General features: G+C 54.1%; 50 protein-coding genes, 1 pseudogene and 1 riboswitch. Of the genes and pseudogenes, 40 read left to right on the top strand and 11 right to left on the bottom strand.

Annotated features, from left to right (window positions below; translation table 11 throughout):
- Positions 1–46: 46 nt before the first annotated feature.
- From ACTNBK_RS08195 to ACTNBK_RS08170, 6 genes are all read right to left on the bottom strand, one after another.
- Complete coding sequence (locus ACTNBK_RS08195) at positions 47–1,441, bottom strand: DUF4340 domain-containing protein (protein WP_441145227.1); 1,395 nt, start codon at positions 1,439–1,441, stop codon at positions 47–49.
- Complete coding sequence (locus ACTNBK_RS08190) at positions 1,428–2,876, bottom strand: GldG family protein (protein ID WP_441145225.1); 1,449 nt, start codon at positions 2,874–2,876, stop codon at positions 1,428–1,430. Before ACTNBK_RS08190 ends, ACTNBK_RS08195 begins: the two co-directional genes overlap by 14 nt.
- Positions 2,876–3,739 carry an ABC transporter permease gene (locus ACTNBK_RS08185; protein ID WP_441145223.1) on the bottom strand — a complete coding sequence of 288 codons (864 nt, stop codon included), beginning with the start codon at positions 3,737–3,739 and terminating at the stop codon, positions 2,876–2,878. Before ACTNBK_RS08185 ends, ACTNBK_RS08190 begins: the two co-directional genes overlap by 1 nt.
- Positions 3,736–4,731, bottom strand: a complete 996-nt coding sequence (locus ACTNBK_RS08180) for an ABC transporter ATP-binding protein (RefSeq protein ID WP_441145221.1) — start codon at positions 4,729–4,731, stop codon at positions 3,736–3,738. Before ACTNBK_RS08180 ends, ACTNBK_RS08185 begins: the two co-directional genes overlap by 4 nt.
- 159 nt (positions 4,732–4,890) lie before the next feature.
- A complete protein-coding gene (locus tag ACTNBK_RS08175; RefSeq protein WP_441145219.1) occupies positions 4,891–6,120 on the bottom strand; it encodes a sensor histidine kinase in 1,230 nt (409 codons plus the stop codon).
- On the bottom strand, positions 6,117–6,821 hold the full coding sequence (locus ACTNBK_RS08170; RefSeq protein ID WP_441145218.1) for a response regulator transcription factor: 705 nt from the start codon (positions 6,819–6,821) through the stop codon (positions 6,117–6,119). Before ACTNBK_RS08170 ends, ACTNBK_RS08175 begins: the two co-directional genes overlap by 4 nt.
- A gap of 292 nt (positions 6,822–7,113) precedes the next feature.
- Between ACTNBK_RS08170 and ACTNBK_RS08165 the strand changes: the two genes are divergently transcribed.
- The 38 genes and pseudogenes from ACTNBK_RS08165 (at position 7,114) to ACTNBK_RS07980 (ending at position 48,688) form a co-directional block, all read left to right on the top strand.
- Positions 7,114–7,890, top strand: coding sequence for a sulfite exporter TauE/SafE family protein (locus tag ACTNBK_RS08165; protein WP_441145216.1), 777 nt, complete (start codon positions 7,114–7,116; stop codon positions 7,888–7,890).
- A gap of 32 nt (positions 7,891–7,922) precedes the next feature.
- The gene (locus tag ACTNBK_RS08160) at positions 7,923–8,336 is read left to right on the top strand and encodes a hypothetical protein (RefSeq protein ID WP_441145214.1); all 414 of its coding nucleotides are present in this window, start codon (positions 7,923–7,925) and stop codon (positions 8,334–8,336) included.
- 12 nt (positions 8,337–8,348) lie between these two features.
- A pseudogene (locus ACTNBK_RS08155) lies at positions 8,349–8,534 on the top strand (aryl-sulfate sulfotransferase N-terminal domain-containing protein); the annotation flags it as partial.
- 18 nt (positions 8,535–8,552) lie between these two features.
- Positions 8,553–9,683: an aryl-sulfate sulfotransferase gene (locus ACTNBK_RS08150; RefSeq protein WP_441145228.1), complete on the top strand. Its 1,131-nt coding sequence runs from the start codon at positions 8,553–8,555 to the stop codon at positions 9,681–9,683.
- Positions 9,684–9,875: 192 nt separating this feature from the next.
- Positions 9,876–10,580, top strand: coding sequence for a LytR/AlgR family response regulator transcription factor (locus ACTNBK_RS08145; RefSeq protein WP_441145212.1), 705 nt, complete (start codon positions 9,876–9,878; stop codon positions 10,578–10,580).
- Positions 10,580–11,863, top strand: coding sequence for a GHKL domain-containing protein (locus ACTNBK_RS08140; RefSeq protein WP_441145210.1), 1,284 nt, complete (start codon positions 10,580–10,582; stop codon positions 11,861–11,863). The genes ACTNBK_RS08145 and ACTNBK_RS08140 overlap by 1 nt, the downstream gene beginning before the upstream one ends.
- A gap of 253 nt (positions 11,864–12,116) precedes the next feature.
- Positions 12,117–13,040, top strand: a complete 924-nt coding sequence (locus tag ACTNBK_RS08135; RefSeq protein WP_441145208.1) for a glycosyl hydrolase 2 galactose-binding domain-containing protein — start codon at positions 12,117–12,119, stop codon at positions 13,038–13,040.
- A gap of 10 nt (positions 13,041–13,050) precedes the next feature.
- Positions 13,051–13,794: an ABC transporter ATP-binding protein gene (locus tag ACTNBK_RS08130; protein ID WP_441145206.1), complete on the top strand. Its 744-nt coding sequence runs from the start codon at positions 13,051–13,053 to the stop codon at positions 13,792–13,794.
- Complete coding sequence (locus tag ACTNBK_RS08125) at positions 13,791–14,981, top strand: ABC transporter permease (protein WP_441145204.1); 1,191 nt, start codon at positions 13,791–13,793, stop codon at positions 14,979–14,981. The genes ACTNBK_RS08130 and ACTNBK_RS08125 overlap by 4 nt, the downstream gene beginning before the upstream one ends.
- A 41-nt stretch (positions 14,982–15,022) precedes the next feature.
- Positions 15,023–16,891 (top strand): S-layer homology domain-containing protein, encoded by a 1,869-nt coding sequence (locus tag ACTNBK_RS08120; protein WP_441145202.1) that lies wholly within the window; start codon positions 15,023–15,025, stop codon positions 16,889–16,891.
- Between the two features lie 138 nt (positions 16,892–17,029).
- On the top strand, positions 17,030–17,728 hold the full coding sequence (gene trmB / locus ACTNBK_RS08115; RefSeq protein ID WP_441145200.1) for a tRNA (guanosine(46)-N7)-methyltransferase TrmB: 699 nt from the start codon (positions 17,030–17,032) through the stop codon (positions 17,726–17,728).
- A gap of 90 nt (positions 17,729–17,818) precedes the next feature.
- A riboswitch (NiCo riboswitch) is annotated at positions 17,819–17,909 on the top strand.
- 111 nt (positions 17,910–18,020) lie between these two features.
- Entirely contained in the window at positions 18,021–18,956 is a 936-nt protein-coding gene (locus tag ACTNBK_RS08110) for a cation diffusion facilitator family transporter (RefSeq protein WP_441145199.1), read from the top strand.
- Positions 18,957–18,971: 15 nt separating this feature from the next.
- Positions 18,972–19,205, top strand: coding sequence for an RDAC family protein (locus ACTNBK_RS08105; protein WP_441145197.1), 234 nt, complete (start codon positions 18,972–18,974; stop codon positions 19,203–19,205).
- A gap of 294 nt (positions 19,206–19,499) precedes the next feature.
- Positions 19,500–19,880, top strand: a complete 381-nt coding sequence (locus ACTNBK_RS08100) for a TnpV protein (protein ID WP_441145196.1) — start codon at positions 19,500–19,502, stop codon at positions 19,878–19,880.
- Entirely contained in the window at positions 19,877–20,143 is a 267-nt protein-coding gene (locus ACTNBK_RS08095) for a DUF6809 family protein (protein ID WP_441145194.1), read from the top strand. Before ACTNBK_RS08100 ends, ACTNBK_RS08095 begins: the two co-directional genes overlap by 4 nt.
- 223 nt (positions 20,144–20,366) lie before the next feature.
- Positions 20,367–20,990: a type IV toxin-antitoxin system AbiEi family antitoxin domain-containing protein gene (locus ACTNBK_RS08090; protein WP_441145192.1), complete on the top strand. Its 624-nt coding sequence runs from the start codon at positions 20,367–20,369 to the stop codon at positions 20,988–20,990.
- Positions 20,983–21,891 carry a nucleotidyl transferase AbiEii/AbiGii toxin family protein gene (locus ACTNBK_RS08085; RefSeq protein ID WP_441145190.1) on the top strand — a complete coding sequence of 303 codons (909 nt, stop codon included), beginning with the start codon at positions 20,983–20,985 and terminating at the stop codon, positions 21,889–21,891. Before ACTNBK_RS08090 ends, ACTNBK_RS08085 begins: the two co-directional genes overlap by 8 nt.
- Before the next feature lie 223 nt (positions 21,892–22,114).
- On the top strand, positions 22,115–23,590 hold the full coding sequence (locus tag ACTNBK_RS08080) for an ATP-binding protein (RefSeq protein WP_441145188.1): 1,476 nt from the start codon (positions 22,115–22,117) through the stop codon (positions 23,588–23,590).
- Positions 23,587–26,412, top strand: coding sequence for a Z1 domain-containing protein (locus ACTNBK_RS08075; RefSeq protein WP_441145186.1), 2,826 nt, complete (start codon positions 23,587–23,589; stop codon positions 26,410–26,412). The genes ACTNBK_RS08080 and ACTNBK_RS08075 overlap by 4 nt, the downstream gene beginning before the upstream one ends.
- Positions 26,396–27,403, top strand: a complete 1,008-nt coding sequence (locus tag ACTNBK_RS08070) for a PD-(D/E)XK motif protein (protein ID WP_441145184.1) — start codon at positions 26,396–26,398, stop codon at positions 27,401–27,403. The genes ACTNBK_RS08075 and ACTNBK_RS08070 overlap by 17 nt, the downstream gene beginning before the upstream one ends.
- Positions 27,404–27,405: 2 nt before the next feature.
- Positions 27,406–29,175: an AIPR family protein gene (locus ACTNBK_RS08065; RefSeq protein ID WP_441145182.1), complete on the top strand. Its 1,770-nt coding sequence runs from the start codon at positions 27,406–27,408 to the stop codon at positions 29,173–29,175.
- A 5-nt stretch (positions 29,176–29,180) separates the two neighbouring features.
- Positions 29,181–30,809, top strand: a complete 1,629-nt coding sequence (locus ACTNBK_RS08060; RefSeq protein ID WP_441145180.1) for a DNA cytosine methyltransferase — start codon at positions 29,181–29,183, stop codon at positions 30,807–30,809.
- The gene (locus ACTNBK_RS08055; protein WP_441145179.1) at positions 30,802–31,218 is read left to right on the top strand and encodes a very short patch repair endonuclease; all 417 of its coding nucleotides are present in this window, start codon (positions 30,802–30,804) and stop codon (positions 31,216–31,218) included. The genes ACTNBK_RS08060 and ACTNBK_RS08055 overlap by 8 nt, the downstream gene beginning before the upstream one ends.
- Positions 31,219–31,220: 2 nt before the next feature.
- Positions 31,221–33,308, top strand: coding sequence for a DNA/RNA helicase domain-containing protein (locus ACTNBK_RS08050; protein ID WP_441145177.1), 2,088 nt, complete (start codon positions 31,221–31,223; stop codon positions 33,306–33,308).
- A 701-nt stretch (positions 33,309–34,009) separates the two neighbouring features.
- On the top strand, positions 34,010–34,309 hold the full coding sequence (locus tag ACTNBK_RS08045; protein ID WP_441145175.1) for a DUF3847 domain-containing protein: 300 nt from the start codon (positions 34,010–34,012) through the stop codon (positions 34,307–34,309).
- Complete coding sequence (mobQ, locus tag ACTNBK_RS08040; protein WP_441145173.1) at positions 34,309–35,811, top strand: MobQ family relaxase; 1,503 nt, start codon at positions 34,309–34,311, stop codon at positions 35,809–35,811. The genes ACTNBK_RS08045 and mobQ overlap by 1 nt, the downstream gene beginning before the upstream one ends.
- 14 nt (positions 35,812–35,825) lie before the next feature.
- Complete coding sequence (locus tag ACTNBK_RS08035) at positions 35,826–37,688, top strand: AAA family ATPase (RefSeq protein WP_441145171.1); 1,863 nt, start codon at positions 35,826–35,828, stop codon at positions 37,686–37,688.
- A gap of 94 nt (positions 37,689–37,782) precedes the next feature.
- The gene (locus tag ACTNBK_RS08030; protein WP_178855309.1) at positions 37,783–37,977 is read left to right on the top strand and encodes an excisionase; all 195 of its coding nucleotides are present in this window, start codon (positions 37,783–37,785) and stop codon (positions 37,975–37,977) included.
- A gap of 91 nt (positions 37,978–38,068) precedes the next feature.
- A complete protein-coding gene (locus ACTNBK_RS08025; protein ID WP_441145169.1) occupies positions 38,069–39,274 on the top strand; it encodes a tyrosine-type recombinase/integrase in 1,206 nt (401 codons plus the stop codon).
- A gap of 169 nt (positions 39,275–39,443) precedes the next feature.
- The gene (locus tag ACTNBK_RS08020) at positions 39,444–39,896 is read left to right on the top strand and encodes a low molecular weight protein-tyrosine-phosphatase (RefSeq protein ID WP_441145167.1); all 453 of its coding nucleotides are present in this window, start codon (positions 39,444–39,446) and stop codon (positions 39,894–39,896) included.
- Between the two features lie 28 nt (positions 39,897–39,924).
- Positions 39,925–41,430 carry a sigma-54 interaction domain-containing protein gene (locus ACTNBK_RS08015; RefSeq protein WP_441145165.1) on the top strand — a complete coding sequence of 502 codons (1,506 nt, stop codon included), beginning with the start codon at positions 39,925–39,927 and terminating at the stop codon, positions 41,428–41,430.
- A 327-nt stretch (positions 41,431–41,757) separates the two neighbouring features.
- Positions 41,758–42,597 (top strand): 3-keto-5-aminohexanoate cleavage protein, encoded by an 840-nt coding sequence (locus ACTNBK_RS08010; RefSeq protein ID WP_441145163.1) that lies wholly within the window; start codon positions 41,758–41,760, stop codon positions 42,595–42,597.
- A complete protein-coding gene (locus ACTNBK_RS08005; protein ID WP_441145161.1) occupies positions 42,594–42,785 on the top strand; it encodes a hypothetical protein in 192 nt (63 codons plus the stop codon). Before ACTNBK_RS08010 ends, ACTNBK_RS08005 begins: the two co-directional genes overlap by 4 nt.
- Before the next feature lie 15 nt (positions 42,786–42,800).
- Positions 42,801–43,730 carry a 3-hydroxyacyl-CoA dehydrogenase family protein gene (locus ACTNBK_RS08000; RefSeq protein WP_441145159.1) on the top strand — a complete coding sequence of 310 codons (930 nt, stop codon included), beginning with the start codon at positions 42,801–42,803 and terminating at the stop codon, positions 43,728–43,730.
- Between the two features lie 94 nt (positions 43,731–43,824).
- On the top strand, positions 43,825–45,219 hold the full coding sequence (locus ACTNBK_RS07995) for a TIGR00366 family protein (protein WP_441145157.1): 1,395 nt from the start codon (positions 43,825–43,827) through the stop codon (positions 45,217–45,219).
- 323 nt (positions 45,220–45,542) lie between these two features.
- Positions 45,543–45,809: a carbon storage regulator gene (locus ACTNBK_RS07990; RefSeq protein WP_441145155.1), complete on the top strand. Its 267-nt coding sequence runs from the start codon at positions 45,543–45,545 to the stop codon at positions 45,807–45,809.
- A 106-nt stretch (positions 45,810–45,915) separates the two neighbouring features.
- Positions 45,916–47,505 (top strand): flagellin N-terminal helical domain-containing protein, encoded by a 1,590-nt coding sequence (locus ACTNBK_RS07985; RefSeq protein WP_441145153.1) that lies wholly within the window; start codon positions 45,916–45,918, stop codon positions 47,503–47,505.
- A 484-nt stretch (positions 47,506–47,989) separates the two neighbouring features.
- Complete coding sequence (locus ACTNBK_RS07980) at positions 47,990–48,688, top strand: recombinase family protein (protein WP_441145151.1); 699 nt, start codon at positions 47,990–47,992, stop codon at positions 48,686–48,688.
- Here ACTNBK_RS07980 and ACTNBK_RS07975 read toward each other — a convergent pair.
- The 4 genes from ACTNBK_RS07975 to ACTNBK_RS07960 all read right to left on the bottom strand — a co-directional run bounded on the left by ACTNBK_RS07975 (position 48,645) and on the right by ACTNBK_RS07960 (position 51,959).
- Positions 48,645–49,910 carry a polysaccharide deacetylase family protein gene (locus ACTNBK_RS07975; protein WP_441145150.1) on the bottom strand — a complete coding sequence of 422 codons (1,266 nt, stop codon included), beginning with the start codon at positions 49,908–49,910 and terminating at the stop codon, positions 48,645–48,647. The two genes, ACTNBK_RS07980 and ACTNBK_RS07975, sit on opposite strands and share 44 nt — an antisense overlap.
- A gap of 85 nt (positions 49,911–49,995) precedes the next feature.
- Positions 49,996–50,511: a Gx transporter family protein gene (locus tag ACTNBK_RS07970; RefSeq protein ID WP_294515811.1), complete on the bottom strand. Its 516-nt coding sequence runs from the start codon at positions 50,509–50,511 to the stop codon at positions 49,996–49,998.
- Between the two features lie 16 nt (positions 50,512–50,527).
- Complete coding sequence (locus ACTNBK_RS07965) at positions 50,528–50,926, bottom strand: NusG domain II-containing protein (protein ID WP_441145147.1); 399 nt, start codon at positions 50,924–50,926, stop codon at positions 50,528–50,530.
- On the bottom strand, positions 50,907–51,959 hold the full coding sequence (locus tag ACTNBK_RS07960; RefSeq protein ID WP_441145145.1) for an FAD:protein FMN transferase: 1,053 nt from the start codon (positions 51,957–51,959) through the stop codon (positions 50,907–50,909). Before ACTNBK_RS07960 ends, ACTNBK_RS07965 begins: the two co-directional genes overlap by 20 nt.
- Before the next feature lie 184 nt (positions 51,960–52,143).
- On the opposite strand from ACTNBK_RS07960, the gene ACTNBK_RS07955 reads away from it, so the two are divergent.
- Positions 52,144–52,944: a hypothetical protein gene (locus tag ACTNBK_RS07955; protein ID WP_441145143.1), complete on the top strand. Its 801-nt coding sequence runs from the start codon at positions 52,144–52,146 to the stop codon at positions 52,942–52,944.
- A gap of 75 nt (positions 52,945–53,019) precedes the next feature.
- On the opposite strand, the gene ACTNBK_RS07950 is transcribed toward ACTNBK_RS07955, so the two are convergent.
- Positions 53,020–54,816 (bottom strand): Na/Pi cotransporter family protein, encoded by a 1,797-nt coding sequence (locus tag ACTNBK_RS07950; RefSeq protein ID WP_441145142.1) that lies wholly within the window; start codon positions 54,814–54,816, stop codon positions 53,020–53,022.
- Between the two features lie 288 nt (positions 54,817–55,104).
- Between ACTNBK_RS07950 and ACTNBK_RS07945 the strand changes: the two genes are divergently transcribed.
- Positions 55,105–55,827 (top strand): NAD-dependent protein deacylase, encoded by a 723-nt coding sequence (locus ACTNBK_RS07945; protein ID WP_441145140.1) that lies wholly within the window; start codon positions 55,105–55,107, stop codon positions 55,825–55,827.
- Positions 55,828–56,456: the final 629 nt, after the last annotated feature.

Below are 56,456 nucleotides of genomic sequence, written 5' to 3'. Positions count from 1 at the left end.
CCCCCCCCCCCCCCCCCCCCCCCCCCCCCACTTTTCTTGTTTTCGGTTAAAGCACGATGGCGTTGACCGCCTCGATGAGGTCCACCACAGAGGACCGGGGCACCAGAGAGACCGGCTCCCCATCCACCACGGCCAGACACTGCTCGCCGTCGTAGCGGTAGAGCTGGATCCGGATCTCCTGGACGTTCTCGTTGTCCAGGGTGACGGTGAGGCTGATCTCCTCCTTCTGGTCGGGGGATTCCTCCGTGAAGCTGGCGGCGGTGAGGCTCTCCAGAGCGCTCTGCAGGTCGCCGATCTCCAGTTCCTCCTCCCCGTAGGAGAAGGTCTTGTCGTCTCCTGTCCCTTCCGAGGTGATCTGGTAGGTGCTCCCCTCCAGGGTGATCTCCAGGCCGGTGACGTCGCCGAAGTCGGCGGTGAACACCTCCCGGTGTCGCAGGTCGTCATAACCGGCGGCCATCAGCTTCTCATAGCTGGTACCGGCGATCTGGTAAATGATCTTGGAGTCGCCGATGCGGACATAGGCGGTGATGTCCTCCTCGGTCTCCTCCGTCTCTGCCGCCGTGGCCTCCCGCTCCGCCGGGTCCCGGCTGACGCTGATTGTGAAGGTCTCCGCGGTCTGGTTCCCCTCCTCGTCCTCGGCGGTATACTGCACGCTGACCGTCAGCTCGGGGTCATCCAGGCCGAAGGCGTCCAGGTCCTCCTCACCGGCGCTGTAAGTCACATAGTCGTCGGGGTCCAGGCTGCTGATAGTGTTCAGATAGCTCTCCACCCGGCTGGTATCCAGGGGCAGCCAGGCATCGCCCTCCTGGACGAAATAGTGGTCGTCGGCACAGGCGGTGTAGGTGTTCTCCTCCTGCCAGACCGCCTCATAGCTGTCCGCGCCGGAAAACCGGATGGAGGACACTTGGTCAAAGTCCGGGGTCTCGTCGTTTTGGATCAAATCCTGAATGGTGACCTCAAAGGAGTCCATGGGGTCGTTCTGGACCAGGTAGACGTTCCCGTCTCCGATGGAGACATAGCGCTGGGCATCCATGGTGCTGAAATCGCCCAGCTGGATCTCATAGCTGGTGTCGGCGGTGGCGATGTCGATGGTGCACGCCGGGTCGTCCAGACCGTACTGGCCGAAGTCGGTGACGTCCTCGATGATGAAGGAGGCGCCGAAGGACTGGAACTGCTCCAGCAGGGCGTTGATCTTCTCCTCATCCACGGGGAAGGCCTCGTCCTCGTCGTAGATCCAGTGCTCGTCCTTGTGGAAGGCCAGGGACTGGTCGTCGTAGCTCCAGGAGAGGGACTCCACGGCGTCGGGGTCCACCTCCAGGATGACCTCGTCGGTGTTGGCGATGCGCTCCTGCTCCTCCTGGTAGTGGACCACGGCGAAGGCCGCCACGCAGACCACCGCCAGCACCCCCAACAGGACATAGATCCGTTTAGCCCGCTTCATTCTGCTTCCTCCTTCTGTTCAGGATGACACCGATACCGATGCCCAGGTAGCCCAGGGGGAAGACGCCGATCATGAGCACCTTCAGCAGGGAGGCGGTGGAGTCACTGATGCTCAGGTAATTGTAGTTCAGGGACTTGCTGCGGATGGCCATGGCCTCGCGCTCGCCGATGAGGGAGGAGAGGGCGTTCATGGCCAGGTCGGAGTTTGAACCGGAGGACCAGGCGTTGTACATGTCCTCCAGGAAGGCGGAGGAGGAGAACCAGACGATCTGACCATCGTTGTCACAGGCGATGGAGACCGCCACGGCGAAGGGCCCGTCGATGTCCCCCTCCTCCTTCTCATAGGTGTCCAGATCGTAGCCGGCGATCTTGCTGAAGGCGGACTCTGAGGTGGTCATCAGCTCGGTGACGGCGTCGGTGGCGTTGTCCAGAATGAGGCCCTGGGAGATGGGCATGTTGACATAGTAGTTCTCCTCGATGAGGGGATCGGTGATGTCATTGCTCACCAGGTCGGGTAGGAGGATATAGGGCTGGAAGGTGTAGTGCTCCCGGTCGGCCTCCACCACGATGCCGTCGCAGGTCTCCACGCCGTAGTCAGCAAGCAGGCTGTACAGGTTCTCCAGGGTGCCGTTCTCCTCGGTGGGACCGGCCACCACCATCAGCTTGCCGCCATTTTTGGTGTACTCGGAGAGCATCTCCACCTCCTCCTGGGAGAGGTCGGAGGTGGGGGCGTAGATCAGGATGCAGTCAGCGTCCTCCGGGATCTCATCCACCGTCAGCAGGGAAAGGGATTGCGTCTCGATGTTCTCCTTTTCGATCTGCTCGCTGAAGGTGGCGGGGAGCTCCCCCTCGCCGTGGCCCTCCAGCAGGTAGAGCTGGGGCAGGTCCTCGGTGACCACGTAGTCGATGGCCGAGGTGATGGCTCCCTCACCGTCAAAGGAGGTGTTGTAGGAGTAGGAGTACATGTCGGCCTCCTGGAGATAGATGTCGTCGTAGCCGATGTAGCGGCTGCGGTCCCCACACTCCACCACCAGGCTGTTGTTCTGCACCGTCTCGTCGGTGTACTGCTCGGCGAAGGTGGGGTACACATCGGGGTTCTTCTTCACCACCTGGATGTGGTCGGAGAGGCTCTCATACTTGCCCAGCAGGTTTTCAATGACGCTGTCCTCCTGGCCGGACTGGACGATCCAGTAGATGGTGACGTCCTCCTCCAGGGCATTGACCACCACCTTGGTGTTGCTGGTGATGGAGTAGAGCTTGGAGGAACTGATGTCGTATTTGGTGAGGGTGGTGGGCAGGGCGGAGACCAGCACGTTCACCGCGATGAGGATGGCCAGCACCACCGCGGTGATGACCAGGGAGTAGGAGCCGCCCTGGAAGGCGATGCGGTTCCGGGCCGCCCGCTCCCGGTCGGGCAGGAATTTCCGGTTCTTCATCAGTTGTACCTCCGTTTCTCAAGGGACTGCACCGAAAGGAAGAGGAAAAAGGCGGCCACCGAGAGGTAATAGACGATGGCGTTCATGTCGAACACGCCGCTGACAAAGGCGCTGAACCGCTCAAAGAGGGACAGGGTCTTCATAATTCTGGGCAGCAGGCCCTCGAATTTGGAGGAGTCCGTCCAGCCCACCACGCAGACCACGGCGGCCAGGGCGAAACAGACCCCGTAGGCCAGGACCTCATTTTTGGTGAGGTACCGGATGACGAAGTACAGAATCAGGATGAGGACGATAATGGCCACCATGGAGCCGAAGGCGGTGGAGGAGACGTACTCAGAGAGACTGACGCTGTAATAGTTGAAGAGGATCACGGCGATGCCCACGCCGGCGGCCAGGCCCTGGTTGTCGGTGAGGCTGGAGATGAAGACGCCCAGGGCGATGAGGGCGGCCCCCATGAGGAAGATGGCGAAGAGGGAGCCGTAGGAGGTGGGCAGGTACACGTCGCCGAATTGGGCAAAGATAGCCGGGTAGACGGAGATGACGGCCAGAGGAATGAGGTAGACCACCAGCAGGGCGGCAAACTTACCCAGAATCACCTGGGTGGTGGTGATGGGCAGGGAGTAGAGGAGCTGGTCGGTCTTCTGCCGGCGCTCCTCGGCGATGACCCGCATGGTTAGAATGGGCACGATGACCACAAAGACGATGCTGCCGAAGCTGAGCACGTATTCAAAGTTGCTCACCGCCGCCTGGAGGTTGTAGAGCATGGAGCCCACCCCCACGATGGCCAGCAGGAAGGCGCCGAACACATAGGCGGTGAAGGAGTGGAAATAGCTCCGGAGTTCATGCTTGAGTACCGCGATCATACCGCTTCATCCTCCCTTTCTTCCGGGGTCGTCCCGTCCCCGGTCTGGTCCTCGCCGCCGCTCTCGGTGAGCTCGATGAAGATGTCCTCCAGGCTGGCCTTCTTCAGGTTCAGCTCCAGCAGGGGTTGGTCCTCCTCGGCAAAGGCGAAGAAGAGCTGCCGGGAGACGGCATAAATATCCTTGCTGTCGGTCTTAAGCCGGGCCGACAACAGCCCGTCCTCCCGCTCCTCCAGCTCCACGTCGGTGAGGTGGTCCACCTTGGCCAAAAGCCCCCGCACCACATCGGCCTTGGCGTCGGTGGTGAAGGTGATCTCATTGGCGGACAGGAGGCTGCGCTCCAGCTTATCCGGGGTGTCGAAGGCCACCAGCTTTCCGTGGGCGATGATGAGGATCTTTTCACAGATGGCCTGGACCTCAGAGAGGATGTGGGAGCTGAGGATGACGGTGTGCTCCCGCCCCAGCTCCCGGATGAGGTCCCGGATCTCGATGATCTGGATGGGGTCCAGACCCACCGTGGGCTCATCCAGGATGATGACCTTGGGGTTTCCCAGCAGGGCCTGGGCGATGCCCACCCGCTGCTTGTAGCCCTTGGAAAGGGCGGAGATGCGGCGGTCCCGGACGGCCTCGATGCGCACCTGTCCGATGACCCTGTCGATCTGCGCCCGGAGCTCGTCGCCCCTGAGGCCCTTGGCCTCCCCTACGAAGCGCAGGTACTCCGCCGGCGTCTCGTTCATATAGAGAGGCGGCTGCTCCGGCAGGTAGCCGATGAGCTTTTTCGCCTGCTCCGCCTCCTCAAAGATGTCATGGCCTCCCACCTCCACACGGCCCGAGGTGGCCGAGAGACAGCCGGTCATGATGTTCATGGTGGTGGTCTTGCCCGCTCCGTTGGGACCTAAAAAGCCGTAGACATGGCCTTCCTCGATCTCAAAGGAGAGGTCGCTGACCGCCAGAAAATCGCCGTAGTATTTGGTCAGATGTTCCACTTTTATCATAGCGGGACCTCCTTGTCGGTTGGTCTTGGTTCAGGCGTGCACTCCGCCATACGGTGCCGTATTATACCCCATCCCCCTAAAGCGGCCCTAAAGACGGCGGGATGCAGAAAAGGGGCCGGAGCGCAGCGCGCTCCGGCCCCTTTGGTCCCCTGTGCTCTTTTATCTCAGCTCCGCTCTGAAGCCGATGGAGTCCCCCTTCTGATAGGCGTGGATGCTGCCGTGGTGGCTATGCACGATGGACCGGGCGATGGACAGCCCCACGCCGAAGCTGCCGGAAAAGGTCCGGGCCTTGTCCGCCCGGTAGAACCGGTCGAAGAGCCGGTCCAGCTCCAGACCGCCCACCCCGGCGTAGGTGTTCTCCACGGTGAGCACCGGGTGGCGGCGCTGACTGACCTCCACCCGGATCTCGCCGCCCTGGTCGCAGTATTTCACTGCGTTGTCCATCAGGATGGACACCAGGCGGCGGATCAGGCCCTCGTCCCCCTCATAGCGGATGCCCGGCTCGATGGCGGTCCGGAGTCCCTTCCCCCGCTCGGCGGCCAGGGGCTGGAACTCCGACACCGTGTCCTCCACGGCGGCGCTCAGGTCAAACGCCGAACGCACGATATGGTCCTGGCTCTCGTCCATCCGGGAGAGGGCCACCAGCTGGTTGATCATGAGCCCCATCCGCTCCCCCTCGCTGCGGATGTCGTCCAGCCACTCGTTCTGCCCCAGCTCGGCCTCCACGATGTCCAGGTTGGAGAGAATGAGGGTAAGGGGGGTCTTGAGCTCGTGGTTGGCGTCGGTGATAAACTGCTTCTGCTTCTCATAGCTCTCCGCCACCGGCCGCACCACCCGCTTGGAGAGGAGGACGGTGAGGAGCAGGATCAGAAGGGCGCTCCCCAGCAGCACCAGGAAGGCGGTCACCAGCAGCCGGGTGGTCACGGCCCAGTTCATGCTGCCGTTGACAAAGACAGCGGTGGCCCCCTGGGCCGTGTCCAGGATACGGTAGCGGTAGTCGGAGACCCACCCCCGCTCCCGGCCCTCCTTCAGGGCCTTCTGGACGTATTCCTTTACATCATCCCGGGAGATGGATGAGATGGCGTCCATGTTGATCCGCTGGATCTGCCCGTCTCCGTCCAGCCACACGGTGAAGAACCGGGTGCTGAACTGGGTCTCCTCCGTGATGATCTCCCCGTAGGGCAGGCGCTGGGCGGGACCCCGGCGGTCGTCGGGGTCAAAGTCGGGAAAGACGCCGTCGTTGGAGACGATGGCGTCGGTGAGAGTGTCCATGGTCTTTTCCATCTGGTCCCAGCTGAAGAGGACCAGCAGCAGAAAGATGACGGAGAAGACCGCCAGCGTGGACACCGCGCTGATGAGGATGAACTTCTTCTGCAAACCGGCGATCATGACCTGACCTCCAGCGTATACCCCGCGTTGCGGATGAACCGGATGTCCAGCGGCGCCCCCAGGGCATTGATCTTCTTCCGCAGGTTGGAGACGTGGACCCACACCACACTGGTGTCCACCGTGGTGTCCCACCCCCAGAGGTGGGTGATGAACCGCTCCGTGGAGATGATGCTGCCCGGTGCCTGCATCAGCATCTCCAGGATCTGAAACTCCCTGCCGCTGAGGGCCTGGAGCCGGTCCCGGAAGGCCAGCTGATAGGTGGACCGGTTCAGGGTCACCTCCCCCAAAGTCAACAGGTCGGGGAGGAAGGTGTCCTTCCGGCGCAGCATGGCCCGCACCCGGGCCAGCAGCTCCGCCGTGGCGAAGGGCTTTGGCAGATAGTCGTCCGCCCCGGCATCCAGGCCCTCCACCCGCTGGGACACCTCCGTCCGGGCGGTGAGGAAGAGGGCCGGGGTGGTGATCCCGTTCTGCCGCAGGGTGTGGAGCACCTGGAGCCCGTCCATCCCCGGCATCATGATGTCCAGCACCAGGCCGTCGTACTCCATGGACTGGGCGTAGGTCAGGGCGTCCCCGCCGTTGGACACACCGTCCACACTGAATTTGTTTTGCTCGAAAATATGGATCAGGGTCTTGAGCAGCTTGGGGTCGTCCTCCGCCACCAGCAGTCTCATGTGCCTCACCTCCGGGTTCCGCTCCACCATACCACAGGCTCCTAAAGGCAGGCTAAAGCCCGCCGGTCCGCCCACGTTTCCCTCTATATATAACACGTCCCGCCGCCCCATTGCAAATTATCTTTCCCCGTCCGCCTTTAGGGCTGCTTTAGTCCCCCCTGCTATTCTCTTCCCAGCCGCGGTATGTTCCACACCCGGCATCATCCAAAATATCTCAAAATTCGTCAGGATATGGATTGACAACCAGCACCGCAGGTCCAATAATGTATCCAGCGTTCCGTCCGCCCCGCGGACCGGCCGCCCCTTAAGGAGGAACACCCCTTTGAATGAACTTTGGTGGGAGATCCTGATCTGTTTTCTGGCCGGCGCCGGTGCCGGTCTGGGCACCGGCTTTGCCGGCATGAGCGCCGCCACCGTCATCAGCCCCATGCTGGTCACCTTTCTGGACCTGCCGGCCTATGACGCCATCGGCATCGCCCTGGCCAGCGACGTACTCGCCAGCGCGGCCAGCGCCCGGACCTACGCCAAAAGCGGCGCCATCGACATCAGAAACGGCATCGTCATGATGTGCGGCGTGTTGAGCATGACCATGGTGGGCAGCTGGCTGTCCACCATGGTCCCCAACAGCACCCTGGGCGGCTTCTCGGTGGTCATGACCCTGGTGCTGGGCCTGCGATTCCTCTTCCTGCCCATCACCTCCCCCAGGCACGGCATGGGGGAGTGCAGTCGGGCCGTCCAGTTTGTCAAGGGCGCCGTGGGCGGGGCCTGCATCGGCCTCATCTGCGGCTTCTTCGGCGCCGGCGGCGGCATGATGATGCTCATGGTGCTCACCCTGTTCCTGGGCTATGAGCTCAAGACCGCCGTGGGCACCAGCGTGTTCGTCATGACCTTTTCCGCCCTCACCGGAGCGGTGAGCCACTTTGCCCTGAGCGCTCCTCCCCGGCCGGACCTGCTGGTCCTATGCGTGGTCTTCACCCTCATCTGGGCACAGATCGCCGCCAAAATCGCCACACGGTCCACACCCCTGCTCCTCAATCGCCTGACCGGCATGATCCTCACCGTTCTCGGCATCATTCTGATCGTCATTTCTCTCCACTAGCTCAAATTCAACGGAGAAAGGGAGCTGTGCCCATGACAACCAAACGAGCGAAAAAGATCGGTTTGATCTTGGTCCTCATTGTGGTGATCCTCGTCATCGCCGTGCCCCTCATCGTGATGGCGGTCTCCAAGGCCTTCACCGCCCAGGAGCACGTGGTGCGCACCGACTGGTCCTTCGAGACCGGTGACATCATCGCCGAGAGCGCCGAGTGGCAGGTGGACTTCACCGAGGCCCCCCTGGGGGATGGCCTCCGGGCGGTCCAGCTGGTCCCCCAGGACATCGGCGAGGAGGACTTCACCTTCTACGACCTCTCGGTACAGGAGCGGCTGGACGGTGCCCTTCAAAGCCTGAAGACCATGACCGGCAGTCCCTGGACGGCCAGCATGCCCCTGGCGGTGCTCAACCCCTTCGGCACCGGCAGCAACGGGCTCTACCTCTACTTTTAGACGGAGCAGGCCACCCAGGTCTCCTACACCATACACGTGGACGCCGGGGACATCCCCGACTTTACCGCCACCGCCACTGACAGCTCCGGCCAGGCGTATACAAAGGTCCATGAGTTCCAGCTCATCGGGCTGGTCCCCGGCGAGACCAATTACGTGACCATGACCATCACCGGCAGATTGGGCAACACCCGGCAGCTGGTTCGCTTCACTGTGGACATGCCCGACACCAGCTCCGGCTACGACACCCGGCTGGAGGTGACCGAGGGGACCTCCGACCAGGCCCAGGCCGAGGGCCTCTTTGCCATGATGCGGGTCAACGGCTACCTGGGCTACGGCTTCTTCTACGACGACGCCGGTATCCTCCGCTACGAGATGGTGCTGGAGGGCTTCGGCCTGGACCGCATCCTCTTCGACGGGAACGAGATCATTACCTGTGTCTCCTCCTCCAAGCTGGCCCGGATCGACGGGCTGGGCCGGGTCACCCAGGTCTATGACCTCTCAGGCTACGATCTCCACCACGATATCGGCTTCGGCGCCGATGGCGAAGTGCTGGCTTTGGCCGAGGCGACCGGAGCCCAGCGGGTGGAGGACCGCCTCCTCTCCATAGACCCGGACACCGGGACCGTCACCGAGCTGGTGGACTTCAGTGTCCTCATGGAACCCTATTTTGAGATGACCCGGCCGGTGGAGCCCGCGGACAACTTCTTCTGGCAGGCGGGCGAGTGGGACTGGATCCACCTCAACAGCCTCCAGTACATGGATGACGACAGTCTCATTCTCTCCTCCCGGGAGACCTCCACCATCATCAAGGTGGCAGACCTCCACGGTGATCCCACCGTGGATTGGCTGGCCGGAGACGCCCGCTTCTGGGCCGATACGCCCTATGCCGAGCTCTGTCTCACCCAGGAGGGGGACTTCGTACCTCAGTACGGTCAGCACTGCGTGGAATACCTGTCCGACGGCGATGCCGATGGCGTCTACTATCTAGCCCTTTACAACAACAACTACTGGTCTTTGAACACTCGGGACTTCACCATGGAGGTGGCCGACAGTGTGGGCACCGATCTCTACGGCACCGGGGACGAGACCAGTCAGTGCTACGTCTACCGCATCGACGAAAACACCCGTACCTTTTCTCTGGCAGGCAGTTTCGACGTGCCCTATTCCAGCATCGTCTCCAACGCCTCCCAATGTGGGGAGAGCGGCAACTGGGTGGTCAACAGCGGTGTCGCCATGGTCTTTGGCGAGTATGATGCTGACGGTGTCCTCATCCGAGAATATCAGTATGAATGCACCATGCAGAATTACCGGACCTTCAAATACAACATGAACATCTGGTTCCAATAGCCGAGTCTGATGTCATTTTCTGCGGAGCGGGCACACCATTGCCCGCTCCGTTTTGTGTCTCCATATGTGGTTTCTCCGGTGAAAATAGCCCCGATTAAATTGACTTTTTGATGTAGATACCATATACTAATGTCTTACTAAAACCCCGTGTCTGCGGACAGGACCGCACCTTTGGGGAAAGGAGGACAAGCTGTGCGCATCGCCATCGTGGAAGACGAGGCCGAACAGCGGGAGCAGCTGCGCTCCTATATCCAGCAGTACGCTGCGGAGATCGATCAGACCTTTGAGGTCATCACCTTCTCCAATGGCGTGGACCTTCTAAAGGACTACACACCTCAGTATGACATCATCCTGCTGGACATCGAAATGCCCGGTCTCAACGGCATGGAGGCCGCCGAGTGTCTGCGGAGCATGGACAGCGATGTGGTACTCATGTTCGTGACCAACATGGCCCAGTACGCCATCAACGGCTACGCCGTGGGCGCCCTGGACTTCGTCCTCAAGCCGGTAAACTACTACACCTTCACCGTCCGGTTCGCCCGGGCCATCCAGCGGGCCAGGCAGAGGAAAAACGGGCAGATCCTCCTCACCCTGCCCGACTGCGTCCGGCGGCTGGACACCCAGCAGATCTACTATGTGGAGGTCCAGAACCGGATGCTCCACTACCATACAGAGCTGGGCGAATTTGTCCTCCGCGGCACCATGCAGAGCGCCGAGAAGGAGCTTTCCCGCTACCATTTCGTCCGCTGCAACCACTGGTATCTGGTCAACCTGAGCCATGTAGCTGAGGTGCGGCGGGATATGGTGGTGGTGGCCGGCACCGAATTGGAGATCAGCCGGCGCAACCGCACCGCCTTCCTCACCGCCCTGACGGAGTATGTGGGGGGAAACGGCTGATGGATGAGCGCTTTCCTGTTTTGTTTCTTCTGACTCTGGCAAGTCTTTGGGTGTCCGCCCTTCTCTTTCTCCTGCCTCTGCGGAAAAAGGAGCCCTTCCGTCTCCGCCTGCTCTTCTGCCTGTGCATAGAAAGTCTGGTCTATCTGGTCTTGTCCCTGGTGTTCGCCCATCTGGACCTGATCATATGGGCGGGGCCTCTCCTGCGCTTCGCCGCTGTCACCCTGCTTTTCTGGCAGTGCGGCGACCTCACCGCAAAGGCCGTTCTTTACTGCGCCGTCTGGACGGTCATGATCCACGATCTGTCCATCGAGCTCAGCACCGCCCTCTACCAGCTTCTGCCCCAAAACATGCCTGTGAGCTGGCTGCCCCCCGTGCTCCTCTGGGCCGCCATTCTGGCCACCGTCGGTCTCACCATCGCCCGCTGGATGCCCGACAACAGGAGCTACCACACCGGCCCCCGTCAGCTCACCAGCGCCTTTCTGCTTCTGCTCCTCTTTCTGGGTATGGGATGGCTCTACGCCGGTTCCGGTCTGAGCCGGGACCCCCGGGTGGGTCTGGTGGTCATGCTCCTCATCAAATGCCACTGCGTCACAATCCTCTACCTCCAGCATTCCCTCTTCCAGAAGAGCGCCATCCGCCAGGAGCTGTCCATGCTCAATCACCTGTGGGTCCAGCAGAAGGACCAGTACGCCCTGTCCAAGGAGAACATCTCCCTCATCAATCAGAAGTGCCACGACCTCAAGCACCAGATTCAGGCCATGCGCGTCATGTTCTCCGACGAAAAGCGGGAGGACTATTTTCACGAGATGGAGCAGTCGGTGCGTATCTACGAGGTGCTGGCCAAGACCGGCAACGAGGTCCTTGATACGGTGCTCACCGAAAAAAGTCTCTACTGTGAGGCCAACGGTATCCAGGCCAACTGTGTGGCCGACGGGAGCCTGCTCTCCTTCATGGACCCGGTGGACCTCTACACCATCTTCGGCAACGCCCTGGACAACGCCATCGAGAGCGTCAAGGACAACGCCGACCGGGAAAAGCGGATCATCGATGTTCTGGTGTACGCCGAAAAGCAGATGCTGGTCATCCAGATCATCAATCCCGTGGCCCGTCCCCTCCAGTTTGACGAGGAGGGCCTCCCCATGAGCACCAAGGTCAACGACGGATACCACGGCTTCGGCCTGAAGAGCATCCGGCACACCGTCAAGCGCTATGGCGGTTTTCTCACCGTCAAGGTGGAAAACGGCTGCTTTTACCTCCAGATCCTGCTGCCCATACAGCGTTAACACCACATTTCGGCGGGTGCGCTTCGGCGCACCCGCTTTTTGTATCTCATGCTCGGCCCCCTCTGTTTTTGTGAAAAGTCCACAAAAACAGAGGGGGTATTTCTGGATGCCATGAGACCACTTACGACGCCTTTTGCGCCACTTATGAAAAGCATATTGAGATTCCAGAAAAGACTTTGTAAAATTCGTAAGCAATGAAAAATCAATCCCGTCCCCCCTTTTCCCAACGGGGACAAGAAAGAGGAGCGTGTCAATGCGAGAGAGCATCTGCTTGAATCGGGAATGGTCTTTTCTCGGCCCTACCGGCGCTGTGGAGACGGTGGACGTGCCTCACACCTGGAACAACGTGGACGGTCAGGACGGCGGCAACGATTACTGGCGCGGGACCTGTACCTACCAAAAGCGCTTTCCCCTGCCCCCCTTTGACCCCGACACACAGGCGGTCTATCTGGAGTTCCAGGGGGTAAACGCCACCGCCGATGTGACCCTCAACGGCCAGAGTGTCATCCATCACGACGGCGGCTACCTCACCATGACCCTCAGCGTGGATGAGCTGGATATCTCCGATATCGCCGTGGGACAGACCGCCTCCGTCACCGCCGATGCCGTAGAGGGCCAGACCTACACCGGTGTGGTCACCAAGGTCAGTGTGGCCGGCACCTCAACCGGCAGCGCCACCACTTACCCAGTTACCATCCGTATCGACGAGACCGACGGGCTCCTCCCCGGCATGAGCGTGGACGCCACCATCGAACTGGACAGCGCCGAAAACGTGCTGGCCATCCCCACCGCCGCCCTCAACCGGGGCAACACCGTCCTGGTCACCGCCGACTCCCCCAGCGCCGTCAACGCAGTGACCCAGGCCCCCGAGGACATGGACAGCTCCGCAGCTCCGGAGGGCGGCGGGGCGGCCCCGACTGAAGTGCCCGAGGAGAATGGCGCCGCTGGCCAGCAGCAGTATGTCTCCGTCCCCGTCACCGTGGGCATCAGTGACGACAACTACATCGAGATCACCTCCGGCCTTCAGGAGGGTGATGTGGTGGCCTACATCCCCACCACCTCCTCCAGCGGCGGCATGGGCATGATGATGGGCGGCATGCCCGGCGGTATGGGCGGCGGTATGCCCGGCGGCGGAGGCGGCATGCCCGGCGGCGGCGGTGCCCCCGGCGGCATGTAAGGAGGTCCCCATGAGAGCACTCATCGAATTTCAGCAGGTGTGCAAGTACTACTACATGGGCGACACCACGGTGGTGGCCGCCGACCATATCTCCTTCCAGGTCTACAAAGGGGAGTTTGTGGCCATCGTGGGCCAATCCGGCTCCGGCAAGTCCACCTGCATGAACATCATCGGTTGTCTGGACGTCCCCTCTGACGGCACCTACCTGCTGGACGGCCGGGACGTGGGCCAGATGAACAAAAACGAGCTGGCCGAGATCCGCAACGAGCTGCTGGGCTTCATTTTTCAACAGTACAACCTGCTGCCCAAGCTCAACCTCCTGGAGAACGTGGAGGTCCCCTTGATGTACGCCGGCGTCCCCAAAAAGGAGCGCCGGGAGCGGGCCATGGTGGCCCTGGAGATGGTGGGCCTGGCCGACAAGATGAAGCACAGGCCCAACGAGCTCTCCGGCGGCCAGCAACAGCGGGTGTCCATCGCCCGGGCCCTGGTGGGGGAGCCGTCGGTGATCCTGGCCGACGAGCCCACCGGCGCCCTGGACTCCCGCACCGGCCGGGAGGTGCTGGGCATCCTCCAAGAGCTCCACGCCGCCGGACACACCGTGGTCCTCATCACCCATGACAACTCTATCGCCGTCCAGGCCCAGCGCATCATCCGCCTGGAGGACGGTCACGTCATCTACGACGGTCCATCTGACGCGCCGGAGGCCGTGGTCACCCCCAACGCCGTGGGGCGGTTCGGAGGTGTCCCCTCATGAGCATCCTGGAATCCCTGGAGCTGGCCCTCAAGAACATCGTCTCCAGCAAGACCCGCACCCTTCTCACCATGCTGGGCATCATCATCGGCGTGGCCGCCGTCATCGTCATCGTGGGCCTGGGCAACGGCCTGGAGCAGTACGTCACCGACAGCTTTTCCGACATGGGCACCAACACCCTCACCGTCTCCGTCATGTCCCGTGGCTCCACCCGGACTCTCAGTGTAGACGAGATGTATGAGATTGTGGACGAGAACAGTCAGTACCTGGACCTGTGCTCCCCCACCGTCACCATGCCCGGCTATGTGAAGATCGGCTCCGACACCGTCTCCTCCACCTCCGTCCAGGGGGTCAGCGAGGACTACTTCTCCATCTCCGGCGACACGGTGGCCTCCGGCCGGGGCCTCCAGTACAGCGACATGGCCACCCGAAACAAGGTCTGCGTCATCGGCGCCTATCTGAACCTGGCCTACTACGGCGGCAACGCCGTGGGCCAGACCCTGCGGGTGGGCGGACAGAGTCTCACCATTGTGGGGGTTCTGGCCCAGTCCGGCGAGGCCCTGGAGGAGGGGGGCAGCGACGACTGCCTCTACCTCCCCTACACCACCGCCTCCCGCCTTGCCGGGGACGTGAGCAGCTATGTCCTCACCATGCGGGACGAGGACCACATCGACGAGAGCGTGGCCGTGCTGGAGTCCGCCCTCTATCAGGTCTTTGCCAGCGACGACTATTACACTGTCACCAGCATGGCCGAGATGCTGGAGACCATGACCAGCATGATCAACATCCTGGTGGGCGTCCTGGCCGGCATCGCCGCCATCTCCCTGGTGGTGGGCGGCATCGGCATCATGAACATCATGCTGGTCTCCGTCACCGAGCGCACCCGGGAGATCGGCATCCGCAAGTCCCTGGGCGCCAAGGAGCGTTACATTATGCAGCAGTTCGTCATCGAGGCCGCCTGCACCAGCGCCCTGGGCGGCATCGTCGGCATCCTCCTGGGGGACGGTCTCTCCATGGCGGCCTCCACGGTGGTCACCCGGCTCATGGAGGAGACCCTCACCGTGGCTCCCACCCTCTCCGCCGTGGCCCTGGCCTTCGGCATCTCGGTGGGCATCGGCATTCTCTTCGGCTACCTGCCCGCCAAAAAGGCCGCCCGCCTCAACCCCATCGACGCCCTGCACTACGACTGAGCTCTCACACACGCAAAGTATTGATATAAGGAGTATTTGGGATGAAAAAAAGACTTCTCTCCCTTCTGGCCGCCCTGGCGCTGGTTCTTTCCCTGGCCGCGCCGGTTGCCCTGGCGGCGGACGAGGACACTATGCTGGAGACCGTCCAGGTGCTGGGCATCCTCTCCGGCGACGAGAACGGAAACCTGAACCTCTCCGCCCCCGTGACCCGGGCGGAGTTCGTCAAGATGATGACTGCCGCCTCCACCTATAAGGACTCTGTGGGCAGCAGCACCGCCTCCCTCTTCACCGATGTGAAGAGCGGCCACTGGGCCAGCGGCTACATCAAGCTGGCCGTGGAGCAGGGCTGGGTCACCGGCTACGTGGACGGCTCCTTCCGCCCCGACAACACCATCACCCTGGAGGAGGCCTGCACCGCCCTACTGCGGCTGCTGGGCTATGACTCCGGCTCTCTGGCCGGCTCCTTCCCCGACGCCCAGCTCTCCAAATCCAAGTCCATCGGCCTGCTGGACGACCTGAGCGCCGCCCAGGGCCAGACCCTCACCCGGCAGGACTGCGTCACTCTCTTCTATAACCTCCTCACCTGCCAGAACAGCGCCGGCACCGTCTACGGCACCACCCTGGGCTACACCGTCACCAACGGCGAGGTGGACTACGCCACCCTGGTCACCAACGACACCAAGGGGCCCTATATCAGCTCCGGCGGCACGGTGGACCTGCCCTTTGGCACGGACAACGTCACCGTGTTCCGCAACGGCAGCCGGTCCGACCTCTCCGCCGTCAGCCAGTACGACGTCTACTACTACAATGAAAACCTGCGCACCGTGTGGGTGTACAGCGACCGGGTCACCGGCACCCTCACCGCCGTGTCGCCCAGCAGCGCCGCCCCCACCTCGGTCACCGTGGCCGGCGGCACCTACACCCTGGGCACTTCCACATCCATCTACCAGTTCTCTAACCAGGGCAGCTTCACCACCGGCGACACCGTCACCCTCCTGCTTGGCATGAACGGCGAGGTGGTCTCCGCCGTTACCGCCGCGGAGAGCGACAGCGTATACTACGGGGTGGTGCTCTCCAGCACCAAGGCGGCGTCCACCTCCACCACCTCCGACAGCGGCGCCAGCGTCCAGGCCACCACGGAGGTGGCCTGCTCCGACGGCGTGGCCCGGACCTTCTACCACAGCGGCGCGGCCTATGCCGCCGGGCGGCTGGTGTCGGTGACAGTGAACGGCGATGGCACCACCATCAAGAGCCTCTCTACCTCCAGCACCCTTACCGGCACCTTCAGTGGCGACGGCACCAGCGTAGCCGGATATGACCTGGCTGACAGCGTGGAGATTCTGGACACCGACAGCAACGGCGGCTATGTCCGGATCTATCCTGACCGTCTCGCCGGCGTCCAGCTCAAGTCCGGGGATGTGCGCTACTACTCCCTGGATGCAAACGGTGACATTGACCGGATGATCCTGGACGAGGTCACCGGAGATACCCTGACCTACGTCTACATCACCAGTGCCGGCAGCACGGTGGATGAGATGAATGTCAGCGGCACCTACACCTACTTGCAGGACGGGGTCTCCACCACCATCAGCGGTTCCACCGCCTACAACATCTCCATGGGCGGCGCTCTCATCCAGTATGACGGCAGCCAGATCAAGAGCTTTCGGCAGCTCTCCTCGGTGCGCCTCACCGAGCTCCATGACCTCTACGCCATGGCCGACAACCAGAAGTATCTGCTGGACGGGAACGTCCAGGTCCTGCTGAAGGACAACGGCTCCACCGGCACCGAGTACTACCTCACCACCCTTTCCGAGATCAACGGCAAGGACTACACACTGACCGGCTGGTACGACGATCTGGGCTGCTCCGCCGGGGGCCGCATCCGCATTATCGTGGCCAACGCCAATTGACCCTCTTCCGCGCCGAAGGACCGGGGGGCGCCGCCCCGGGGGGCGGGCGCTCCCTTTCGCAGAAAAGGTTCGACTTTCCGCCAAAAATGTGGTAGACTGTCACCCGGATCATGAGAATTTTTAGGAGGAGTGCTCCCCATGCGTATGCGGAAGAAACCCAACCTCATCCCCCGGATGGAGCGTTGTGCGGACTATCAGATCAAAGACCCCCAGAACTGGCAGGGACACTGGCGGGAGCTGCTGGCCCCGGATTGCCAGCTGCGGCTGGAGCTGGGCTGCGGCAAGGGCCGCTTCACCTGTGAGACCGCCGCCGCCGAGCCGGAGGTCCTTTTTATTGCCATCGAGCGGGTCCCCGACGCCATGGTCATCGCCATGGAGCGGGCCAAGGCCATGGGGCTCAAAAACGTCCGCTTCATCGACGCCGACGTGGCCGATCTCCGGTCCTACTTCGCCCCCGACGAGGTGGAACGCATCTACATCAACTTCTGCGACCCCTGGCCCACCAACCGCCACGCTAAGCGCCGTCTCACCCATCCGGATTTTCTGGAGCGCTACCGCGGCGTCCTGCGGGACGGCGGGGAGATCCACTTCAAGACCGACAACCGTGGTCTCTTTGAATGGTCCCTCTTCCAGTTCCCCAAGGCGGGCTATGAGCTGCGGGAGGTCACCCGTGACCTCCACGCCAACGGCATCTGCGGCATTATGACCGACTACGAGGAGAAGTTCCACAACCTGGGCACCCCCATCAACCGCTGCGTGGGGGTCAAGCTCCACCGTGAGGAACCCCCCGCTGTGGAGAGCGCACCGGAGGAGGAGGCTGCTCCTCAGGAAAATTGATACAGAACCTCTCTTGACGCCGGGCATAAAATATGGTAGAGTTAAACAACTCTTTGCACTGCATTACATCCCGTGAGGGATGCGAGATCAACAGTACAAACTGAGCAGGCGATGCCCGAATGGGCATGGGGCCGGGCCGCCATTGCGGCAGCAGATGGTTTGACGCATCTGTGGGACAGTTGTATGTTCCACAGGTGTGTTTTTTTATACCCATCCCGGAACGAGCCATCTCGGTGGAGTGCTTACAAGAGGTCAACACATCCATTCCATGGTGTCAACAGGGGGTATTCTTATGACCGCAAAAAAACAGCCGCAGCGTTCATCCGCTGCCCAGCAGACGGGACTCAACGAAGAAGCCGTCATTCGTAAGCTTTCCTTTGTCAGCATTGCCGGAAATACTATTTTGTCCGGCTTCAAGTTCTTCGCAGGCATCACAGGCAATTCCAGCGCTATGATTTCAGACGCCATTCATTCCTTCTCCGACGTACTCACCACCCTCATCGCCTGGATCGGAGTCAAGATCTCCAAAAAGGCGTCGGACTCCGCCCACCCCTACGGCCACGAGCGCCTGGAGTGCATCGCCTCCCTGCTGCTGGGCGCCGTTCTGATGATCACCGGTCTGGGCATCGGCAAAGTGGGCCTGGAGACCATTCTCTCCGGCCGCTATGAGACCATCGCCATCCCCAGTGCTATCGCCCTGGTGGCTGCGGTGATCTCCATCGTGGGCAAGGAGGCCATGTACTGGTATACCCGCTACTACGCCAAGCTTATCAACTCCAGCGCCTTCCTGGCCGACGCCTGGCACCACCGCTCCGACGCCCTGTCCTCCATCGGCTCCCTCATCGGCATCGCCGGCGCTATGCTGGGCTTCCCGGTGCTGGACTCGGTGGCCAGCGTGGTCATCTGCCTCTTTATCCTCAAGGTCTCCTACGACATTCTGAAGGACGCTGTCGCCAAGCTGCTGGACACCTCCTGCGGTGCCGACTACGAGCAGACCCTGCGGGATTACGTGGCCGACGAAAAGGGCGTGGTCTGCGTGGACCTGCTCCGCTCCAGAATGTTCGGCAACAAGGTCTATGTCGACCTGGAGATCCAGGTGGATGGGGACAAATCCCTGCGTGAGGCCCATGAAATCGCGGAACAGGTCCATACCGACGTGGAGCACAACTTCCCGGATGTCAAGCACATCATGATCCATGTCAACCCGGCGTGTGTCCCCGTGGAATGAGAGGATGTGACTGCAGTGGACATTGATTATCAGGACCTTATCCTCCTCAACAACCAACTGCGGGAGGAAGGTATCCGCTACCATGTGACCTACAAAGACCACACCACCGCCTGCCTGGAACCCCCGGGAGCGTGCTGCTGCACCCCGGAGCAAAAAGAGGGTGCCCTCCGCGTCATCTGTGACTACTATCGGCGCAAGGGGATTCGAGTCACCTTCTCTGGAGATGACCTTTACTTTATACTGTCTTAGACACTTTGAGGATGGCGGCATAACATGCCGCCATCCTCTCTTTTTCACCTATCTAGAGTGGATTTCACCCCTGTGGTATGGTAAAATATCATAGAAATCACTGAAAAGCCCGCCCAGGCTTGGGAAGGAATCTCCATGATCAAAATACTGTTTGTATGTCACGGCAATATCTGTATAAATCTCTAAAAACTCCAGTAATATCAAGGTTTTTCCGACTTGAAGGTGGTGCTGCTACACCACTACTACACCAGTGAGTCTCGATGTGACAAAAATCATGAAATCGAGGTCAAGTTTATGGAAAACAAAACGAATATCAATGGTATGAATTATGTGCTGGCAGGAGATTACTATATTCCGAATCTGAAACTCTCCAACGAAGAACGAACCATTGGAAAATACGGTCGGATGCACCGTGATTATCTCAAAGAGAATCACCCTATGCGGTTTAACCATCTCATTCTGGAAGGTCAGCTTTGGACTTATCTCGCCGATCTGAATGAGCAGGCGCAGAACAGATTGCAGCTGATTATCAGGCAGATGCAGGAAGCCGAGTCTGTAACTGAGGAATTAAAAGCATCCGATCAGTTGGCATGGGTACGAGCTATGAACAGCATCCATAACCGGGCAGAGGAAATCATCCTCCGGGAATTGATTTACGGGGAGGTTGTGGTATGAGCTTGCTGGAAGAATTTTGGTATGGCAATATTGAGCCGATGGAATACGATACTTCTTCCAGTAAGGAGTACAAGAAGCTACTGGAGCCGATCTGTAGGAACGAAGAAAAGCTCAAAGCCACCATGACTGACGAGCAGAAAGAGTTATTCTCCAAATACACAGACTGTGTGCGAGAATATCAGACCATAACAGATTGCCTGCTGTTTCAAAACAGCTTTAAGCTGGGTGCAAGGATGATGGTGGAAGTCATGAGAGATAATTAGAATATAGCAGAAAGCTGGGTGCTGCTTCGTAAAGAGACAGTACCCAGTTTTTTATTAACCAGATGTAATCACATCATTATGTGTTATCAAGCGAAAGCTAATTATAAGAAAAATTCGCACACAGAAAATATAAAAATGTGCGTAAAAATATTGATTATTTGAAGTTAAATGCTATAATAAAATACATACACAGAAGCGGATTGAGTGTGCGTGGTTTTTAAGAATGAGAGTTGGTGAATACGTGGATATTAAAACAGTTACAAAACAAGTCCTTATTGAAAAGGGCGGTGTTGCAAAATCAGCGGATTTCGTTGCGGCAGGAATGCGTGCTGTCGATGTTGTCAATCTGTGCAATGCGGGATACCTTGACCGCATCCGGCATGGTTATTATCAGCTTGCAGAGGCAGATACATCTTCTGAAGAACAGCTCCTTGCAACGCTGATTCCGAAGGGAATTGTCTGCGTAGAATCTGCGCTATTTCATTACGGATATAGTGACTTTGCTCCTCGTAAATGGTCTATTGCTGTACCGAGATCCATGTCCCGAACAAAGCTGGATGTAGATGCACTGGCTCTGCAACCTTATTTTGTTCAACCCGAGATATATGAGCTTGGAAAAGTAACTGATGACTTTGAGGGGGTCATTCTTCCTGTATATGATCGAGAGCGGACAATTTGCGATTGTTTCAAATACCGTGCAAGACTGGACAACGAAATCTTTAACAAGGCACTGAATGCCTATGCGAATGACACACAGAAGAATCTACAAAACCTTTCCATATATGCAAAGAAACTGCGAGTGTATAAAAAAGTTACCGAATTAATGGAGGTGCTGCTGAATGGCTGATATTGCTGCGTCCGTGCTTGCACGGTTAAAAAACAAAAGTAAGGAAAGCGGAAGAAGCTATCAGCTTTGCCTTCAACTATTTTGCCAGGAAGAATTTCTGCGTCGGTTGGAAAAATCTAAGTATGCCGAAAACCTCGTTCTGAAAGGCGGGCTGTTCATTTACTCTGTTACCGACTTTGATAGCCGAGTAACTGTGGATGTGGACTTCTTGCTCAGAAAGATTCCCAATACCCCGGAGCAACTGAAGAAAGTGCTGGAAGAAATCATTGCAACACCTACCGGTAATGATTTTGTGACGTTTGAAATTACGAACATTGCACCTATCGCAGTTGCAAGGAAATACGCAGGTATTGGCGCTTCTCTGGTAGTGAGAATCAAGAACACAAAAACGCCGTTCAGTATTGATTTTGGCGTAGGAGATGTCATTGTACCGAATCAGGAAAAGCGCAGAATCCCTACCCAGTTGGATGATTTTGCAGCACCTACGGTTAATACATACTCTCTGGAAACGACTATCGCTGAAAAAATCGATGCAATTCTTAGCCTGATGGAATTCTCCAGCCGCATGAAGGACTATTACGACATCTACTATCTTGCAAATAAATTTGACTTTGAGGGTTCTGTCTTGACCGAGGCCTTGAGAAAAACTTTTGAAAATCGTGGTCACACTTTTACTGTCGAGCAATTTGAGCAGGTTATGACTTTCGATGACGATGATGCCATGCAGAAAAAATGGAAAGCATTTTGCCGCAAGATTGATACAAAAACGGATGATTACAGTACCGTACTGCGGACAATCAAAGGTTTCTTGACCAAACCAATCGCAGCGGCAATTGACAAGAATACTTTTAATGAACATTGGACTGTAGCACGAAATACTTGGAGCCAGATTGATGGTTGAAATGACGGAAAATTAAAAATAGAGTTAAATTACTTTATTTTAGACGTCTCATTAACAGAGCATACCTGAGTGTATCAGATTGAAAAGTGGTTGCATGGAGAGGATAACTGCCAATAGGATGCGCAGCAAAAGTACGGCGATGTTATGGAAAGCACATGCCAGAGTAAAATCCAAAAAGTATATAAAAAGTGATAAATGGTCCAATAGACCGAGGAGGAAGAATATGGGAACAATAATTCAATCTATTCCAGAAGCAAGGTTGTTGTTGTCTTCTCTGCGTTCTGTTGGATATAACGAGGAAACTGCAATTGCGGATATTATAGATAACTGCATTTCAGCCCAGGCCCATGAAATTAAAATTCGATTTGACTGGGAAAAGAAACGAATCGTGATTTCTGATGATGGCTTCGGTATGAGTGAAAAGGAACTGGTTGAGAATATGCGTATCGGTTCTTCTGATCCCAGCAGAATCCGAGATGAAGATGATTTGGGACGGTTTGGCATGGGCCTGAAAACAGCAGCATTTTCTCTGGGGAAAAAGCTAACAGTTGTAACAAAGTCGGATCTTGCCGTAAGCAATGCATCTTGGGATCTGGATCAGATTCCGGAGATTGGCTGGAACTTGATTATTCGAGACGAGAGCGAGATTTCTGAATTTTCATCTCAGATGGGTGATCAGGGTACGATTGTTATTATTGAAAACCTTGATCGAGTGATTGATATCGACGACGAAAAAAAAGCCCAGAATAAATTTTATAGGGTTGCAAGCAAAACGGAAAAACATTTGGCACTTACATTCCATCGATTTATTGAAGAAGATAATCTCATTCTGGAACTAAATGGCACTCCAATTAAAGCGTGGAATCCATTTATTTTAGAAAATAGTGCAACTCAGGAACTGCCGGAAGAATCAATTTTCTCAGATGATGGCTGTGCAGAGGTGACTATTCAGCCTTACGTTCTGCCACATAAAACGAAATTTGCAACCGATGATGATTATCAGGCTGCAGGCGGTCCCAAAGGATGGAATTATCACCAGGGTATTTATGTTTACAGAAACAGACGCCTGATTATCTTTGGAACATGGTTTGACTACATAAAGAAAGAACCCGCATACAATTTGGCCCGCATTAAGATTGATATTACATCAGCCAGTGATGAGGACTGGAAAATTGATATTAAGAAGTCAACAGCTTCTCTGCCCAGTTATGTCAGGGAATCAGTTGAAAGAGAGATTGATCTTTGTACTGAAACTTCAGCTCGTGTATACAATTCACGTGGCAGTTACTCGAAATCTAATGTCAGTACTCCCAACCTGGATTATGTATGGGAGCAGCGAAAAAAGAATGGTCGATATTCGTTTCATATTAACAGAAAACATTCTCTGCTGAATAATATCAAGAAGCAGTTGAACGACCAGGGTAAATCAACTTTATCAGCATATCTTGCTCTGGTTGAGAATTTCGCACCGTTTATGCAGTCCGGGGTAACAGATTCTCTGCAGAAAGGAAAAGTTGGTGGAGAGCCGGATAAGACTTCTTTGGAATATCAGGTACAAATCAAAGAATTGAAAGATATGATTATGGTCTTCTTGTCGCAGGGATTTACCAAAGAAGAAACGCAGTCTACGCTGTTGGACATGGCTAATTATAGACATCTCCGAGAGGAGATTATCAGACTGGTGGAGGAAGCACGATGATTAATACGCCGAAAGAATTGAGTGATATTGAAGTCGGTTTGTATAAGAGCGGATATGGGTTTTGCGAGAAGCTTGTAAAAGAAGAACATATAACTATTGCGGCAGCAGTCGAGAAAACAGCAGCAAAATTTGGTGGTTTAAATATGATTTCTGATATGGAATGTTTTAAAAAATTCCTGTTCAGTGAAGTGACCGCTTACACAGAGCCTTCTATTGGCGTGTGTGACCCAAATCTGGAAGATAAGACTTGGTGGGATGAGCTTAAACAAGATCCGAAATTCAAACCGGAATATTGGAGCCGTTACTATGACTATCTGCTGAGGAAGCCCTCTTGGAGCATTACAGCAATAGAAGATATTAATTCATCTACGGATGAGATTATGAATGCTTTGACCAATCCTCGTAAGGGTGTAGCTGGTGAACGAATGGGCATGGTGTTCGGATATGTTCAATCTGGTAAAACAGCACATTACATCGGGATGATCAATAAGGCCTACGATGCAGGATATCGTATTGTGATTGTGCTGTCTGGCATCCATAACAGCCTTCGCAGCCAGACTCAGTCCCGTATCGATGAAGAAGTTCTGGGATACGAAACAAGTCTGGAAAGTATCGGAGATATGACCCGAGAGCGCAATGTGATCGGTGTTGGAGTAGGTCCTCACAACCAGGTCGAAACTGTTGTCCAGTCGATTACGACACGAGACGAAAAAGGTGATGTCAATAAAAAGACGGAAGGCGTATCTATGATGCCGCCGTTTATGATTGTTACAAAAAAGAATGCCTCGGTTCTGCGCAAAATCCTGCGATTCTTTCGTAAAAATCATTGTGCAGAAATTATAGGCGGAAAGAAGAAAATCCCAGCAAAATATCCTGCACTCATTATTGATGATGAGGCGGATCAGGCTTCTATCAACACGAAAGAAAGCTATGACGATCAAGGAAATGTTTTGGATGATTATAATCCTACAACTATCAATGGATTGATTCGAGAGCTGCTTGGTGTATTTGAATGCCGTTCCTATATCGGCTATACTGCTACACCTTTTGCGAATATTTTTATTCCTCCCCACATCGACGATGAAAAATACGGAACAGATCTTTTCCCCAGAGATTTTATATACAGGTCTCCAAGAGCAGATCAGTATATTGGCGCAAGGGAATTCTTTGGATTAGGGAGTAACGAAGATATTCCTGCGATGCCGCTTTACCGGAAAATTGTGGACGGGGCAACGTATCTTGGCAGAGGTACAAAATCTACCGATCCAGTCGGAGAACTTCCCAAGGAGCTTAAACTGGCTGTGAAATACTTCCTTTTGTCTACCGCGCTTAGGAACTGCAGAGGACAAAGGAACAAACCAAATACGATGCTAATCCATATTGTCCGCTTCGTTGGCCAGCAAAATAAGGTTAAACAAAAGGTTCTGAAATATTTTAAAGAAGAGATTGAGAACCATATTCGCTATGGTGATCCCATCATTGAAAGTGAGCTTAAGTCGATTTGGGAAGAAGACTATGTTCCTACAACCAGCAAAATGAGGGCGCAGTTCAGCAAATATATGTCTGGGTGTGATAATGTTAGCTGGGACTGCATCTGGTCTGAAGCTAAACGCCTGATCGCTGACAAGGAAATCAGTGTATATAGTGTCAATGGTAAGAGCGATGATGTTCTTCTTTACAAAAACCATGAAGGAAAACCATTCAATGTCATTGTCATTGGCGGCGACAAACTCTCCAGAGGATTGACACTGGAAGGACTGACAGTGAGCTATTTTACCCGTAGCTCTAATACATATGATACCCTTATGCAGATGGGACGATGGTTCGGCTTCCGTCCGGGATACCTGGATGCCTGCAGGTTGTTTACTACGCCCGCTCTCCATGCAAGCTTTTCCCACATTTCTATGGCTACCGAAGATCTTGCTGCGCAATTTGACTTTATGAACAGCGTAGTTCAGACTCCAAAGGACTTTGGCCTGCGGGTAGCATCTCATCCGACGTTGGAAATTACCAGTCGGAATAAGATGAGAACGGGTCAGGAGTTTAAGCGGGATTTCAGCGGCAAGCTGAGTCAAACTCGTGTTTTTGACATTGATAGTGAGCAGTATGACAGAAACTTTGAAGCTGTCGAAGACCTTCTGTATGCGATTAAGGGCTGCCGTATAACAGCGGAGCAATATCAGCAGATACTTGGGAGAAAAGCTCCCGGTGAGCATTTCTTCTATCAAAATGTATCTGCCCATGATATTGCCAACTTTTTTGCAAGTTATGAAACATCTAAAACTGCGACCAGAGCAAACAGCAAATATATGGCAGATTATATCCGTACCATGAATGCGGATGGAATTGGTGGAGTTAAATCGTGGACCGTTTGTCTGATAAATATGGATAATGGAGAAAAATTCGATATTGCTGATTTGCAGGGAGTAGGAGGAGGTATTCTCAGAAGAGAGGGTACAGGTGTAGATTTCTCCGCAACAACCGCCTCTATCCATACTATGACATCTGCAGATCATGAGTATATGGATTATGATAACGATACATATAAGCGGGTTCTGGAGCTGAAAGAAAAATATAAAAATGATTCTTCTAAGACAAAAATTAATGAAATTATTCGCAGAGAAACAAGACCATTCACAAATGGATTTTTGATTCTGTACCCTATTGGGCAAGCAGGAAGGCTGACTGATGAACGTGGGGACCACAAGCCTCCCTTTGGATTTGCTGCGGTATTCCCTGATCGAAAGGGAAAGGGTGACCTCAAATCCTATCGGATGAATGATATTGCATTGGAGAAAGACAGCAATGAGTTTTACGGCTGATATTTACAACGAAATATTGTCCGACATATTTTCAGGGACAGGTCAGACTTCCCCCTTTGCGATGCGGCTGGTGAAGTTTGACAATGGCATTATGATTGCCTTTGCAGTCAACATTGCCACAAGAATGCGCTCAGCGTTTTTATCTGTGACTTCAGAAGCTCCTAAGAGCAGATTTCCGCACTGGAAAGGCGTTGAAATTGAAACAGCTACACTGCCAGCATATGGAATTGATACGCCTTTTGTTGGTCTTTCTCAGCTGCCAAATAGCGCCAGTGACATTTTTGAAATTGTTGTTGAAGACCTGAGAGGCCAGTTGGAAGCAGCAGAAAACACCGAGGAGTCCTTATCTGTCATCATCACAGTTCTAACAAAGTGGAAGGAGTTTTTTGCTGCTGATAAAGAGCTGCTGATGTCTGAAGAGCGTCAGCAGGGACTTTATGGAGAGTTGCTGTTTTTGGGTGAGTGCTTGGATTCACAAGGGGTGGGAGCAGTTTCACATTGGGCTGGCAGTGAAGATGAAACCCATGATTTCTACTTTGGCCCTCATGCAGTTGAAGTGAAGACCACCTCTGCGCAGGCTCCCTATTTTGCCAGTATCAGCAGTGAATACCAGCTGGATAATAGTGATATTCCGGGAAAATTATTCCTGCGTTTCTATGCGCTTCGCATAAGTCACAGCGGGGGTGAAAAACTGCCGGAACGAATTGCAGCCATTCGCAGCAGGTTGAGTAAAGATGTATCGAGCCTGCAAAAGTTTGATGAAAAACTAAAGAAGTACGGCTATTTTGATGAAGCTGCAGATAGTTATACCATTGGATACTATCAGCGGGATCTTTATTGCTTTGCAGTAAATGGCGATTTTCCGAAAATCACGAAAGAAGCAGTACCGCTGGGCGTTTCGGATCTTACATACCGAGTCAGCATCATGCTTTGTATGCCGTATGCCCAAGATATAAAATCTGTATTTGAAGTTTTAAAAGGAGGGGCCTAATTGTGGTAAACGAGAAAATTCTCGAATTTTACGTAGAATTTCGAGATGAAGTTCTTGGGTATGTGAAAGAGAACGGCCCTATTTCTACAAATACGGCTTTCAAAGCCTTGTTTCTGTCCTACCTAACGGAAGCGGGAGAAACTCTTGTTTCGGACTGTACGCTGGTGGACTTCAAAAAGGATGGGGAGAATATGAAACTGGACGGCTATGCGTTCAGTGAGTATTTCCATTCGCTTACCCTGCTTGTGAGCAAGTATCAGGCTAAGCCGCAGCCGGAAAAGGTGAAAAAAACTGAAATTGACAGGCTTTTGAAAAAAGCCCTGAAATTCTATAAAACTTGCGGCACTGACTCGTTTGAGGCCTTAGAAGAATCCAGTGATGGCTATCAAGCGTATGAGTTTATCAAAGGTCATAAAGAGGATATTGAAACAGTTAATATCATTTTGCTGACCAATGATGAAACGATTCAATATATTCCGGAAGACACTCGTCATGGAAAGGTAACTATTCGCTTCGATGTTTGGGATATTGAACGACTGTATCAAAGTGTTCTTGGCGGTGCGGCAGTGGAGCGCCAGCTTGTTGTAAAACTGAAGAAAAAGTATGGTGTATCTTTGCCTCTAATTAAAGTCAGAGGCGATAATGAAATCTATGACTGCTATATTGGTGTCATTTCCGGCGAGCTGTTAGCACGGATTTATGAAGCCGAGGGTCAAGATCTAATACAAAAGAATGTCCGTTCTTTTCTGCAGGCAACAGGTAAGGTCAACAAAGGAATTAAGGCATCGTTAGCCAGCGAACCTCAGATGTTTATGGCCTACAACAACGGTATTTCAACTGTTGCGGATGGTATTGACATTGATGAAAGTAATAGTAGCGGAGATGTTGTAACTATTACAGAAATCACCGGCTGGCAGATTGTTAATGGCGGTCAAACTACAGCATCGATTTACAATGCCTATAAGTCAAAACTTCCTCTGGATCAGGTAAATGTGCAGATTAAGCTGTCTGTTATCAAGAAAAAAGACCAGGCCGAAGATATTATTCATAACATTTCTAAGTACGCAAATAGCCAAAATAAAATCAATATGTCTGACTTCAATGCCAATGATGCATACCATGTAAAGATGGAACGTCTATCCAGGGCAACACCGATCCCTGTGGCAAGGGGAAAATCGACAGACTATTGGTTCTATGAGAGAGCCAGAGGACAGTATTTAGTTGAATTGAGTCGGCAGCCAACCGCAGCGGCTAAAAAGGAATTCAAGAGCCGTTGTCCGAAGAATCGTTGCATTTCTAAAACTGTAGCAGCCAAATGTGTGATGGCTTATCAGGGCTATCCATATATTGTCAGCAAAGGTCTGGAAACCAGCTTTGTCTATTTCTCGGATATGGTCTCCAAGGGTGAATTCCCTGAACCATCTGAACAGAGCTACATTGACATGATTTCTAAGGTGATATTGTTCAATAGCTGTGATGAAATCATCAAGAATTTAAAATTTGGCGGTTTTAAAGCTCAGCAAGACTATTATACCGTGGCACTAATTGGAAAATATCATTCAGGTTTAATCAACCCGCAGGAAATCTGGAATAACCAGACAATCAATGCGGAGACGGCAAGGGTCATAGAAGAATTGGCCTATTTTGTATGGGAGCATTTTCAGAATCCTACAGTTCCTGGCGTAAATATTGGACAGTGGTGCAAAAAGGAAGATTGCTGGGAACTGCTTCAGAGCCGTTATGAAGCAAAAATGAAAAAGCGGGAGAATTGAGAAAAATGCCATATTCAGTAGTGGATCTGTTTGCAGGGGCCGGCGGATTGAGCTTGGGTTTCGTGCAGACAGGAAAATATGAGATAAAGGTTGCTTTCGAGCGGGAGCCGCACATGCAGGCAACTTATCATCGCAACCATCCGAATGTCGAGCTGCAAGGAGATGTATGCGGCGCAGATTATGCGGATATACAGAGGAGACACGGGGCCATTGACGTTGTCATTGGAGGTCCTCCCTGCCAAGGGTTTTCAAATGCAAATCGGCAGAAAAACCATGCAATCAGCCAGAATAATATGCTGGTAAAGCAGTATATTCGAGCTATTAGAGAGCTGCGGCCAAAGGCGTTTGTCATGGAAAATGTTAGTATGCTTCGATCTGACGTTCATCGGTTTTATATGGAGGAAACAGATCTGGATATTGTGGAAGAGTATCAGATCCCGAATAAAAACACGCCGCTACATTTGCTGAGCTCAGAATTTGTGTTTGATGGCGCATTGGAGATAGTTCAAAACTTGGAATTGCTCCAGCAGAGACTTTGGCCTGAAAATCACTATCGGGAACTGAATATCATCTACAAAGGTGAAAAAAACGCTGATAAGATGAAAAAATCTTTGGAAAAACACCGGCGCAAGCTTACCGAAATCGCTCAAGCCTATATTCAAGACGATGCAGACAATTACATTGTGCAGAAATCCAGAGAAGCATTTCAGGCGATTATGGATTATTTTGATGGCATTCTTGAAGCGGATAGAATTCATACCTTAATTGAGCCTGCGATTATGATTCAACGCATGCTAAGTAAAGCAAGGGAAATCTTTGATAACCATATCCATGTGGATTCATATGAATGTACAGAAAAAGACGGTCTCCTGGCAAATATTCGATCATTTGCGGTTTTTGATTATCTAAAAGGTATTCTTACATCTGGAGAAGATGGATATGCGATCAATAGCGGTGTTTTGTGTGCCGCAGATTTTGGAGCGCCCCAGAAAAGAGAGCGCTTTGTTGTTATGGGGATTAAGAAAAGTATTTCCGCTGTGGTATTTCTGCCTTCCAGAAAGATTAAAGATGGTCATTATAAAACTGTTCACGATGCAATTTATGATTTGGAAGATGTTCCGCCGGTATATGATTTGGCAGACGATGAGGAAGGAATTCCGCTGGAACATAAGGAGCAGTTGAGTTCAGTAGCACAGCAACTGAGAGATTCGGATATTCTGAAGAACCACATCATTACTAAAACGACTGATGTAGCAATGGCAAGATTCAAAGCGCTGCATCAAGGAGAAAATTTCCATAGTTTAGAAGAATCACTCAAAACCAATACCTATACCGATGTGAAAAGGACTCAAAATACGATTTATTTGCGGTTGAACTATAATGAACCAAGCGGAACAGTACTTAATGTTCGAAAGTCTATGTGGATTCATCCTACCCAGGATCGGGCAATCAGTATCCGAGAAGCAGCCCGGTTGCAGACATTCCCTGACAGCTTTGTATTTTGCGGATCTAAAGATAAACAATACCAGCAGGTAGGAAATGCCGTACCTCCAATTATGGCAAAAGCGATTGCTAAGCAGCTTGCGGCAACTTTAGGTAAAAAACTTCGTGAGGCAGAACAAGAAAATGGCTGATAATCACTCAAAAGAAGTTCGCAGCAAAAATATGTCACATATTCGAAGCGCGAATTCAAAGCCAGAAGAGATTGTTAGGAAGTATCTGTTTTCTAAAGGCTTTCGATATAGAAAAAATGTTCGAATCTTGCCGGGATGCCCTGATATTGTTTTGCCTAAATATCATACCGTGATTTTTGTAAATGGCTGTTTTTGGCATAAACATGACTGTGGGAGGTTTGTTTGGCCCTCTTCTAATACTGAATATTGGATGCCCAAAATAAATCGGAACGTTGAACGGGATAAGCAGAACCACAAGAAGCTTATAGACATGGGCTGGAAGGTACTGATTATTTGGGAATGCGAATTAAAAAAGAATGTGTGTGAAGACCGACTGGAGAGGCTAATTAAAGAAATCAAAGGAGAGTAGCGATGTGGAACTCGGATAGAAAAAATAGCGACACAATCCCAAGAGCGTACTATCATGGAAGCTGTGAAAAATTTCTATTAGCGAGTGAAGCTGAAATCTACCATGAACTGGTACATAACTCTCTCCAGTTTGATCTAACAGTACAGCAAGAGCAGGCATGGAACGAAGAAGTTCGAATTTTAAAAGATGTCATGCTCCAGCTTAAAGAAGGACATATTGCGCTTGAATATTCTATTCCTCGAATGGGAAAACGTATTGATGCAGTTTTAATCATTCGAAGCTGTGTTATTTTGTTGGAATTTAAAGTGTTTGAGACTGCATACCCTAAAAGTGCCGTTGATCAAGTTGTAGATTACGCTTTGGATTTGCATAACTTTCATGAAGCCAGTCACACAGCACATTTATTTCCGTTTTTAGTATGTACAGAGGCATCTGCGAATACCAATGCAATCAGTATAGATAATAGAATTTCATCACCTATTCTTTGCTGTGAAAGTACACTTGTAGGAGAAATTCTCAATATAGTTCATAGCTATGATAATGGAACTGCTGTCGATCCGGTGCAATGGTTCAATTCCGTGTATAAACCAACCCCAACTATTATTGAGGCAGCACAAGCCTTATACTCTGGGCATGATGTACGAGAAATTTCCTATAAAGAAAGCGATGAGAATGATATTGCAGTTACAACTGCGCGGATTGATAAAATCGTTGAAGACAGCAAGAAAAATCATTGGAAATCGATTTGTTTCGTTACAGGAGTACCGGGTGCCGGAAAAACTTTGGTAGGACTGAACATAGCGAATAGGCGACATCATTTTCAAGAAGGAGACGAAGAACATGCCGTGTTTCTTTCGGGAAATGAACCTTTGGTTACTGTCTTGAGAGAGGCATTGACTCGAGATCAAGTAGAAAAGAAAAAAATGTATTGTACAGACTGTAAGGCCAGAGATTTGAACAGAAACTGTACCAACTGTGAGTATAATATTACAAAAAGCGGCATCTTTTCTGAAACAAAGAGTTTTATTCAGATGATACATTGGTTTAGGGATGATTCACTGTTGGAGGGACATCCAGCACCTATTGACAAGATTGCGATTTTTGATGAAGCTCAGCGGGCTTGGAAAAAGGAGCAGTTAAGTAAGTTCATGCGGACAAAAAAGGGACAGTCCCACTTTAATATGTCCGAGCCCGAATGCCTTATTGAGTATATGAACAGGCACAAAGATTGGGCGGTTATTGTATGTTTAGTTGGCGGAGGGCAGGAAATACATGATGGGGAAGCAGGAATTGCAGAATGGTTTAATGCAATAAATGAGCATTTTCCTTCCTGGAAGGTGTTTTGCTCAGACCGTATGGCAGGCTATGAATATGTTAGAAATAGTTCGATTGATGAACTCCTTTCCAATGCAGAAGTTCATAAGTGCCGTGAACTTCATCTGTCGGTTTCTATGAGAAGCTTTAGAAGTGAGCTTGTTTCTGCTTTTGCAAAGGCGATAATCGATGGAGATGAAGCAACTGCAAAGGAACTTTATCCGAAAATCATCCAAGCTGACTCAGCTACCAACAAAATGCGGTATCCAATTCTTTTAACAAGAAATCTTCAGACGGCTAAAGAATGGGTGCGAAATATAAGTCATGGCACAGAGCGATATGGAATTATTGCGAGTTCAGGTGCTAAGCGGCTACGTGCAGATGGTGTCACAGTTCCCAAAGATATTGAGATTGAAAAATGGTTTTTGAATGGAAAAGATGATGTGAACTCTTCATACTTTATGGAAGTTGCGGCATCGGAATTTAAGATTCAGGGGTTGGAAATTGACTACGCAGTTGTTGTATGGGAGGCGGACTACAGGTACTTGGATGGTAAATTCACATACAATAACTTTGCTGGATCTTCTTGGTCAAAGGTTAATAATCCAATTGCTCAGAATTATCAGAAAAATTCTTATCGAGTTTTGCTTACTCGTGCACGGCAAGGTTATATAATTTATGTGCCAAAGGGAAATCCTGAAGATGTTACCAGAAATCCTGAATACTATGATCAAACTTACAACTATTTAAAGAAGATTGGCATTATTGAAATTTGACATCCATAATGTGAAAAAGACAAAGCAGAATTGTTGTTTGCGCATAGAAACGGATTTTTGGAAATATCTCTGTAAAAGAGGACCTGGATTTTACTATGAAAGTAGAATCCAGGCCTTTTAGAGTCACTATGACATTGCTGTATAAGGAATAAGAGGATCAGCAATCATACCTCCTAAGTGGGCATTATCTGTTCAACTTCTGTTGTGCGTCTACAAAAACTTTGCGTTTTCAGAAAAACAATAAAATTCAATATGATTGATAGGAAGCATCCGACTTCAACGGTTGGGTGCTTTTCTTTTTGTCCTGAAAGAAGATTGTCAGCTATCATAGATTGGACTTTTTGTCAAGAGCGTATTACGGTGGGTAATCCGCCGTACAAGGTCATAACAAATATGCGAAGAGGATGATAAGATGAACTTAATCTACCAGGGAGGCAATAAAAGTCAACAGCAAAATGAATTACAATTTCTTCATGGGGTGAAACAAATCCGATTCCCTTAGGAACTAAGGGCGCACTTCTATACCGGTTATTCCATTACGGTATGTGCGTTCTCCGAAGGTAAATGCTCCTGTGTCTGAACACATTCACATATTGCGGAATTACATTCCGGTCAAGAGGTAACTCTTGCGGCTACCGCCTATTTCTTTTTACATACCTTGCTATGGCAAGGATGAATAAAAGACAAGGAGCAAAAGAGAAATGGAAAACAAAGAAAAAACTCTGGCGCAGTTAGACGTTGCACGATTGAAGGTGCAGCAATATGAAAACAAGATTCAGCTTTTACAGAATCGCAAGAAGCATCTGGAGAAGAAAGCTGACCGCCAGCGCACCCACCATCTTTGCAACATGGGCGGTGCCATCCAAAGCATTTCCAAAGAAGCAGATTCATTAACAAGAGTAGAGTTCTACTCTCTGATGGAACGGATTTTTGCGTTGCCTGCAGTGCAGAAATTGGTGGATGCAGCTATGCAGAGCCATGAAGCGGGAGGTGATAGTTGATGGCGTTATATCACTTCCACGTCACTCAAATTAAACGCAGTGAAGGACGAACTGCTGTTGCCAGTGCCGCCTATCGTGCCGGTGAGAAACTGCATAATCTCTGGGATGGTGAAACTCACGATTACACCAAAAAGGGCGGTGTCATTCTGGCAGAAATCATTTTACCGGAACACGCTCCCCAACGATTTTCGGACAGGTACACACTCTGGAATGAGGTGGAGCAAGTAGAAAAGCGTTTTGATGCTCAGCTTGCTTACAGTTTCGACATGGCTCTGCAAAATGAATTTTCCTTAGAGGAGAATATGGAACTGGCGAGAGAGTTTGTCCGGAAATACTTTGTTTCTGATGGCATGATTTGCGATCTTGCGGTACATCAGCCCGACCGGGAAGAAGGTGGTATTCAAAATCCTCACTTTCACGTTTTGGTACCTATTCGTCCGCTGAACGCAGATGGAACATGGGGAGCCAAGCAGCATCGAGTTTATCATTTGGATGAAGATAGCAATCGCATCAAAGATGAAAATGGGAAATGGGTGTATGATGCCGTTCCTACTACAAATTGGGGCAGACCAGAAACGCTGAATCTATGGCGTGAAGCTTGGGCAGATATGGTCAATGCCAAATTTGTGGAAAAAGGTCTGGACTGCCGCATTGATCATCGCTCTTATGTAGATCAGGGACTGGATTTGATTCCGACTGTCCATGAAGGCCCCCACATCCGCAAAATGGAGAAGAAAGGTATCCGTACTGAAAAGGGTGAATTGAACCGTTGGATCAAAGCTACCAATCGTATGATTCGCAGTATGCGATCCACTATTGCGGCGCTAAAAGAGTGGATTCAGGAGGCGAAAGAAATTCTGAAAGAACCGCAGGAGGTATATCTGGCACAGTTGCTCAGTGATGCCCATACTCTGCGCAATCAAGCGGCAATGACCTATGCCAGAGGGAAAACCAAAGCCAAGAAAAATAACCTGAAGCGTTTCATGGATGAGTGCAATTACCTGAAACAGCGAGGAGTACTGACACTCAGCGATTTTGAAAAGTATCTTTCTTCTGTTGGTGAAAAAGTGGAAGCCAGCAAATCTTCCATGAATCAGAAGCAGACACGATTGAAGGAGCTTCAGCAGCTGATGGAAGATGCAAAGACCTACGCCGAATTGAAGCCGGTCTTTGATGAAATGAAGAAAGAAAAATATCGTTTTGCCAAAGCCAAGGAAAAATACAAGGCAGAACACGAAGGAGAACTACGGCGGTTCTATATGGTAAAACGAAAATTGAAAGAGAAAGGTTTTGAAAAAGAACCTTTTCCTCTGAAAGCATGGCAGAGAGAGTTTTCTGAACTGTCGGCACAGCGAGAGGTCGAATATCAGGAATATAAACTGCTTCAAAAAGATATGACGCTGCTGTATCAGATCAAGGGTGATGTAGATAAAGCGATGCGTAAAACCCATCCAGAAATGCTGCATCCCGATAAAACCAAAGAAACAAAAACTACTTTGTAAGCAGGAGGTGGAACATGGGTTATACGAAAGAACAGATTGACCGTGCCAATCAGGTCAACTTAGAACAATTTTTACGTTCACAAGGTGAGCAGGTAATAAAAAGCGGAAACGAGTACCGATGGAAAAGGCATGACAGCCTGACCGTTAAGGAAAATAAATGGTTCCGCCATAGTCAGAGCAAAGGTGGTTATCCGGTTGAATTTGTGATGGAGTTCTTCAGCAGGACTTTTCCGGAAGCAGTACAGATGCTGATCGGAGAAGCACCGGCGGGCGATGGCACACCTACCGCACCATCATCGGAGTTCAGACTCCCGCCGAGAAACCGATATATTGAAAAAATGATGGCGTATCTTTATCAGAGAAAAATTCCGGACGAACTGATTCAGGAGTTCTATAAAGAAGGTCTGATTTACGAGGATGCACAGCGACACAACATTGTATTTGTGGGAAAGGATGAAACGGGGATTCCCCGTTATGCCCACTGCAAAGGAACAAATGATTCGTTTCGTATGGATGTGCTTGGTTCGGACAAGTTCCACAATTTTGCTTACCGCAGCGATGGGAAAAGTCTGTTTGTGTTTGAAGCACCGGTTGATTTGATGTCCTTTATCGCTCTGTACCCGAAGGACTGGAAAACCCGAAATTATCTATCCTTGGGCGGTGTGGGAGCGAAAGCGATGGATGGTTTTCTTTCTGAACGCAAGGATATAGAAACCATTTATATCTGCACCGATTCCGATAAAGCTGGTAATGATGCGGTAAGCCGCTTATTAGAGAGTATTCCCGAACATATGACGGTTATTCGCCTGATACCTTGCGATAAAGACTGGAACGAAGTTTTGATGCACAAGGATGAGCTTACTCACGGCAAATATATTTATAAAACAGTCACGCTGCGTGAGAAAGCAGAAAAGAAAGCCGTCCCTATGATTCGCATGAGCGAGGTTCAGCAAACAGAGGTAGACTGGCTCTGGTATCCGTATATTCCATTCGGCAAACTGACGATTATTCAGGGCAACCCCGGTGAGGGCAAAACATTCTTTGCCATGCAGCTTGCAGCGGCGTGTACCAATCGAAAGTTTCTGCCGCAGATGGAGCCCTTTGAACCGTTCAATATGATTTTTCAGACTGCGGAGGACGGTTTGGGAGATACCGTAAAGCCAAGGCTACTTTCTGCCGAAGCGAATTTGGAACGAGTGCTTGTGATTGATGATGCAGATAATCCGCTGACTTTGGCTGATGAACGTATCGAAAATGCGATCAGAGAAAACAATGCAAGGTTGGTTATTATCGACCCGCTGCAGGCGTTCCTTGGAGCCAATGTAGATATGAACCGTGCCAATGAGGTTCGCCCTATCTTCCGCAGGCTTGCAGAGGTGGCACAGTCTACCAGCTGCGCCATTGTAATGATTGGGCATCTGAACAAGGCATCCGGCAGCCAAAGCACCTATCGTGGTCTCGGCTCTATCGACATCACAGCCGTTGTAAGAAGTCTGCTGTTTATTGGCAAGGTGAGGTCAGACCCGACCACACGAGTGATTGTCCACGAGAAAAGCTCCCTGGCACCGCCAGGACAGTCTCTGGCCTTCTCTTTGGGTAACGAAAAGGGGTTCCGTTGGATTGGTGCCTATGACATCAGCGCAGAAGATTTGCTTGCCGGTGGCGAGGGTAGTAAAACAGAGCTGAAGCAGGAACAGGCAGTGAAGCTGATAGAGGAGTTTTTGTCTGAGGGCAGAAAGGTCTCGATCGCAGAGATAAACAAAGAAGCAACAGAACGAGGAATTTCTGAGCGTACAGTACGTCTGGCGAGAAATTCTATGGGAGATAAAATTGCAAGTGAGCGACAGGGAAAAGACTGGTGGATCTGGTTCAAGTAATGAACCGTGAGTTGGCAAATCCCGTGAAGTGGCAAAGGTTTTATAGATACCGCAGATTGCCACTTTGCCACTTGGGGTAGAAATGGAGGTATGTATGAAAGAAGTTCCGATTTGGGAAAAAGCAAATTTAACTTTAGAAGAAGCGGCAGCGTACTCCGGCATTGGAACCGGTAAACTGCGTGAGATTACCAATGACAAGAACTGCAATTTCGTTCTCTGGGTTGGAAATAAGCGTCTGATTAAAAAACGCTTATTTGATAAATTCATCGAGCAGGTTTTTTCCATCTAATATCTGCAGATTCATCATAGAAAAAGATGCCTCGATGTGATACAATGTGGATGTCACATCGAGACTCCTTTTGAATGAAAGGAGATCGAAATTGAGCGAAAAAAGAAAAGATCACAAAGGCCGTATCCTGAAAACAGGAGAAAGTCAGAGAAAGGATGGGATCTATCAGTACAGGTACACGGATTTTCGTGGCAAGAGACAGACGGTTTACGCATCCACGTTGCAGGAACTTCGCCAGAAGGAAAAGGAAATTCAGAAACAGATTGATGATGGCATTGACTATGAAGCAGGACAGATTACGGTAATTGAACTGTTGGAGAAGTACATTAGCCTGAAGAAAGGCGTGCGCTACAACACGCAGGTCGGTTATAATTTTGTTTTGAATCTGGTCAAGAAAGAGGATTTTGGCTATCGCAAAATCAGCACCGTCAAGGTATCCGATGCAAAACAGTGGTTTGCAAAGCTGCAAAAGGACGGCAGAGGTTACAGTACCATTACCAGTATACGAGGTGTGGTGAAGCCCGCATTCCAGATGGCTTGCGATGAGGATGCGGTCAGGAAGAATCCATTCATCTTCAAGCTGACAGATGTTGTGGTGAACGACACGGTGCCGAGAGTTGCACTTACCGAAGAACAGTTGGCGATCTGGATGAATTTCATCGAGGGAGACAATACTTACCACAAATACTATGATGAGTTTGTAGTGCTTCTGGAAACCGGCATGAGAGTCAGCGAGTTTTGCGGTCTGACCCGAAAGGATCTGGACTTCAAGAATCGCAGAATCCGTGTGGATCACCAGTTGGTTCGTGAGCGTGGTGGTAAATACTACGTTGAGGAAACCAAGACAAGCAGTGGCTGCCGTTTTCTGCCGATGACCGATGTGGTATACGACTCTCTGAAAAAGATGCTGGAGCGTCGTCCAAAGGTCAAGGCAGAGCCTATGGTGGATGGTTACAGCGGATTTATCATGCTGGACAAGAACGGTAATCCCAAGGTCGCACTTCACATCGAAAACGAGATGCGCTGGGCTATGAAGAAGTACAAGAAACTTCATCCCGATAGTCCTCTGCCGCACATTACCCCTCATGTGTTCCGACACACCTTCTGCACGAACTATGCAAACGAAGGCATGGACATTAAGAATCTCCAGTACCTGATGGGTCACTCCGATGCGGGCGTGACACTCAATGTTTACACCCATGCAAGCTACGCACACGCTGCGGAGCAGATGGCGAAAATTTCACAGTTTCGCCAGTCCCCTGAGATGAAAAAAGCCAGGGATTTTGCTGTTGGATAAGCAGCAAATATGGTGATAGTATCTTAAGTTTACTACACCATTTACTACACCACCAAGTGGTGTAGTTACATAGATTTATGGAGACTTGCAAAAAACTGAAGAAAAACCAAAACCTAGAAAAGCATCGTAATATCAATGGTTTTCAGACTTATGGAGGAATATAGAGACTATGATAAAAGTGCTGATGGTTTGCCACGGCAACATCTGCAGAAGTCCAATGGCTGAATTTGTCATGAAGGATCTGGTGCAGAAGGCCGGATTGGGGGCTCAGTTCCGCATCGCCTCCGCTGCCACCAGCGCCGAGGAGCTCGGCAATCCTGTCTATCCCCCCGCCCAGCGGAAGCTCGCCGAGCACGGCATCTCCTGCGCCGGTAAGACCGCCCGGCAGCTCCGCTGGGAGGACTATGAGGACTGGGACCTCTTTATCGGCATGGACGAGGCCAATCTGCGGAATATGCGCCGGCTATTTAGTGGCGACCCCGCGGGCAAATGTTCCTTGCTGCTCAGTCACACCGACCGTCCCGGCGAGGTGGCCGATCCCTGGTACACCGGAGATTTTGATGCCACCTGGCGGGATGTGGAGGAGGGCTGCAAGGCCCTACTGCACGAGCTTATGCCATGATCTTTCGCCCACGGAAAGGAGATCCCTCATGATCGACCGCCAAGCTGCTCTGGATACGCTCAAAGAAGGGATAGATGCTCTCCTGGCTGCCGGTGTCACCGCCGATGAGACCGATCAGCTGTTCCGCCAAGTCGTGGCCCGCTGTCCCCGGCTTGTGGATTATCGGGAGGTGTGCGACAACCTCTACGATGGAATCCACATCACCGACGGCGAGGGCACCGTTCTCTTCATCAATCAGGCCTACACCCGCACCACCGGCATCCTCCCCGCCGAGATCCTGGGCCGCAAGGTCTCCGACATCGAGGCCGAGGGCAAGCTCTACAAGGGCTCCGTTACCGCTAAGGTGCTAGAGAAGCGGATGCGTGTGAACTCGGTGGCCACCATCTTCAAACTCAACAAGGAGGTGCTGGTCACCGGCACCCCCGTCTTTGACGAGGACGGAAACATCAAGCTGGTGGTGACCAACACCCGCGATTTCCCGGAGCTCAAACGTCTGGAACAGCAACTGCTCACCCTCACCGAGGAGAGCAAAAAGGCCAACGAAGAGCTGGCCTACCTCCGCCGCCAGCAGGCCGGCGACAAAACCATCTTCTACCGCAGCCAGGCAATGGCCTCCGTCATGGAGCTCATTCGCACCATCGCTCCCACCGACGTCACCGTCCTCATCACCGGAGAGTCAGGCACCGGAAAGGAGCTGGCGGCCAACGAGATCTACCAGTGCAGCGACCGGATGGGCAAACCCTTCATCAAGGTCAACTGCGCCGCCATCCCCGCCGAGTTGCTGGAGTCGGAGCTCTTCGGCTATGAGGAGGGGGCCTTCACCGGCGCCAAGCGGGCCGGCAAGGCTGGCATGTTTGAGCTGGCGAACACTGGCGTCATTCTCCTGGACGAGATTGGCGATATGCCCCTTCCTCTCCAGACCAAGCTCCTTCGGGTGCTCCAGCAGCGGGAACTCATGCGCATCGGCGGCAGCAAATCCATCCCCCTGGATATCCGGGTCATCGCCTCCACCAACAAGGATCTGAGAGAGGAAGTCCGCCTGGGCCGGTTCCGGGAGGACCTCTACTACCGCCTCAATGTGGTCCCCATCGAGCTCAAGCCCCTCCGGGAACGGCGGGAGGACATCCCCTACCTCACCGAGCAGTTCTGCCGCGGCTTCAACAAGAAATACGGCAAAAACGCCCACATCAGCTCCGAGGGCATGGAGCTCATCCTGGCCTATAACTGGCCGGGCAACATCCGGGAGCTGGAAAACCTGGTGGAGCGCATCGTGGTCACCAGCTCCGGCGGGCTGGTCACCCGCGGCAGCGTGTTCAACGCCCTCAACCCCAGCGGCCGCACCCCGGCCGGCCGCCTGGAGGAGGACATCCCCCTCCGGCAGCAGGTGGCCGCCTACGAGCGGGAGATCATCCTCCACACCCTGGAGCGCACCGGCTCCATGCGGAAGGCCGCCAAGGTGCTGGGCGTCGATCACTCTACTCTTGTAAAGAAATGCCGGCAGTATGCCCAGGAGAGTCCGCCCCAGGAATGGTGATTATTTTCACCAAAACGGTGAAAATAATCACCATATGCCAAAAACTAATTTCTCTTCATTAAACTTTTAGTTTTTGTGCCTGTTCCCAACTTTTAAATCGCATTATTCCACGCTTTTTCTCTACTCATCCAAACGTGTGGTGAAATTTTTCACCACACGTTTTTTCTGCTCTTTTTTAGCGAAAATTTTTCCTCTTTCTTGAACCTGCTGCGCCCCAACGGTTTCCGGCTTTTTACCTGTCTTTCTTCAAAATTGGCACAGCTCTTGCTTTATATGCTGGCGTAAAGAACAGAGCCAAGGCTCTGAGAAAAATGAGGTGTCATCGCAATGAAGAAGACCATCATCACTGTGGCCACCACCGGTGCGTGGCCCAAGAAGGAGAACAACCCCAACGTGCCCATGACCCCTGCCGAGATCGCCGAGGACGTGTACGCCTGCTGGAAGGCCGGCGCCGCCGTGGCCCACCTTCACATGCGGGACGACGCCGGCAACGGCACCATGGACAAGAACAAGTTCCGTGAGACCGTGGAGCTGCTGCGGAAGAATCACCCCGACTGCGACATCATCCTGAACATGACCACTTCCGGCGACCTGAACGCCACCGACGAGACCCGTCAGGCCCACCTGCAGGAGCTGCGCCCCGAGATGGGCTCCTATGACTGCGGCTCCATGAACTGGCTCAACTCCAGCCTGTTCATCAACCACCCCAAGTTCCTGGAGGAGCTGGGCATGCACATGCAGGAGTGGGGCGTGAAGCCCGAAATCGAGGCCTTTGATCCCGGCATGATCGCCAACGCCGCCTACTACCTCAAGAAGGGCGTGCTGAAGGCTCCCCTCCACTTCCAGTTCTGCATGGGCTGCGCCAACGGCATCCCCGGCACCATGAAGAACCTGGTGTTCATGAAGGAGACCATGGAGTCCCTGTGCCCCGGCTCCACCTGGAGCTGCTTCGGCGTGGGCCACTCCGCCATGGAGATGCTCTACGGCGCTGTCGCCCTGGGCGGCCACATCCGCGTGGGTATGGAGGACAACGTCATGTACGCCAAAGGCCAGCTGGCTGAGAGCAACGTGCAGTTCGTGGAGCGGGCCGCCCGGGTCATCCGGGAGTACGGCAACGAGGTGGCCACTCCCGATGAGGCCCGTGAGATCCTGGGTCTGAAGAAATGAGCTGGGGCGTCTACTGGATGTTCTACCGCTGCCCCAGCTGCGGTAAAAAGTTCAAGTCCGGCACCGATACCATCACCGAACCCTCCTTCGGTCGCTGCCCTGCCTGCGGCGCCGAGGGGGAGCTGGTCGGTGAGAGTGGGAAGGTCTATCCCCCCGATGCCAACGACTACGAGGACACAGCCGATTAAAAGGAGCGTCAAACCGTGAAAGACATTAAGTACATTCTCATCTGCGGCGCCGGCATGATGGGCAAAAACATCGCCTACGTCATGGCCTCCAACCCCAATTTTGAAGTGGGCGTCTACGACCTCTATCCCACCGATGTGGAGGCCGGCATCCGCAACAACACCAAGCAGCTGCTGGAGAAGGGCGTCATCACCGCTGAGGAGCTGGAGCGCCGTCTCTCCCGCATCTCCTTCACCACCGATCTGGACAGCGAGCTGGTTTCCCGGGCCGACCTGGTCATCGAGGCCGTCTTTGAGGATATGCAGATCAAACGGGACACCTTCGCCAAGCTGGAGGAGCGCTGCCGCCCCGACACCATCTTCTGCACCAACTCCTCCGTCATGAGCCCCAGCGAGATCAGCCGGGACCTGAAGTACCGGGAGCGCTTCGTGGGCACCCACTTCTGGAACCCCGGCCATTTGATCCCCCTGGTGGAGGTAATCAAGTCCGACGCCTCCAGCGACGAGGTGGCCCAGACCGTCATGGACGTCCTGGCCTCCGCCGGCAAGGAGCCCGTCCTGTGCAAGAAGGACGTGCCTGGCTTTATCGCTAACCGCATGCAGCACGCCCTATGGCGTGAGGCCATCTCCATCGTGGAGCGGGGCATCGCCGACGCCGCCACTGTGGACAAGGCCGTGAAGTACTCCTTCGGTCTCCGCCTGCCCCAGCTGGCGCCCATGGAGAACGCCGACATGGTGGGCACCGACCTCACCTACAACATCCACGACTACATCCTGAAGGACCTGGAGGACTCCCATGAGCCCTCTCCCCTCCTCAAGCAGCTGCGCGATGAGGGCAAGATCGGCTTCAAGACCGGCGAGGGCTTCCAGAAGTGGACTCCCGAGCAGATCAAGGCCTCCAACGAGGGCCTGAACGAGTACCTCATCCGCATGCTCTACGGCAAATAAAACGCCTTCCAAAGCATTACTTTCCCGCTTTTCCCAGCCAAATCCCCATCCTGCTTCAAACCGCGCATGAAAAAGAGAGAAAGGAAGCGATTCAATGTCCCAGCAACCCCAGACCAAGCGGCTGAAGGGAACTCCTCTGTGGAACATCAGCAAGAAGTTCAACTTCGCCGCCGAGAAAATCATCCCCGATTCCTTCGTGTTCTGCGTCATGCTGATGATCGTCGTGTTCGTCCTGTCCCTGGTCATCGGCAAGGGCCCCGTGGAGCTCCTGCAGGCCTGGTGGGGCGGCCTGAGCAGCCAGTTCACCCTGGCCTTCCAGATGGGCATCATGGTCTGCGTGTGCGCCACCTGCGCCCGCAGCCCTCAGGTCACAAAGCTGCTCAACGCCATTGCCAGCTGTGTGCATAGCCGCTACACCGCCATCATCATCATGATGATCTTCGGCTACGTCACCTCCATGATCAACTACGCCTTCTGCACCATCGTCACCCCCATCCTGTCCATGCAGCTGGCTAAGCGGGTCAAGGGCCTCCACTTCCCCATGATGGTGGCTGGCGGCTACACCTGCATGATCCTGGGCCAGTGCCTTGGGCCCTCCGCCACCCTGTACTCCAACCTGGCCACCGAGGGCAGCTCCTACGCCGAGATCGTGGGTCACACCATGACCGTCCTGGAGACCTGCTACAACACCCCCAACGTGATCCTGTTCTTCGTGCTGGCCATCGCCTTCATCCTGATCGTGCTCTTCACCCAGCCCGGCGAGGACGAACTCATCGAGCTGCGTGACGTGGCCACTCAGGCCGACATGGTCCCCAACGACTACAAGATCACCGGCAAGGCTACCACCTTCGCCCAGAAGGCCAACACCTGCAAGCCCGTCATGTGGGTCGTGGGCGCCTTCATCTTCATCAACATCGTCTATGACATTGCCACCAAGGGCTTCTTCGGCGCTCTGAACATGAACCTGGTCATCTTCATGTTCGTGGGCATCAACTGCTTCCTGTTCCCCCAGCCCAGCGCCTGGATCAACGCCCACGCCGACTCCATGCACCTGGCCACCGACATCATCATGCAGTTCCCCTTCTACGGCGCCATCATGGGCATGATGTACATCGAAGGCGGCCTGGGCTCCGTGCTCATCAGCGCCATCACCTCTGTGGCTACCGCCCACACCCTGCCCATCTTCTCCTTCCTGTCCGCCTGCCTGGTCAACCTGTTCATCCCCTCTCAGGGCGGCCAGTTCACTGTCCAGGGTCCCCTGATCGTCCAGGCCGTGAACAACATCCCCGGCGCCGACATGGCCACCTGCCTCAACGGCTTCGTGCTGGGCGACGAGTGCACCAACCTGCTGCAGCCTCTGTACGTCATCCCCGCCCTGTCCGTGGTGGGCATGAAGCTGAAGGACGTATGGGGCTTCATGGCCTTCATCTGCGTGTTCTGGGTGGTCATCACCTGCCTGGGCCTCTACTTCATCCCCATGTTCGTCTGATTCCGCGTACATCCACTCCGTACGACCATTTAACTTCCCAACATAGAAAGACCGCCGCGTACACAAAGTACGCGGCGGTCTTTTTTTGCTGTCCTTTTCCTGAACGGGAAATTTTTTGTATATATCTAAGGCTATTTTCCTTATTTTTACTGATTTTGTTACAGAAATCATACAACCTGTAACAGCTCTTTGTGAATCCCTTCGTTTGTTATATCGTCTCTGTTTTTTAAAAATTAAGGGGTTTTCCTCAGTTTTTCAAAAACCATTTTTCTGTTCCAAAAAGTATACAACCTGTAACACGTCCACAAAGGAGTGTAAACATTATGCTGACGCTGGGAATCCGTCCCGGGGAATACATCGTGATTGGGGACAACATTGTGGTCAAGGCGGTGCAGCTGGAAAATCAAATCCAGCTTGGCATCGAGGCCCCCAAGGACGTCACCATTCTGCGGGACAGTGTCTATGAGCAGACCCACCCCACACCCCGGTGCATCACGCGCCTGCGGGAGAAGGACGAGCAGGACACCAAGCCGGCTCAGCCCAAGCGCCCCGCCAAGAAGGCCCAGTACACCATCCTGGCGGATTCGTGATTATGGTTTCTCCCCCTCCGTCGTGCGGTACCCACGATGGAGGGGTGGAAATATAGCGGCGGGGAGAAGGATATCCCCGTGACACATTTTTAAGGAGGAAATTTTTATGCGTATTCAGCACAACATCATGGCTATGAACGCCTACCGCAACTATACCACCAACAACTCCGCCCTCTCCAAGAACCTGGAGAAGCTCTCCTCCGGCTACAAGATTAACCGCGCCGGTGACGACGCCGCTGGTCTGGCCATCAGCGAGAAGATGCGCGCCCAGATCACCGGCCTGGACGTGGCCCAGAAGAACGCCCAGGACGGCATCTCCCTGGTGCAGACCGCCGAGGGCGCCCTGACCGAGGTCCACGACATGCTCAACCGTATGGTGGAGCTGGCCGACCAGTCCGCCAACGGCACCTACGAGGACGGCACCGACCGTGTCCAGCTGCAGAAGGAAGTTGCTGAGCTGAAGGATGAGATCAACCGCATCGCTGACTCCTCCAACTTCAACGGCATCAACCTCCTGGACGGCTCCCTGGGCAATGGCGGCGTCGGCGGTAGCGGCGTACCCTCCATCTCCGGCCTGGAGCTGACCGACAATGCTGCGACAAAGGGTGTATTTGTTAGTGCAGACTTTGCCGATGATACAAATGGTACTGATAATGGTCTGGTCAGCATGACCATCAATTACACGGATGCGAAGGGCCAGAGCCAGTCTGTGAACGTGAAGCTGACGGTTGATGATGCCAATAAGAAGTTGGTAGCTGGCGATGGCACCACCTATGACATCACGGCCAGCAATAACATCAAGAAGGGTGAAATCCAGAAGGCCTTCCTTGGGGAACTGAAGAAGACAGATCTGGCCAACGAATTTAAGATTACCGCAGCCACGGATGCTATCAAATTTGAGTCCCGCACGGCTGGAGCCAATACAGCCATTAATTCTATTCTTGCGGATGTTAAGGCAGATGCTGCTACCGCTACAGAAGCGCTGCAGACGCTTGCTACCAATGCTAAGGGTGTGGATGCTTTCCAGTCCATCGATATGGCTCATACTGCCAATAGCTATACCATTGGTGATACCTTCACGATTGGCGGTAAGCAGTTTGCCTTCGTCAATTCCCAAGAAGAGGCCGTGGCTCTGGGTGCCAATGTCAATGCCGTTGTGGTCACTACCAAAGATCAAGTGGTTGCCGACGATGTAACCAAGCTGGCTGACTTGATCGAGCAGAAGACTGGTTATAAGCCTACGGTTGCCACTACTTCGTTGCAGTTTAAGCCCATGGAAGGTAGCACTACCAACGGTAAGGGTCTGACCCTGCAGATCGGCGATACTTCCGACAGCTTCAACCAGCTGACCGTGTCCATCAACGACTGCCATGCCAAGGCTCTGGGCATCGACGGCGTCGACATCTCCACTCAGGACGGTGCTCAGACAGCTGTGGACATCATCAAGGATGCCATCAACTACATCTCCGATGTCCGCGGCGGCCTTGGCGCCACCCAGAACCGTCTGGAGCACACCATCAACAACCTGGGCGTCATGGAGGAGAACATCACCAACGCTGAGTCCTCCATCCGTGACACCGACGTGGCTGAGGAGATGATGGCCTACACCAAGAACAACATCCTCATCCAGTCCGCTCAGGCCATGCTGGCCCAGGCCAACCAGGTGCCTCAGGGCGTGCTCCAGCTGCTGCAGTAAGGTAAACGCTGAACAGGCTGCATAGCCGTCCCGTGCCTGGGACAGCATGGCCGTCCCGCCGGGGACCCCGCGCGGCGTAAGCCGCGTGGGGAGAGGAGGCGCAAGGGAGCGGGCGCAGGTTTCGCCGCCAGGCGGAAACGGAGTCAAGCGGACTTTGTGCCGACGAAGGGCGTGCTGCAGCTGCTCCAGTAACCGGAAGCGCTGCCCGACACAGGCCGCCACAATTCCATAACATGAGAAAGAGGAGGATCGGACTTCTGTCCGGTCCTCTTCTTTTTCTTTCCCATAATTTATCTTTTTTGAAACTATAGAACAGGCAAAAAAAGGAAGGCAATGCGGCCGACGCGGGCCGATCCCCGCTTCCCCCGCCGCGGACAGAGGCCGACAATTTTCTCTCAAAACACACCTTTTGTGGGAATTTCCCGCCATATCCTTTATAATTAGCCTATTAGAATGACATTTGTAATCGAAGGAGGGAAAACCCATGAAAGGAAATATTTATGGATATGTCCGAGTTTCCACCCGGGAACAGAATACGGCCAGACAGCTTATTGCCATGCGTACCTTCGGCGTAGATGAACGGAACATCGTCGTGGAACAGCAGTCGGGCAAGGACTTCGACCGCCCCCTCTACCATCGCCTGATCCAGCGGCTCCGTCCGGAGGACACCCTGGTCATCAAGAGCATCGACCGCCTGGGCCGGAACTACGCGGAGATCCTGGATCAATGGAGACACATCACCAAAACCCTCCAAACCGCCATCGTGGTATTGGACATGCCCCTGCTGGACACCCGGAGGGGCCGTGACCTGACCGGGACACTGATCGCGGACATCGTCCTCCAGCTCCTCTCCTACGTGGCCCAGACCGAGCGCGAAAATACGCGCCAACGCCAGTTGGAGGGCATCAACGCCGCCAAATCCCGTGGGGTGCGCTTTGGCCCCGGCCGCATGGAGCTTCCCGAGGGTTTCTGGGAGCTGGCCCGGTTATGGCACCGGGGCGGGGTGTCCTCCCGGACAGCCGCCCGCCAGCTGGGCATCTCTTACCAAACCTTTCTTCGCAGAGCCAAGGAGTACCAGCTGCCTCCGGGGCCCGACCAGCTAAAAACTCCGCCGCGGACGATATCCGCGGCGGAGCACTTTACCAGCCCACACCCAGATCTGGGCGCACGCTCAGGTCGATAATATCCTTGGCATCGTAGAACTGGAGATAGCGGTCCCGGGACCAGCGCAGGGTGGTCCCGTCCGGATGGAGGCGGTCACAAATCACAGCAGAGATGTCATCCTTAATATAAGAAAAGGAATTGACACCCACACTGGCAAAGACCCGGAAGCCCATGCTCTGGAGATACTGGAACATGGGACCCGTCTTGTGCCAGTCGTCCCCGTCAGGCCGGGCACCGTGAGGATAGAAGAGGATGTTGGTGGGCCCTACCAGGGTCCCCACCTCCTCTAGCCACCGCTCGGTATCGTTCTTGACCGACTCCAGGGTGCGCTTCTCGCTGCCCAGGTTGATGTGGCCCCAGGTGTGGGAGCCGAAGGTCCAACCTGTCTCCTTGAGCCGCTCAATCACCGGTTTCACCGCGTCGATCTCACTCTGGCGGTGGGCCTCAAACTCCGGTCTCTTGGGGTCGTTGGGGGCGATGTCCCGGTCGTTCTGGGTCCGGTAGCCCAGAATACCCTGGTAGCCGGTGAGAGAGTAAATGGCCTTGGCTCCGTTGAGGGAAAAGTCGGGGTGCTCCAGGACAAAGTTGTCCAGGATAGGCGTGGCGTCCAGGTCCTGGGTGAGGAAGGTCTCCTTGGTGTTGGGATCGGTGCACTGGGCCCAGATCTGGCCGTCCTCCCCCACCACCAGCTTGGAGGTAAAGCCCTCGGCCAGCATGTAGTCGTAGTAGTTTACATCATCGAAGGAGATGATCAGGGGCTTCTTCCCCTCGGGCAGCATGAGGGTGTTGCGCACCATGTGGGTGCCGCTGTCATCGGTAACCTCGCTCCACACATCCTCCATGGCCACCAGGATATAGCCCTTGTCATAGACGTTCTGGAGGATCTTCTTGTACTCGTCCACCGTCACCATCCAGTCGTCCAGGCCCTTCTGCCGGTCAGCGGGGACGGCGCTTGAGAAGGCGTACTGGGGATAGGCAATGATGGGGTGGAAAAAGAGGTGCTCCACCGGCTGCTCCGGCCCCCACAGCTGGGTGAGCTGGTCGGCAGACCAGTAGTGCCGCACGGCGTCATAAGGGTCAGCAGCCGGCGTAGGAGTGGGTTCCGGGGCGGCGGTCTCCGTCTGGATGGGTTCATGGGTGGGCTGCCATCCGGATGGCTCCTCCTTGGGCCCACAGGCGGACAGGGAGAGGGTTAGGCCCAGGGCCAGCAACAGGGTCACAGGGCGGGCAAGGTGCTTCATGGCTTGTTTCCTCCATCGTGTTCATTGGTATCTGCATCATACGACAAAACACCGGAAAAAGCACTGCAAAGAGGTAACGAATTCGTTACGTTCTTCCACTGTCTCCCCATGGCACCCGCTGCACCAGCAGAATGGAGGCCGCGCCGGTGACGGCGCCGGTCAATATGCTGGCCAACAGCAGCGGCGCCAAGTACACGGCAATGGCCGGCGAGGCCAACACGCCCATGGCGGCCAGGATCTGGCCGGTGTTGTGGGCGGCGGCCCCGGCGATGCACACGCCGAAGAGGGAGAGCCCTCTGACGTGGAGCAAGAGCCACATGACTGCGAAGGCCAGAATGCCCCCGGTGAGGGAGAAGGCCAGGGCGGAGAGATTGCCGCCCACGATGGCGCCCAGTAGACACCGGGCCATCAGGATGCCGAAGGCCTCCCGGGCGGAGAGCCGGCATAGGGCATACACCGTGACCAGGTTGGCAAGGCCCAGGCGCAGGCCCGGGAGGGGGATGAGGATGCTCAGGGGCACCAGGCCCTCGCACACAGAGATGGCAAGGGCCAGGGCGGTGAGCACCGCGCAGCGGGTCAGACGGCGGACAGAGTGTGTCATTCCATACCGCCCCCTCTCAGCCCGTCACGGCGTCGGCTTCCGCCGTGCCGCCGGTGACGGTGATGACCAAGCGATTGGGCAGGCACACGATCTGCCCCCCAGAACGGGAGACCCATCCGGTGTGGACACAGTCCTGGCTGGGGCAGTCGCTATGCGCGACCCGGACCCGCCCCCGCTCCGCCTCCACGGTGATGGGGTATTTGGCACCCGGCACCTCCACGGTGACCGGCTCGTCCAGGTCGCTGAGGGGGATCTCCGCCACCAGCTCATTGTCTAAGACGATCCGGGCGGTGAGAAAGTTGCCGGCTTTGGGCCGAAAGGCAAATAAAATGGCTCCGGCGGCCACCAGCACCACCAGCACCACCAGACCGTCCAGCACCGTAGGCCGGGTGCGGTCAGCGGCGGACGATCTCATAGGTGTAGCCCGCCCCCTCTCCCAGGGTCTCCAGGCCCTCCTCCAGGCCCTGGGTCACATAGACGTGGTCCTCCTCCGTCACCAGGATGAGCTCCATCCCGGCTACGGTGCCCTCGCCGCTCTTCCAGCGGGACAGGGCCTCGTCCGCACCCAGGACGTACAGGGCGGTGGACCAGGCGTCAGCCAGGGCCGGGTCCTGGGCCACCACCGTCACCGAAAGCAGCCCCGACCGGGCCGGATAGCCAGTGGCGGGGTCGATAATATGGTGATAGATCTGGCCGTCGGCCTCAAAATACCGCTCATAGCCCCCAGAGGTGGAGCAGGTCCACCCCGCCGGCAGGGACATGAGGCACAGGTAGTCCTCCCCTTCCCCCTGAGGGTCCCGGACATACACCCGAAAGGGACTGCCATCCGGTTTGGTGCCCAGAGCGGTGATGTTGCCTCCCAGGGCGATGATGGCGGACTCCACCCCATGTTCGGTAAGGGCCTCCACCACATAGTCAGCGGCGGCGCCCTTGGCTATGGCCCCCAGATCCACCGCCTGGCCCGCCACGGGCAGGGCAGCGGTGTCTCCCTCCACCACGGGCAGGTCCCGGGTCAGGGGCAGGAGGGCGTCCAACTCGGCCTGCTCCGGCACCCGGTGGACTGCCGTGGTCTCGCTCTCGGTGGCGCCGAAGCCCCAGGCATCCATCACCGGCGCCAGCACCGGATCAAAGGCCATGCCGCTCTCTACGGCGGCGGCGTTTGCCTTCTCCAGCAGGTCGGTGGTATCCGGGTCGACCTCCACCGCGCTCCCTCCGGCGGCGGCGTTGAGCCGGGTCACATCGCTATCCGACCGGGTCCGGGACCACAGGGCGTCCAGCCGGTTGACCTCCTGCTGAGCGGCCACCAGAGCTTCGGTAGGGTCTCGGTCGTAAGCAGTAATGGACATGGTGGTGTCCATGGCAAAAAAAGATTGGATCACAGGCTCCTGGGTGGAGGCACAGCCCGTGAGGAGTGCCGCGGCGCACAGGAGAGGAACGATACGCTTCATAGTCCGCCTCACTGATCAAGAAAAGATAGGTCGATTGTATCATATCCCGCCCTTCCTGGCAACATAAGTAGGGATCGTCGTTTTTTCTTGTTGCAAAACGGCGGGATTTCTGGTAGAATATCATCCGTTAGACTGGCCATCTTCTGGACCAGTCGTTTTGAGCATCAAACAAGGAGATGGATCCATGGACAAAGAAAAACGCGCGGCGGAGAAGCGCGCGGCCCGTAGCCACAAGGAGGACGTGATCCTGAACCGGGTACTGATCTGGTTCGGAGCCGCCGTAGTGGTGGAGCTCGTTCTACTTCTGCTCAACCGCTATTATGTCAATATCACCACCACGCCTGGTGAGATTGAATTTGCCGGTGCTTTGCTAAAGGCCTGGCCCGCCATCATCGGCGTCACCGCTGTCGGTACCGTTGTCTGCCTGCTCTGGGCCATCTTCCGGGCCAAGAGCGGGAAGCACACCACCCTCCCCGGGGTCCTGTTCGGTGTTTTCCTCACTGCTCTGGTGATCTCGGTGATTACCTATCGTTTCTATGGTACCGGCGTACAGTTCCTCTGCGGAGCCGTTCCCGCCGCCGCTGTACTGGCCCTGGTGTATTACCTCTATCAGCATGAGTTTTTCGCCGTCACCGTCCTCTCCGCCCTGGGTCTTCTGGGCCTGTGGCTTTTCCGCCGGGCTGGTGGGACACATCAGCCCCTGCTGTATGCCTATTTGATAGTGTTGGCGGTGATCCTGGTGGCCGCGGTCCTTCTGTGCCGCTCCATGTCTACTCATGGTGGTTCCCTCACTCTGGGGGGAAACAAGCTCCAGATTTTTGCCCACAACGCCTCCTACGGTATGATTTACCTCACCTGTGCCGTTGTCGCTGTGGCTGTGGTCGCCGCCCTGGTCTTGGGCACCAGCGCCGCCTACTACCTTATTTTTGCCCTGGTGGCCTGGCTCTTTATTATGGCTGTCTACTATACCGTGAAGCTGATGTGATTCTGAGTGGTGCTCTTTCGGGAGTACCACTCTTTTTTACCGAAAAAGGAGCGCCCTCCGTTGGAGGGCGCTCCTTTATGTCGAAATTTGGGCCATACTCTCCTCCTTCTCGATGGGTCCAAAATACTGGGTCCGGTACTTGGCAAAGAGGGTGTCAAAGTCGTGGTCACCTCCGGCATGGAGGTATTTGAGATAAGCATGGGTATCCGGCAGGTGCTGACTGGGGGGGGTGGTCTGCCGGACGATGAGCATGGCCACGTTGGAGCAGTGGTCAGAGATGCGCTCCAGGTTGATGGTGAGCTCCAGGAACTGTGTGCCCAGCTCAATGGTACAGGTGCCGGTCTTAAGGCGCTCCACATGCCGGTTCTTCAGGACCTCCTCTATGAGGTCCACCACCTCCTCTAGAGGCTCCACGTGGAGGGCCAGCTCGTGGTCCCGCTTCTCATAGCACTCCAGCGTAATGTCCAGGGTGGCCTCCACGGCGGTGGTAAGGGCATTCACCTCTTTCCGGGCCACATCAGAGAAAGAAATCTCCCGCTGGTGCATGGTGGTGGCGATCTCAGAGACGTTGACGGCGTAGTCGCCGATGCGCTCAAAGTTGGTGAGGGTATGGAGCAGCTCGGACACCAGGGCACTTTCCGGATCGGTGAGGGCCCGGTCGGTGAGCTTGACCAAATAGCTGTCCAGGGTGTTTTCCAGCTTGTCGATGGTGGCCTCGTTCTCATTGAGGCGCTCCAGCTTTTTCTCATCGTAGTCGGTCAGGAGCTCCACCGCCAGGCGCAGGTCCTCCCGGGCCTTCTCGCCCATGGAAATCACCGCGGACCTGGCCTGCTCCAGAGCCACAGAGGGGGAGGAGAGGAACCGCTCGTCCAGGAGGTTGAACTCCGGAGCGTTGGTATCGCCGGGGACGAGCCGTTCCACGATCTTCACCAGTACCTTGTGGAAGGGCAACAGCAGCAGGGTGCAGCCGATGTTAAATCCCAGATGCAGGTTGGCGATAGAGCCCATGTCCATCACATTGTCCCAGAAGGGAAAGTTGAACAAGGCGTTGCCGATATAGAGGACAGCCAGGAAGAAGGCGGTTCCGATGACATTGAACAGCAGGTGGATCATGGCCGTCCGCTTGGCGTTCCGGCTGGCGCCGATGGAGGAGAGAATGGCGGTGACACAGGTACCGATATTCTGGCCCATGATGAGAGGAATGGCGGTGTTGAAATAGACCAGCCCCGTAGAACTCACCGCCTGGAGGATGCCCATGGAGGCCGAGGAGCTCTGGAGGAGGGCGGTGACGGCGGCGCCCACCAGGATGCCCAGCAGGGGGTTGGAGAAAGCAGAGAAGAGAGACTGGAATTCCGGCAACTCCTGGAGCCCGGAAACGGCCCCCTCCATGGTCTTCATACCGATGAAGAGAAGACCCAGGCCCAGGATGATCTGGCCGATGATGCGCTTCTTTCCGCCCCGGATGAACATATAGAACACTACGCCGATGGCCGCCAGGAGGGGGCCAAGTACGGAGGGATTCAGCATGGCCAGGAAGAGGTTGTCCGAGGATAAATCACCCAGCCGGAGGAGCTGGGCGGTCACAGTGGTACCGATATTGGCGCCCATGATGATACCCACGGTCTGCTCCAGACGCATGATGCCGGCGTTGACGAAGCCCACGCACATCACCGTGGTGGCAGCCGAGCTCTGAATGAGTCCCGTTACCAGGGCACCCAGCAGTACGCCCTTGATCACGTTGCTGGTGAGCCGCTCCAGGATGCTCTCCAAGCGTCCGCTAGAGAGTTTCTCCAAGCCGTCTGTCATGGTGGACATGCCGAAAAGAAAGGTCGCAATGGCTCCGACCAGAGTAATGATATCGGTAATATTCACCTGTAAGCCTCCATATCCCGGGCCCTCACCCGTGGATCAACATCATTTCGGCACAGCGCCTTTGCTGTGCCTGTTATATAAATTATACCGGTCTTTTCCCCCATCGTAAATGGCAGGTAAATGGTTTTGCGCAAGTTTTACGTTTCGGCTAAATCCGACCGTCCGATTTCGTAAAATCGGTCAAAACGCCAGGATGCCTGGGGCTTGCCTTTTCCCGGGAAACAGGGTACGATAGCGTATGAGAGGAATTCTCCCACATACACCGCCCGTCGGACAGGAGGAAAGAACATGGCCCATTTGGAACAGTTACAGAAGTGGATCGACGAGAGCGACAACATTGTTTTTTTTGGCGGTGCCGGAGTGAGCACCGAGTCGGGCATCCCCGATTTCCGCAGTGTGGACGGCCTCTATCACCAGCAGTTTGCCTACCCCCCCGAGGTCATGTTGAGCCACACATTCTACGAGCAGCACCCCGAGGAATTTTTCGACTTCTACCGCAAAAAACTGCTGGTCTCCGGCGCCCAGCCCAACGCCGCCCACCGGAAGCTGGCCGAGCTGGAACAGGCGGGCAAGCTCCGGGCAGTCATCACCCAGAACATCGACGGTCTCCACCAGCTGGCGGGCAGCAAGGAGGTACTGGAGCTCCACGGCTCCACCCTGCGCAACTACTGCGACCGCTGCGGCAAGTTCTATGACACCTCGGTGGTGGCCCAGAGCACCGGCGTCCCCCGCTGCGACTGCGGCGGCACCATTAAGCCTGATGTGGTCCTCTACGAGGAGGCTTTGGACGGAAACATCATGTACCGGGCGGTAGATTACATCCGGAAGGCCGATGTCCTCATCATCGGCGGCACCTCCCTGGTGGTCTATCCCGCCGCTGGGCTCATCGACTACTATGAGGGCAGCAAGCTGGTCCTCATCAACAAGAGCCCCACCGCCATGGACGCCCGGGCCGATCTGATTCTCTCCGGTCCCATCGGCGAGATCCTGGGCGCCATCCAGGTGCGCTGAACCAGAATTGACCCGTAAAACGGGTAAGGCGTCCCGGACCTGTGTCCGGGTCGCCTTTCCCGTTTGTCAAAAGAAAGAGTGGTGGTAAAGTGAGGTGTGAGAGAATATATATGAACACATTTCTGTGTTGCTGTTTGTCTGCCCCACAGCAAAAGAGGCAGTGATTTGTGCTGGGGTCTTGCTGTGCTTATAAGATACCACACGCATAGGGGAAAAGGTTGGCAGAACTTTAAACAACTTTTGAAGATTATGTGAACTGTTCCCGCCCATCCCACAGCGGCGGCGGTTCATCCCCGTTCATTCAGTGTATCTTCATAAAAATGCCGGATATATCGCTTGTCTTTTTCATACAAAAGCGTATAATACTTCTTATACAAAGATAATCAGGAGGGATCTCCATTGCAAGCCTGCCGCACCTGCAAAAAACTGGCCGACACCTTTCAAGCGCGCCTGATCTCCGCCCTCCCCACCATTGTCTTTTATATCATCCAATTTCTGATTGTTTTCTTTGTTTTTAGGGAATCTCTGATTTAATCCGCACTACCATAAAGGCTCCGGATGTGGGATAATAACACTATCAACGCAATGGTGGTGTATGGGGATGAAGAAACAGGAAACATTTACGGATA

This window comes from Intestinimonas sp. HCP28S3_D6 (assembly GCF_052065695.1).
In the GTDB taxonomy this organism is placed as follows: domain Bacteria; phylum Bacillota; class Clostridia; order Oscillospirales; family Oscillospiraceae; genus Intestinimonas.
This window is presented reverse-complemented; position numbering and strand designations above follow the sequence as displayed.

Excerpts from the sequence above, each read along its gene's own strand:
- ACTNBK_RS08195 (WP_441145227.1), bottom strand. The coding sequence starts at position 1,441 with ATGAAGCGGGCTAAACGGATCTATGTCCTGTTGGGGGTGCTGGCGGTG.
- ACTNBK_RS08190 (WP_441145225.1), bottom strand. The coding sequence starts at position 2,876 with ATGAAGAACCGGAAATTCCTGCCCGACCGGGAGCGGGCGGCCCGGAAC.
- ACTNBK_RS08185 (WP_441145223.1), bottom strand. The coding sequence starts at position 3,739 with ATGATCGCGGTACTCAAGCATGAACTCCGGAGCTATTTCCACTCCTTC.
- ACTNBK_RS08180 (WP_441145221.1), bottom strand. The coding sequence starts at position 4,731 with ATGATAAAAGTGGAACATCTGACCAAATACTACGGCGATTTTCTGGCG.
- ACTNBK_RS08175 (WP_441145219.1), bottom strand. The coding sequence starts at position 6,120 with ATGATCGCCGGTTTGCAGAAGAAGTTCATCCTCATCAGCGCGGTGTCC.
- ACTNBK_RS08170 (WP_441145218.1), bottom strand. The coding sequence starts at position 6,821 with ATGGTGGAGCGGAACCCGGAGGTGAGGCACATGAGACTGCTGGTGGCG.
- ACTNBK_RS08160 (WP_441145214.1), top strand. The coding sequence starts at position 7,923 with ATGACAACCAAACGAGCGAAAAAGATCGGTTTGATCTTGGTCCTCATT.
- ACTNBK_RS08150 (WP_441145228.1), top strand. The coding sequence starts at position 8,553 with ATGCCCGACACCAGCTCCGGCTACGACACCCGGCTGGAGGTGACCGAG.
- ACTNBK_RS08140 (WP_441145210.1), top strand. The coding sequence starts at position 10,580 with ATGGATGAGCGCTTTCCTGTTTTGTTTCTTCTGACTCTGGCAAGTCTT.
- ACTNBK_RS08135 (WP_441145208.1), top strand. The coding sequence starts at position 12,117 with ATGCGAGAGAGCATCTGCTTGAATCGGGAATGGTCTTTTCTCGGCCCT.
- ACTNBK_RS08130 (WP_441145206.1), top strand. The coding sequence starts at position 13,051 with ATGAGAGCACTCATCGAATTTCAGCAGGTGTGCAAGTACTACTACATG.
- ACTNBK_RS08125 (WP_441145204.1), top strand. The coding sequence starts at position 13,791 with ATGAGCATCCTGGAATCCCTGGAGCTGGCCCTCAAGAACATCGTCTCC.
- ACTNBK_RS08120 (WP_441145202.1), top strand. The coding sequence starts at position 15,023 with ATGAAAAAAAGACTTCTCTCCCTTCTGGCCGCCCTGGCGCTGGTTCTT.
- trmB (WP_441145200.1), top strand. The coding sequence starts at position 17,030 with ATGCGTATGCGGAAGAAACCCAACCTCATCCCCCGGATGGAGCGTTGT.
- ACTNBK_RS08110 (WP_441145199.1), top strand. The coding sequence starts at position 18,021 with ATGACCGCAAAAAAACAGCCGCAGCGTTCATCCGCTGCCCAGCAGACG.
- ACTNBK_RS08100 (WP_441145196.1), top strand. The coding sequence starts at position 19,500 with ATGGAAAACAAAACGAATATCAATGGTATGAATTATGTGCTGGCAGGA.
- ACTNBK_RS08095 (WP_441145194.1), top strand. The coding sequence starts at position 19,877 with ATGAGCTTGCTGGAAGAATTTTGGTATGGCAATATTGAGCCGATGGAA.
- ACTNBK_RS08090 (WP_441145192.1), top strand. The coding sequence starts at position 20,367 with ATGAGAGTTGGTGAATACGTGGATATTAAAACAGTTACAAAACAAGTC.
- ACTNBK_RS08085 (WP_441145190.1), top strand. The coding sequence starts at position 20,983 with ATGGCTGATATTGCTGCGTCCGTGCTTGCACGGTTAAAAAACAAAAGT.
- ACTNBK_RS08080 (WP_441145188.1), top strand. The coding sequence starts at position 22,115 with ATGGGAACAATAATTCAATCTATTCCAGAAGCAAGGTTGTTGTTGTCT.
- ACTNBK_RS08075 (WP_441145186.1), top strand. The coding sequence starts at position 23,587 with ATGATTAATACGCCGAAAGAATTGAGTGATATTGAAGTCGGTTTGTAT.
- ACTNBK_RS08070 (WP_441145184.1), top strand. The coding sequence starts at position 26,396 with ATGAGTTTTACGGCTGATATTTACAACGAAATATTGTCCGACATATTT.
- ACTNBK_RS08060 (WP_441145180.1), top strand. The coding sequence starts at position 29,181 with ATGCCATATTCAGTAGTGGATCTGTTTGCAGGGGCCGGCGGATTGAGC.
- ACTNBK_RS08055 (WP_441145179.1), top strand. The coding sequence starts at position 30,802 with ATGGCTGATAATCACTCAAAAGAAGTTCGCAGCAAAAATATGTCACAT.
- ACTNBK_RS08050 (WP_441145177.1), top strand. The coding sequence starts at position 31,221 with ATGTGGAACTCGGATAGAAAAAATAGCGACACAATCCCAAGAGCGTAC.
- ACTNBK_RS08045 (WP_441145175.1), top strand. The coding sequence starts at position 34,010 with ATGGAAAACAAAGAAAAAACTCTGGCGCAGTTAGACGTTGCACGATTG.
- mobQ (WP_441145173.1), top strand. The coding sequence starts at position 34,309 with ATGGCGTTATATCACTTCCACGTCACTCAAATTAAACGCAGTGAAGGA.
- ACTNBK_RS08035 (WP_441145171.1), top strand. The coding sequence starts at position 35,826 with ATGGGTTATACGAAAGAACAGATTGACCGTGCCAATCAGGTCAACTTA.
- ACTNBK_RS08030 (WP_178855309.1), top strand. The coding sequence starts at position 37,783 with ATGAAAGAAGTTCCGATTTGGGAAAAAGCAAATTTAACTTTAGAAGAA.
- ACTNBK_RS08020 (WP_441145167.1), top strand. The coding sequence starts at position 39,444 with ATGATAAAAGTGCTGATGGTTTGCCACGGCAACATCTGCAGAAGTCCA.
- ACTNBK_RS08015 (WP_441145165.1), top strand. The coding sequence starts at position 39,925 with ATGATCGACCGCCAAGCTGCTCTGGATACGCTCAAAGAAGGGATAGAT.
- ACTNBK_RS08010 (WP_441145163.1), top strand. The coding sequence starts at position 41,758 with ATGAAGAAGACCATCATCACTGTGGCCACCACCGGTGCGTGGCCCAAG.
- ACTNBK_RS08005 (WP_441145161.1), top strand. The coding sequence starts at position 42,594 with ATGAGCTGGGGCGTCTACTGGATGTTCTACCGCTGCCCCAGCTGCGGT.
- ACTNBK_RS07995 (WP_441145157.1), top strand. The coding sequence starts at position 43,825 with ATGTCCCAGCAACCCCAGACCAAGCGGCTGAAGGGAACTCCTCTGTGG.
- ACTNBK_RS07990 (WP_441145155.1), top strand. The coding sequence starts at position 45,543 with ATGCTGACGCTGGGAATCCGTCCCGGGGAATACATCGTGATTGGGGAC.
- ACTNBK_RS07985 (WP_441145153.1), top strand. The coding sequence starts at position 45,916 with ATGCGTATTCAGCACAACATCATGGCTATGAACGCCTACCGCAACTAT.
- ACTNBK_RS07980 (WP_441145151.1), top strand. The coding sequence starts at position 47,990 with ATGAAAGGAAATATTTATGGATATGTCCGAGTTTCCACCCGGGAACAG.
- ACTNBK_RS07975 (WP_441145150.1), bottom strand. The coding sequence starts at position 49,910 with ATGAAGCACCTTGCCCGCCCTGTGACCCTGTTGCTGGCCCTGGGCCTA.
- ACTNBK_RS07970 (WP_294515811.1), bottom strand. The coding sequence starts at position 50,511 with ATGACACACTCTGTCCGCCGTCTGACCCGCTGCGCGGTGCTCACCGCC.
- ACTNBK_RS07965 (WP_441145147.1), bottom strand. The coding sequence starts at position 50,926 with ATGAGATCGTCCGCCGCTGACCGCACCCGGCCTACGGTGCTGGACGGT.
- ACTNBK_RS07960 (WP_441145145.1), bottom strand. The coding sequence starts at position 51,959 with ATGAAGCGTATCGTTCCTCTCCTGTGCGCCGCGGCACTCCTCACGGGC.
- ACTNBK_RS07955 (WP_441145143.1), top strand. The coding sequence starts at position 52,144 with ATGGACAAAGAAAAACGCGCGGCGGAGAAGCGCGCGGCCCGTAGCCAC.
- ACTNBK_RS07945 (WP_441145140.1), top strand. The coding sequence starts at position 55,105 with ATGGCCCATTTGGAACAGTTACAGAAGTGGATCGACGAGAGCGACAAC.